The following is a 57,671-nucleotide window of genomic DNA, read 5'->3' on the forward strand; positions in this document are numbered from 1 at the left end:
TATTTTATAAAGCTTGGTAACGATCGATAGGCTCCCCCATCTGGAGGGGGAGTATTTTTGTGCTTTTTTCGGCGAGCGGAACCATTATTTCGGCGGAAGACCGTCGGAATTCGGCGCTTCAGCACGATAATTCGGCGTTACGACCCAGGAATTCGGCGAAATGAATTGATTTCTTTAGATCTTTTTAACGATTGAGGCAGCAGCTTCGATTTTTTGTAAAGAAATGCTTGTATTTTTCATATAGCTGTTACACTATTTATAGGCATATAACAGTTTGGTTGGACGTGGAGAAAGGAGAAACAAACAGATGGGACTCATTATTGATGACGTAAAAAAGAAATTCGGCCATCATACAGCGGTGAATGGGATATCGCTCTCCGTTGAAAAAGGCAGTATGTTTGGCATGCTTGGGGCAAATGGTGCGGGGAAAACGACAACGTTTCGTATGATCTTGGGATTGCTGGATCCGACAGAGGGTTCTGTTACATGGGAAGGTGCATCCCTCTCCTACAAGCGTACGAATGTAATTGGCTATCTCCCCGAGGAGCGAGGGTTATATCCGAAATTAACGGTTAAAGAACAGCTGATTTATTTAATGCGGCTAAAAGGTATGAAAAAGAATGAGATCGTAAAAGCCATGCGTATGTGGCTGGAAAGGTTTGAAGTCCCAGAGTACGAAAACAAAAAAGTTGAAGAATTATCCAAAGGGAACCAGCAAAAAATTCAATTTATCGCTGCCGTCATGCATCAACCTGAACTTCTCATCTTGGATGAACCTTTTAGTGGTCTTGATCCGGTAAACACGGATATGTTGAGGGGAATGGTTCGAGATCTTCAGGAAGCTGGGACTACTATTGTCTTTTCCAGTCATCAAATGAGTAATGTAGAGGAACTGTGTGAAGAGCTAGTAATGTTAAAACATGGAGAAGCCGTGCTTCAAGGAAATTTAAAGGAAATCAAGCGGTCTTATGGGGTGAAAAACGTTAACATTCGCTCCGATTATGATTTGCAGTTTTTGCAATCCGTTGAAGGTGTCTTAAATATGGAAAAAACCAATGATGGAGCGATAGTGAAGGTAGAAAGTGAGAAGGTGGCAGAGGATCTTTTCCACACTATCGCCGAAAAGGGCTTTGTTCGTAAGTTTGAAGTTGAAGAACCATCATTACACGATATATTTGTAGACATTGCAGGGGGAGATGGGGATGAATAACTTTTGGATTACCATTGGACATACTGTCAGCAAACGATTAAAATCAAAGTCTTTTCTATGGTCTACCGTTATTATGATGGTTCTCATTTTCGGTCTCATGAATGTGGGCACGATGATTTCGGCGTTTTCAAGTGAGGAAGAGGCCGAAGAAAGCCGTATTGCCATTGTGGATGATACGGCAAGCTCGATTGGTGAAATGCTAGAAGAGGATCAAGAAGGTACATTTAATTATGTGAACTATACAGAAGGCAGTGAAGATGAAGCGTTGGAAGCCGCTCAAAATGAAGAGTTTGATTACGTTCTTGCCCTAAGTGGAGATGCGGCTAATCTCGAAGCTGATTTTTTTGGAAGTGACAGTGATTTCACGGTCGGTCAGGAAGTTAATCAGGACGTGCAACGTGTCAAAGAAACAGTCGTGACAAGTGAGCTTAATTTAGATGAAGAAGAGCTTGAAATGATTTATAGCCCTGTTTCTTTTCATGAACAATCCTTGACAGAGGGCGGGGACGTTCAGACAGAAGAAACGCACATGCAAGCTTATTGGATGGTCTATGCGCTTGTCTTTGCTATTTATCTCATTGTGATTACGTTTGGAAGCATGATTGCTACAGAGGTTGCCACAGAGAAGTCGTCCCGAGTGATGGAACTTATAGTCTCCAGTGTGAATCCAATCACGCAAATGTTTGGGAAACTCGCGGGAATTGGGATCGTTGGCGCGATTAATCTATCGGTATTAGTCATTGCTGCCATTCTTGGGTATATGGTGAGTGGGAATGATATGGTGCAGGCCATATTTACTGAAGGTGCTGATGTTTCGCTGCTCCTTTATGCAATTATCTTGATTATCCTTGGCTATTTTGTTTACGGAGGGATAGCAGCGATGTTGGGGGCCCTCGTAAGTCGAGCTGAGGAGGTTAACCAGGCGATTCAACCGTTAATTTATTTGGCAATGATTGCATTTTTTATCGCCATATTTGGGTTAACGACACCGGATGCGGCCTTCATTCATGTTCTATCGTATATCCCTTTTTTCACTTCTCAGCTTTTATTCCTTCGAATTGGGATGGGGACGGTACCCATGTGGGAGATCATTTTGATTATGGGGATCTTAATCGTAAGCGCTATACTGATTAATGTCCTTGCAGCACGTATTTACAAAGGCGGCGTTCTTATGTACGGGAAATTTTCATTTAAGGGCGGCATCAAACAGGCATTTACGATGGCGAAAAAAGAGCAATGATGGATGGAGGCAGCGCCTTGTCAGTTGGAGGATAGTCAAAATGAAACATTCTATCCTGTGAATGGCTATGAGGTTTCTGTTTAGTACCTAATAGGTTTCTTATCGAAGATCCTTCAATGGTGTATACTACTTCCAACGAATGTACTCGTGGAGTACAATGGAGGGGGATATAAAAAGATCAGTAGGAAGCGAAGGAGGAAGTTTTGTGAATTTCGATGAAATTATTGAACGCAGGAATACCAATTCCATGAAATGGGACCAACTGGAAAATAAATATCAGCACACTGACCTCTGGCCGATGTGGGTGGCAGATATGGATTTTCAGGCACCACAGCCTGTGTTGGAAGCCCTTGATAACGTCACCAGGCACGGGATCTTTGGATACCACCACCCCCCTCATTCACTCAGAACTGCAATCCAGGACTGGACAAACCGTCGTTTTGGGTGGGATGTTCATCCAGAAAATATAGCGTTCACACCGGGTGTTGTTCCAGCGATTCACCACTTAATTAACGCCTTTACGGATGAAGGGGATGGCATTATCATTCAAACGCCAGTCTATTATCCTTTCTTTGCGTTATTAAGAAGCAATCGCCGGACTCTTCTTGAAAACAGGCTGCTTGAGAGTGGGGATGGCAAATATGAAATCGACTTTACGGACCTTGAAGAACAGATGAAAAATGGGGCAAAGATGATCATTCTTTGCAGCCCTCATAATCCTGTCGGTCGTGTCTGGTCCGAAGCTGAACTGAAAAAAGTCGCTGAACTTTGTACCCGCTATGGAGTGATGGTCGTTTCTGATGAAATTCATGCAGACATCATTTTACAAGGGAAACATACGCCGTTTGCTACTCTTGAGGAAGCAAAAGACTTGCAAGTGGCCACGTGTATGGCCCCGAGTAAAACGTTCAACTTGGCGGCTTTGGAATTGTCGTATGTCATTTTTAACGAAAAGGAAACGCAAAAGAAGTTCGAACGTCAATTGCAACGGAATTTCACAAGCATCGGAAATCCCTATTCCTCAGCAGCAGCTGAAGCAGCTTATCGACATGGAGAAGCGTGGCTTGAGACCCTTCTTACCTATATACAAGCCAACGTAGATTACGTTAAGGAACGTATCGAAGAGGAAATGCCGATGATTCATGTAGCAAAACCGGAAGCAACATATTTGATCTGGCTTGATTTTCGTGAACTGAATATGTCTCAAGATGATTTGCAAAACTGGTTGAGAAAAGAAGGCAGAATTGCACTCAATGATGGGCATACATTTGGTAAAACGGGGAGCGGTTTTGCAAGAATGAACGTAGCTACTCCGCGTGAACATGTTGTCGAAGGTCTTAACCGTCTAAAGACAGCATATGATAAGTTATAATGAAGGTGGCGACCTAGATATTTTTTAATCAAATTCCCATATTTTTTTATAAAAAAAGAGGAATCTATGCATTTTTCGAGAAGAGTGTAGTATGCATAATAATAGATAGAGCGGACGCATCTCAATGAAGGTAATCTCCATGTAAAGGGGAGTCCTTGATGATGGAAGAGAACAAGAAGAGGTTAGTTGAGGAGTTTGAAGTGGAATTAAACCGTTCATTAACGGTGGAGGAAATGAATTTCTTGGCTTGGGTAGATGAGAGGAATAAGCAACAACAGGTCACCCAACCTACATTTTAATGGTGAATGAATATAATAGATACGGAGGCGCGTATGAAAACATTTCGTTTACGCGGATTGCGCCTATTGCTGGAGGAAAATGAAGAACTTGAGCAAGAGCAGGTGGAGCTGCAGGAAGGCCTTGTTATTAATCGGGAGGAAGAGGGCTGGTGGCTAATCGAAGTTGTTGTAGATGAACCCGCGAGTCGTACGTTTCACCAATTATTAGCGGATCAAACAGAGGTTATGATGGAGGTTCTCATCTCACATGAACGAAATGATCCAGCAACAATGATTGGACGTGTACGTTTCGTCCGTGAACTCTCGGACCGTTATTCCATATTAATCGATGGGAAAATGGCGATGCGGAAGGAAGATGTTTTCAATTATATCATTGAAACATTGATTGCAGATGGATATTCTGGAGAAGAACTCCTTGAAGAGTTCAAAAATCGCAAAGAAGATCGGGCTAGCTGGTCGTCTCTCATGGCTCGGTCGTTATACAATAAGTATCGTCAAGAAGGCGTATCTCCGCTGAATGATGCAAGAAGTAATTAATCGTATATTTTTGCTGTTGAAAGATGAAAGCAGAGGCTAAAATCATGATACACACATTCGTAGATTATTATGGAAATGAGGTAGGCCTCTCTTTTCGTCGTGAGCCTTTTTCAGACCAACCTTGGCATGTATTGGTCATCTGCAGGTATGAAGATCAATGGCTGCTTACCAAACACCCACGTCGTGGATTAGAATTTCCAGGAGGAAAGGTGGAAAAAGGGGAAGTCCCGGAAGCCGCAGCGATTCGGGAAGTGTGGGAAGAAACCGGTGCTAGGCTGGATCACCTTTATTACTTAGGGCAATATGAGGTGCGTGGACGCTCTGATGTTGTTGTCAAAAATATATACTTTGCAGAAGTGGCTTACTTACAATCTAAAAAAGGATACATGGAAACGAAGGGACCTATCTTGTTAGATGAAATCGCAGAGAGATTAGATCAAAATCAAGACTATAGCTTTATTATGAAGGATAAAGTTTGGATTTTAGCAAGAGAATACTTAGAGCATTATTTTGAAAAGTAAAAAGTGATATGCTCCCCAAAAGATAGACAGATGAAATCAAAAATCTGTTTAACCTTGAGGGGAGTATTTTTGTGGCGAAAAGTAGGTGAAGTGAAAAAGAACAGACCTTCGGTGCAGGGGCCAATATTTTAGCGCAATACACCGTTACTTAATTGGAAGCAGCGGGCAATTCAGCGCTTTTCATGATATTTATCTTTCCATGAAGTTGCAAAAATAGAGAAAAAATCACCCATCGTATGGTTGGATGATTTTTATCTCCGTTTTCTCATAAGGAATTTTTCTAAGATCGCAACAACTTGGTACATGAGTGTCGCGAGTATCACAACGAGGACGAGACTAAGCATCACCATGTTAAAATTGAAGACTTGGAATCCATAAATGATCATATAACCAAGGCCTTCATTAGATACGAGATATTCCCCGACGATCACCCCGACCCACGCGAGTCCGACGTTGACTTTTAACGCTGACACCATCGAGGGGTACGAAGCAGGAAGGATCACATAGTAAAATTTTTGCAGTGTGGAAGCCCCGAACGTATCGACGACTTTGATCAGATTTTTGTCTGTTTCGTTGAATGCTCCATAGATAACAAGAGTGGTGACAATAATTGAGATAAGAACCCCCATCGCGATCACTGAGGTCATATTAGCGCCGAATATAACAATGAGCATCGGTCCGAGAGCAACTTTTGGTGTTGCGTTTAATGCGACAATATAAGGATCGAGTACGCGCGATAGAAAGGGGAACCACCAGAGAAAGGCTGCCATTAATATACCGCCAATCGTCCCGATCAAAAATCCGAGTATGGTTTCTAGTAAGGTGACACCCATGTGGGTATACAACGTACCATTTACGGTCATCTCAATGAACAGACCCCAAACGTTTGAAGGCGAACTGAAAATTAACGGGTCAATCCAGTTGAACCGACTCGCGATCTCCCAAAGGAAAAAGAACGTAATCAGTAAAATCAACTGACTGATGACAACATACCACTTTTCCCGCTTTTGCTGCAGGCGGAACTTCGCATGTTGTTCATGTAGTTTCGGGTTCAAGGTTTTCCAACTCCTTCCAGATCAATTGAAACCAATCTTGGAACGTTGGATGTTGACGTGCGTCAAGGGGGGAGCGTTCCCTAAGTTCCTCCGGTATCTTAAAATGTTTTTTAATCTCGGCTGGACGATGGGTAAGCAGTAAAATTCGATCAGACATTGCTATCGCTTCACTGATGTCATGGGTGACGAGTAAAGCTGTTTTTTCTTTTTCTTTTAACGTTCGGTGAATCAAGTCCTCTAGTTTCAGCTTTGTTTGAAAATCTAAGGCTGAGAAAGGTTCATCTAACAGTAATAAAGAGGGTTTAGCCGCGAGTGTTCGCACAAGTGCTACACGTTGTTTCATACCCCCAGAAAGCTCAGAAGGCATATCATGTTCACGATCGGAAAGATTCATTTGCGCAAGCAATTCACGAGTATATGCTTGATTTTTCTTATTTTTTCTTTTAATAATATTTAGAGCCATATCGATGTTTTGCCCAATTGTCAGCCAGGGGAAGAGGTAATCCTGTTGCAACATATAGCCGATATTTGTATTCGTTTTTGTAATCGGAGTATCTTGAAGTAAAATTTCACCCTCTGAATGTTCAATTAATCCAGCCGCTAGTGACAGGATGGTGGTCTTACCACATCCACTCGGGCCGATAATCGAAACGAATTCACCTGTATCCACTGTAAAGTTCACATTTCGTATGGCTTCTACGACATCATTTTGAGAAAAAAAGTGTTTTTTTACATCTCTCAAGGTCAAAAGAGCCATGGGTCATTTCTCCTTCTTTCATGGGACTATTCCAGCGCTTGCTCTGTAATCGTTGTATCAACGAGGTCCTCGTAATCAATGCGTTGAGGTAGTTCACCGGATTCTTCCATAATATCCTGAAGGTGGTACCATCCCTCTTCATTGATATAAGGATTTTGCGCATAAGAGCCTTGTGAACGGTAGCGTTCAACAACAGTAGCAATTAAGTCTTCAGGTGTTTCGTCGAAATAAGGCGTGATTGATGCTGCTACGGCTTCTGGAGATTCATTTTCCACGAATTGTTGAGCCTTATAAATGGCCCGGTTAAAACGAACAAGTGCGTCTTCATTCTCCTCCATCATGCTTTCCTTCGTGATAAATGATGTATATGGCAGTGTTCCCGACTCTTCACCGAACGAAGCTACAATATGACCGATCCCTTCTTCTTCAAATTCGGTAGCGTTTGGTTCAAATAATTGAACAAAGTCTCCAGACCCTGAAGCAAATGCACTAGCAATATTGGCAAAATCAACACTTTGATCGAGCTCCACGTCTGTGTAAGGATCGATCCCATTTTGCCGGAGTACATATTCACCTGCCATTTGCGGCATTCCACCTGCCCTTTGCCCTAGGTACGAAGAACCTTCAAGGTCTTCCCAGGTAAAGTCAGGCATCGGTTCTCTGGACACGAGGAATGTACCATCGGTTTCAGTCAATGCACCAAAATTAATAACGGAATCACTAGGGTCTTGCGCGTGTACATATATAGATGTTTCCGAACCTACAAGGGCAACATCGGCACTATCAGATAGGAGGGCCGTCATCGTCGTATCCCCACCCCAAGTAGTGGTGAGATCAATATCTATATTTTCATCGGCAAAATAACCTTCTTCTATGGCTATATAAAGCGGGGCATAGAAAATCGACCGGGTGACTTCAGCCACTTCAATCGTCTCTTCTCCTTCCTCATTTGAACATGCACTAAAAATCAAGGGGAGAACAATGAGTGGAGCCAACCCTCGAAGCCATTTCTTCATACTTATCGTCTCCTTACAGCGTCGTTACGGTATCCTATGCTATTTTGGGCTATTGGTGATAAGGATATGAGAGGAATTAAAATAAGGGGGCAAATCTGAAGCAGGTGAGCCGTGAATCTGACAGGATCGAAAATAAAAAGGATCGAGTGAAGATAAAAGGAAGCAGTAGAAGCTGAAGAGATGTTACAAGATTATCAAACGTTGATGAGGGAACGTAGTTATGTAGATTGTAACAATGAATACAAAAATCCGAGAGAAAGGTCCTTTCTCTCGGATTTTACTTACAGCAGCGGCCCGGCTTCGCGAATATGCTTAGGTACATGACTGAAACGCTCAAAATTTTGCCGAAATTTAGAAGCGAGCTCCCTTGCTTTCTGGTCATAAGCCTCCAGGTCATTCCATGCTTCGCGCTGTTGCAGTACGTGATCGGGAACACCGGGGCAGCGTGTTGGGACGTGTAACCCGAAGACGGGGTCCTCCAGTGTTTCCACCTGGTTTAGTTCACCTTCAAGGGCAGCTTGCACCATGGCTCTCGTGTGTGCTAAATCAATACGTTCACTCACGCCGTAACCGCCTCCAGCCCAGCCGGTGTTAACGAGAAAGACGTTAGATTCGTGAGTATCGATTTTTTCACCGAGCATTTCTGCATATACGGAAGCATGCCGCGGTAAGAAAGGGGCCCCAAAACAACTGGAGAACGTTGCTTCTGGTTCTGTAATTCCTCGTTCGGTGCCGGCAAGTTTGCTCGTATAGCCGCTTAGAAAATGGTACATCGCTTGTTCTTTCGTTAATTTACTAATGGGGGGTAACACCCCAAAAGCATCGGCTGTCAAAAAGATAATCGAGCTAGGGTGACCTCCCTTGCCTTGCGGAAGCATATTGTCAATATGATCAAGGGGATAGGCAGCTCTTGTATTTTCTGTAAGAAATGAATCATCATAATCCGGCAATCGCGATTTCTCATCAACGACGACGTTTTCAAGAACCGCGCCGAAACGGATGGCATCATAGATATCTGGTTCTTTTTCCTTGGAGAGATTGATGCATTTTGCATAGCAACCGCCTTCAATGTTAAATATACCGTTTTCTGACCATCCGTGCTCGTCGTCCCCGATGAGATAACGTTTAGGATCTGCTGAGAGAGTCGTTTTTCCAGTGCCCGATAATCCGAAAAATAAGGCTACATCGCCTTCGACACCGGTATTGGCTGAACAATGCATCGGTAAAACTTCTTGAGCAGGCAACAGATGGTTCATGACAGAAAAAATTGATTTTTTCATTTCGCCTGCATATTCAGTGCCGCCGATTAAAACGACTTTTTCTTCAAAAGAGATATGAACAAATACTTCTGAACGTGTGCCATCCACTTCCGGATCAGCTTTGAAACCAGGAGCAGAAATGATCGTGAATCCGTCTTCGTCCTCCGGATTTTCACCGTCTTCTGGACGAATAAACAGTTGGCGGGCAAATAAATTGTGCCAAGCATATTCATTGACGATTTTAAGCGGAAGTCGATAATGTCTATCTTTTCCCGCGTACCCATGGGTAACAAATAGGTTATTCTGTTGTCCTAAATAATGAATCACTTTACGGTAAAGGGTAGAGAATATGTCTTTCTCGACGGGTGTATTTACAGTGCCCCAGTCAATGTCATCTCGAATTGCAGGTTCATCGACGATAAATTTATCTTTTGGAGAACGACCGGTATATGCGCCCGTCGTCGCTGCAAATGCGCCTGATTTTGTTAAAATACCTTCATTACGGGCCAGTGCTCTCTCTACTAATCTGGGCTCAGGGAGGTCAATTTCGGCCTGTCCTTGCTGAATAAGGTGATCCAAGGCTGATTCTAAAGAAACGGTACTCATAATCGGCAAAATCCTTTCTCTGCTAAGGTCAGGTCGAAAAAAAATGTGATTGCAATTAGTATAACACATTTTTATATATAGTCTATACTATTTTTGTGCAAAAAAAATGTTCCTCCCTGTCGAGTGGAGTTTTCTAACATGTTGAAATCTTTTTTTCTGCTGTTGATTGTGTTAAAATCATGAGGAAGTAAACGACATGCGACTTTGATGCTTAAGGTATTAAGGTACGCTCTTATCGAGAGTAGGTGGAGGGACAGGCCCTTTGAAGCCCAGCAACCACCCTCGGAAACCCGAGGAAAGGTGCCAACCTGGCAAAGTGTAAGGCACTTTGCAAGATAAGAGGCGAAAAAGGTGAAACAATCAACCCCCCTTTTCCCTCGACAGGAGAAAAGGGGTTTTTAGCACGTCCCTTATCCTGTGAACATATAGCATCTATAGGAGGAACACGATGGAAGTAAATGGACGTAGATTGTTCACATCTGAATCAGTGACTGAAGGGCATCCAGATAAAATATGTGACCAGATTTCAGATGCGATTTTAGATGAAATTTTAAAAAAGGATCCAAACGCGCGTGTGGCATGTGAAACGATTGTGAATACAGGAATGATCCTCGTCACTGGTGAAATTACGACTACAACCTATGTGGACATTTCAAAAGTGGTTCGACGAACATTAACAAACATTGGCTACACACGGGCAAAGTTTGGACTTGATGCTGATACCTGTGCGATTATGACCGCAATTGACGAACAATCACCGGATATTGCCCAAGGTGTCAATACAGCTTTGGAATCGCGTGAAGGGGAAATGTCCGAAGAAGAAATTGAGGCCATTGGCGCTGGAGACCAAGGGTTGATGTTTGGTTATGCCGATAACGAAACAAAAGAGTATATGCCGTTGCCCATCTTTTTAGCGCACCAATTAGCTCGGCGCCTTTCAGCAGTACGAAAAGATGGGACGATCCCGTTTTTGCGTCCGGATGGAAAAACGCAAGTAACGATCGAATATGATGAAAATAATCAACCGCTGCGTGTGGATACGATCGTTATTTCCTCACAACATCAACCGGAAGTGACCATTGCTGAAATCGAAAAAGAACTAAAAGCCCATGTGATCACAGACGTTGTTCCTGAGGATTTAATCGATGACGAAACGAAATTTTTTATAAATCCAACTGGACGGTTTGTGATTGGAGGCCCGCAAGGGGATGCAGGTTTAACCGGACGTAAGATTATCGTGGATACTTATGGGGGAATCTCCCGACACGGCGGAGGCGCATTTTCCGGGAAGGATCCTACAAAAGTCGATCGATCCGCTTCCTACGCGGCCCGTTATGTAGCGAAAAATATCGTGGCTGCAGGATTGGCGAAGAAATGTGAAGTGCAGCTTGCGTATGCGATTGGGGTGGCACGGCCGGTTTCTATCTCCATTGATACGTTTGGAACTGGCAAGGTGAAAGAAAATATACTCCTCCAGCTCGTAGAGAAACACTTTGACCTTCGTCCGGCTGGCATTATTCATATGCTTTCCTTGCGAAATCCAATCTATGGCCAGACGGCTGCTTATGGACATTTCGGACGCACGGATGTAGATTTACCATGGGAGCGGACGGATAAAGCAGCCGCCTTAAAAGAAGCGGCCTTTGCTACAGAAACGAAGTCATAAAAATAACCGTTGCGATCACTTTCGCAACGGTTATTTTTGTGGGGCATTTTTCTAAATCGCCCAATCACCGTTTCTAAATACTGGTTCGCGTGTGCCATCTTTATGAATCCCGTCGATATCCATGTCAGCGGCCCCGATCATAAAGTCTACATGGGTGATGCTTGTATTAATTCCTTTTTGTTCCAGTTCTTCTTTTTCCATATCTTTTCCATCTTCAATATTAAAGGCATAGGCGCTGCCAAGAGCCAAATGATTAGAAGCATTTTCATCAAAGAGGGTGTTGAAGAAAATGATATTGGTATTTGAGATGGGGGAGTGGTGCGGCACGAGTGCGACCTCACCGAGATAAGAAGACCCTTCATCATTCTCTAACAAACGCTTCAGTGTTTCTTCTCCTTCTTTAGCTTCGAAGGCCACCACTTTTCCTTTTTCAAAGGTAAGGGTAAAGTCTGTAATGAGTGTTCCGCCATAGTTAAGAGGCTTCGTACTGGAGACGGTGCCGTTAACACCATTTTTCTTGGCAGCAGTAAAGACTTCTTCAGTAGGGATATTTGCCACGAAGTTTACGCCTGCTTTACTCACGCTGCCTCCGGATGCCCATGTATGGGTTTGGGGGAGTTCAATCGTTAAATCCGTCCCTTTTGCTGTATAGTGCAGGGCATCAAAATGTTTGTCGTTCAGGGTGTTCATTTTTTCATCAAGCGTTTGTAAATGCTCTTTCCAAGCAGCTACAGGGTCGGATTCGTTTACGCGTGTCGCGGAGAAAATCGCTTCCCAGAGCTTTTCTACTGCCTCATCCCCTTTCGCCTCAGGGAAAACCCGTTCTGCCCATTTCACAGATGGTACAGCTACAATCGACCAGCTAACTTTATCTGATTGGATATAATTCCGAAATCCTTCCAATGCTTTTCCATTTGTCTGATTTGAAGTCGCGATTCGATCATGGTCGATGCCCTTCAACAAGTCGGGGTCGCCGCCGGTAATCGTTAAAAATGCAGCGTCGTTTTCCGCTTCTTCTTCAAGGGCTCTTGCATGCCAGTTTGGGAATTCGGAAAACGCTTCTTTGGGTGCTAGTTCAAATTTTAGGCGTGTGAGTTCTTCATCGTTCCAATCAACGCGTACATGTTTCGCTCCGGCTTTATAAGCTTTCTCTGCGACGATACGTACAAAATCGGCCGCATATAAAGGCGAGCGAATCATGAGTGTTTGCCCTTCTTGGATGTTTACACCGACGTTTAGAGCAATGTCCGCATAGCTTTCAATTTTTTGTTGGAATGTTGTCATCGTTTTCCCTCTTTTCGTATGTAATCATAGTATTAGAGGTTGTTCAAAAAGCCCGGGAAAAACAGCCGTCGTACCTCTTCGTCGTCTTGCTTCTAAAGCTCCTCACGTATGAAAACCATATCCTCAAAAAAGTAACCCACTTTTTCTTGTGCGAGGTATCGCTTACGTAGAGACGAGCTTGCGTTCCGATACTTGGAAAAGAAAACTACGGTTCCTTCGTGAGAAGTGAAGACTTTCGTGGTGCAAGCAGGATGCTCGAAGCTACGTCTTCTCGACCTCCTCGGCTCTTTTCTATGAAAGGAATTCCGACACTAACCATTCTTTTCATCCTCAGTGGGGTGTCGCGAAGCGTCATGAGCCCTCTTTTTGAACACCCTCTATCAGCATCCAGCATTTTAAACATTCGCTCCCATTTGAATACCTTAGTGACGTTTTGCATCCGCATAGGCTTTTGCGCGTTTCACGTACTCTTGACTTATACGATTCATTTCCTTGAGATCGTCATCATTTAAGTCACGAATGACGCGGGCTGGACTGCCAAGTGCCAGTGTTCGCGGCGGTATTTTCGTACCAGGAGTTACAAGAGCTCCGGCCCCAACGAACGCTTCTTCGCCGACTTCAGCACCATCAAGGACAGTCGCCTTCATGCCAATCAGAGCTTTTTTTCGAATCGTACATCCATGAAGGACGGCTTGGTGACCTGCTGAAACATCCTCTTCAATGATTAAAGGGTGTCCGGGGCTTTGGTGAAGCATACATTGATCCTGAATGTTCACGCGCTTTCCAATTTCAGTAGGTTCTACATCACCTCGAATGACGGTATGAAACCAAATGCTACTATCAGCCTCAATCGATACATCCCCTGTAATCACAGCGCCATCAGCGATATAACAACTTTGAGCAATCGTAGGATGTTTATTGTCATAAGGATATAGGATCATGGCAGTTTCCTCCTTTTTCTAATTGTAACAGAACTTGAACATGCATTCGAAATGATTCACATACTTTTTGCGTGAAAAAGATCGCCACATATGATGTAATAAAGAGACAAGGATTGTTTTTTTCGATCTTGGGGAGGGACTTTCATGCGAATCTGGAAATGCGAGGATCCCATTGGGGTATTTGTACTCGTCCATGGGGCAGGGGAGCATTATGGACGATACCAATGGCTTATCGAACGATTGAATCGTGAACATTTTCATGTAATTGCCGGAGATCTTCCAGGATATGGACGAACACGTGGAAAACGCGGACATATTGATCATTTTAACCAATACATAGACGTTGCTTCTCATTGGTATAAAGAAGCGGCGTCCTTTGAGCTTCCCGTTTTTCTGTTCGGGCATAGTCTTGGAGGGCTTATCGTGATTCGCACGATGATGGAAAAACAGCTGCCCGTCCACGGAGTGGTGTTATCCTCACCATGTTTGTATTTGTATGATCCACCAAAGAAGGGGATCACAGTATTTGCGCGGGGCTTACATCGGCTGCTTCCGACGTTTAGCATGAAAAGCGGAATTCGAGGTGAGTTAATGACTCGAAATCCTGAAATGCGTACGGAATTTCTCAAAGATGAATTGTTCGTTCATCATGTTACCGTCCGTTGGTATCAGGAATTAACAAAAGCAATGAAATCGAGTCTTGATCATGCTTATCAATTTCCGAATGTACCACTCCTTGCTTTACAGGCTGGCGAAGATTACCTAATCGATAAAGGGGCCACTCACGAGTGGTTTAATCGCTTACGCATCGAAGACCGGGCCATACGGGAGTGGCGGGGGCTCTATCATGAACTTTTTAATGAGCCAGAGCGTGCGGAAATTTTTCGTTTTATGCTTTATTTTATATGGCAAAGACTCGGTCGTTTATAAAAAGAAAGAGACGCTTCACAGGGGGAGGACCTACGTTGAACTTCAAAGTACCAAAGACACCTTGGATGATTGTATACTATATATATAAAGAAACCGTACCAGAAGTACATCGACAGTTGGATTATTGGAAGAAAAAAGCCGGTGAAATACCTGATGAACATTTAAGTAAACAAGCATCTTGGACGATTGATGACAAAACTTTCCACTGCGAAGGGGGAAGTATTCTAGCTATGTTAGCAGGGGGGAATAAAGAAGCATTTATACGATTCCTTGTCGCCTATCAAACGATCTGTGATTTTCTTGATACGCTTTGTGATAAAAGTGAATCGCAAGACCCTGATGATTTCCGTGCCCTGCACCAAGCATTGCTGGACGGGTTAACCCCTGGGGAAAATCTTAAAGATTATTATCGCGTTCGTGGAGGCTATGACGATGGGGGCTACCTACATGAGCTTGTGAAAACATGCCAGGAAACGGTGCAAGCGTTGCCAGGCTTTCCGGCAATGCAGCCTGTGATGAAAGAGCTTTCTGGCTATTACGTTGATTTTCAAGTGTATAAACACGTTCCCGCAGATGAGCGTGAGGACTTACTCATTGCCTTCCATGAGCGTAACCAGCCGTTTTTACCAGAGATGCGCTGGTATGAATTTTCCTGCTGTGTGGCTTCGACTCTCGGTTTGTACTGTTTGGCGGCCTATGCGGCAACACAGCCGCGCACGGAAGAGGAAGCAACGACCATTAAAAACGCCTATTTTCCATGGCTGCAAGGCGTTCATATTATGCTTGATTACTTCATTGACCAAGAAGAAGATCTAGCTGAAGGGGAAATGAATTTCGCTGCTTACTATGAGAGTGAAGATGAAATGGTCTCCCGCTTTCGTTACATGGATAAACGTGCGGAAGAAAGTCTTGATGGACTTCCGGATGAAAAATTTCATCGCTTAATTAAACGAGGATTATTCGCGATCTATCTAGCGGACGGCAAGGTTCAGGAGAACCCCGAAATGAAACGAACCGCCAAACGTTTAATTAAGCTCGGGGGTTTGCCTACAGCCTTTTTCTATTTAAACCGCTGGATCTTTCGCAGGAAAAAAGTAGGGGAGTAAAGATTCTCTCACCCGAGCTTGGCTTCTGCGGAATCTACCTGTTAGGGACGAAGTATATAGAAATAGGGATGGGGAATGATATTTTCGCATTCCCATCCCTGTATGCAAGGCTTTTAAGCTTGATTTTTTTTCTTTTTACCTTCCTTGATCGATACAAGGACGAGCCCAATCATCATCAGAAGCATGATTACTGAGAATGGGAGGGCCGCAATAATCAGTGTGTTCTGCAGCGCTTGCAGTCCCCCCGAATACAACAAAGTCAAAGCTGTTAAGGATAATAAAACACCCCAAATGATTTTGATTCGGTTCGAAGGATTATTAGACCCTTTGGTTGTCAGCATACCGAGGACAAAAGTAGCAGAATCTGCAGATGTAACCAAGAATACACCAAGGGCAAAGAGCGTTAAAATGGACATTAAAAAGCCCAATCCATAATTGGAGAACGTGGCAAACAGTACCTGTTCAGTCACATAATCTGAGATTACCGCAACCCCTTCATGTTCCAGGGAAATTGCAGCCCCGCCAAAAACTGAAAACCATATAAATACGATCAATGTTGGAACAAGCAAAACAGCGGTTACAAATTCCCGTATCGTACGTCCCCGTGAAACGCGAGCGATAAAAATTCCCACAAACGGCGCCCAGGAAATCCACCATGCCCAATAGAAAAGTGTCCAATCGTTAATCCACTCCCGCATTCCCTCATCATATGGGGCGATGCGAAAACTTAACTGTGGCAGGTTTTGAATATAAACACCGATTGTATGCGTGAATACATTTAACAAATACATGGTCGGACCAACTGCAAGCATCATGAAAAAAATTACAGCAATTACTGCCATATTTGCGCTGCTTAACGTCTGAATACCTTTATCGAGACCAGACCATGCAGAAATCAGAAATAATACGGTGACAACGAATACAATCATCACCTGCGTCCAAAAGTTCATATTTATATCAAAAACATAAGCTAACCCACCATTAACTTGTGTTGCTCCAAGACCTATCGTTGTCGCAACCCCGGTCATGGTCGCTAATACCGCGATGATATCCGCCGTTTTACCAATCCCCCCTTCGACTTTATCACCAAATAATGGCCTGAGGGTTGAGCTTATTAAGCCTGGATGATCATGCCTGAAATTGAAATAGGCTAAAGCAAGTGCAAGAATACAATAGACAGCCCAGCCATGAAGCCCCCAATGGAAGACTGTAAACATTAAGGCGTCACTGATCGCTTCCTCTGTACCAGTTTCACCGGTTGGGGATTGGATTGCATAGTGGCTGATCGGCTCCGCAGCTCCAAAGAAAACAAGACCGACCCCCATCCCAGCACTAAATAACATTGCCAGCCAAGAAAGCCGATTAAACTCCGGTTGCTCATCTTGTTTCCCTAACTTTACTTTTCCCATTGGTCCGAACATTAGATATAAAGTAACAATGAGAAAGGTTGTTACAAGAATGAGATAATACCAGCCAAACGTATTACTTATAAAATCTTGCAGCAATGCTGCTCCTTCTTCAAGCTGATCCGGGATCACTACTCCCAATGTGACGAGTATCAGTATAATGATTCCAGATACGATAAATACACTGTCTAGTCTTTTCATAAGAATACTTGACTTCCTCTCTGATTGATCTTCTATGTACCTCTTTTTATAATGATCCAAATCCATTTGAATTATGAATGAAATCAAAGAAGAAGTACTCATGAAGGTGGAGAGAATCACGAAGTAACAGCAGCTGCTCTCATTGAGACACTTTGTTTTGAGCAATGGAATCCAGATGGTGGATAAGGGCGTTTTCATTCTGAAGCAGATATTAGGACAATCTTTGGAATGGTAACGTGGCTCGTGGCTTTCGTGAAATGACAATATCGTTTCCACGGATACCAGGTTATGGTGGTTATATGGGAGTACTCTTGGATGTTCACACATCTTATGATTGGGATGGAATGAAAATAGCTACTCGCTAATGCTAGTGATATTAAAGAGGAATAACCCCCTCCCAACTAACGCACATTATGAATACTATTCTCTCACTTTTCGACAATATTAAAGCTATACATAAAACTTGAATTTTGCTCTCTTCGCGTCTTGCCTCTGTCACTAAGTACGACTTTTATTTTTGCTACAATCGATCATCACCAAAAGGAGGAGCCATCCATGAACAGGGCCATACGTATTGCTGGTCTGTTGCTTCTTCTTATTGGGGCCGGCTGCAGCCCTCAAGTGCGCCAAATCGAAGATATACAATATATACAGGCTATGGGGCATGATGATGAGAATGGGGACATTCAAACCACGGGTGTCACTACGATATTTATGCCTGGCCAAGAAGTACTCCCTGAAAGCGAAACCTTGACGGTTTCTAATGTGAACCTTGAAGGTCTTTATGCTGGTTTACAGTCGGAATCGTCCAGATATGTGGATACCAGTCGGGTCAGAGTAGAATTGTATAGCGAAGAGTTAGCCGCCGAAGGGATCTTTCAACAACTTGATACGATTCAACGAAACCCTATGATTGAGCAAGACAGGAAGATCGCTATCAACCGCGGATCAGCAAAGGAGATCCTGGAGGAAGATTACCCGTTTCATTTGACCGTTAACGAATATTTGGATGAATTGATCGATCAAAACATCGAAGCGCAGATTCCTCAAGCGAATTTTCACGACTTTTTGTATCGTTATTACGCGGGGGGTGCCGATCCTTTCCTCCCTCTTTTGGAGAAACAAGAGGGTCGCGTGGAGGTTATCGGTCTTGCCTTATTTCAAGGTGACATGTATACCGAAGACATGGACCTCGAAGATACCCAAGTGTTTAGAAAACTTGCCGAGAAAACCGAAGAGGGTACCATTAATATTGATCTTAATGAGAACAAGGGCGTTACCTTTCATCATCTATCATCCCAGCCAAATTGGAGCATTCAACAAGAGAGCGAAGCCATCCACATCCAAGCAAACGTCGACGTTGAAGGCGTTCTTCAGGAAACAAGAGGTATAGATGTATCCCAACCGGAGAATATTCAACAACTAGAGCAAATTGCTTCTGCAGAATTCAAGAATCGAATGGAGGAGATCATCCAATTTTTACAGGAAAATGAGATCGACCCCATCGGCATCGGGGAGCGAGTGGATCAAAACGTAAGAGGAATTGACATTAAGCAGTGGGAAGAAGAAGAGTATCCGAATGTGGACGTTGGTGTGAACGTTGAATTTACGATTGAAAATACCGGAGCTGTAGAATCGTAGTTAAATCCACCCTTCCTGACGTGGGTATTTTGATCTTTACTCGATTTACTCTTATATAGAATCTAGTGCACAGCAGGACTTCCCAATCAGCTTCAAACATGTGCCTGTGAGAGCATTTTTTCTGCGGCATTATAAATAGATAGGATTTATCAACACTTAGACTTTCATTTGAATTTATCTTGTCAGGTTCCTTCATGAACCAACCTGACAATCTCGTTATAGGGGTTGTTCAAAAAGTCCGGGACTTAAAGGAAATCGGCTAAAATCGCCACCTCCTGTGGCAACGCCGGTACTAGCGCTCCGTGCCAGAAGTTCTTTCTCCTTGCGGCTAAATGCTGCGCACCGGCCGAAAAAGTTCCTCAAGCGCTGAATAAAATGCTCAGCGCGCCGAATCATCTCGTTCATCTGAATAAATGTGTTGCTGGGCTGAAAAAACCACTCTCCGAGCTGAATCCCGTTCCACTCGCTCCATCAGATCATTCGCCTAAGAACGTTTTAATGGACGGGAAAGAACTTTTGAGCATTCTCACTTAAACCACCCCTTCTCTTTAAAACGAGAGATCGCTTCGATGCGATTACCGACATCCAATTTTTCCAAAATCACGGAGACATAATTACGGACAGTGCCATTTTTTATATGAAGCTGATTGGCAATTTCTCCTGTATTCTTACCGTCGGCGATCAGTCGAAGCACCTCCTCTTCCCGCTCCGTTAAGGGATTATGATCGTCGTAAACCATATCGACAAGTTCCGGTGCATATACTTTTCTGCCACTCGTTATCGTACGGATGGAATTAGCCAAATCCTCACTTGGACTATCTTTTAATAAATATCCATTTACCCCCGCTTTGCGGGCGCGTTCAAAATATCCCGCACGGGCAAAGGTGGTTAGCACAATCACTTTACATGAATGATCCTTTAGTTCCTCAGCAGCCTCGAGTCCGCTCTTTAACGGCATTTCTATGTCCATGATACAGATATCAGGCTGGTATTTGTTAACGATATTCAAGGCCTCTTCTCCATCTTTTGCTTTTCCGACAACTGCCATATCTTCTTCAAAATCTAGTAATGAGCCAAGGGCCCCAAGCAGCATCTGTTGATCTTCTGCAATAACAATTCGAATCACACCGATCCCTCCTCATCGCCCATTTGTTTAATCACATGCGGTACTCGTATAGTGAGCATGGTACCATTGGAGGATTCAATACGTAAGCTGCCATTCACAAATTCCAGCCGTTCTTTCATCCCTTGAAGACCGCTTTCTTTAAACGTTTTCTTGTTTGAAAGGATACCGGTACCGTTATCTTGCACTTTCATTACCAATTCGGCAGTGGAGTCCATGATGAAGAGATGGCAGAATGTAGCTTGGCTATGCTTAACCACATTGGTTATCCCTTCCTTTAAACACATACTCACCACATTTTCCACCAATAAAGGTGTATTCGGGAGATCAGTGGGTCCCTTGATGTGAAACTCAATTTGAGAAGCTTTGAGAATTTCTTGGACACGTTTGACCTCATCTTTTAGTTTTGCTCCTTTCATATCGGAAACGATGTCACGTACTTCATTTAAAGCTGTTCTTGCCGTATGATGGATATCATTAATTTCTGATTTGGCAGAATCAAGGTTGGTGTCCATGAGTTTTTCGGCCAAATCACTTTTGAATCCGATGAGGGAAAGCTTTTGACCCAATGTGTCATGTAAATCACGAGCAATCCGTTGCCGTTCCTCGATGACCATGAGTTGGGAGATTTTTTCATTGGCATCTTCCAATTGATTTTCCAACATTTCCCGTTTGTTTCGGTTGTAAATCGTGATCGGCAAAAGGATGACGCCAATAATGCTAATAATAATAAAAGGCAATTGCATAAGAAAGGTTTGGCTTTGGATGAAAAAACCAACGCTAATGGCCGAAATAGTCGTAATAACGTGAATAACATATAAGGTTATAAATCCAGATTTATTTTGGATATTCCCAATAAAAAAGGCTAGAAAAAGTGCGAAGTAAACATAACCAAAATACATCGTCATTCCGATGCTAATTGCCATTTCTACACCTAAGGAGAGGTAGACCGTCCAGCCTTTCTTAATAAAGGATAGCCGATATGCAGTAAAAAACAAGATTATCATTAAAATTCCGATACTGGTTTCCAATAATGACGAGGAGCTAATAATAAAATAAAAAGGGAGAAGACAAAAGATGATCCAGGCATATAAACTAAGTCCAGTGTTTTTCGGAAAAATATGAAACCAATTTTGCATCCTCGACTCCTCCTTTTAGTATTAGTGTAACAAAAGAACAGAAGAAAAGCCCTTCAATCTGAAATTGAAAGACGTTCCCGTTCTCTTTTATTCATTGCTGGGAGTTAGGGGTATGATGATTTCTATGGTCTATTTTGGTGAACGATCCTTAATCTCTTTAAAGCTGACAAATGTCTGGTTGGCTTCATCGAATAGCCGGAAACGAAGCGACTTCAAACTGGTAGCAAGTGTAATCGTTGTGGCTTGTTGGAGAGGGGTTATATTTTCATGCGTTTTCTCCAGATGGTAATTGGGGACTTTTGGACTTAGATGGTGTACATGATGGAAACCAATGTTGCCTGTGATCCATTGTATTACTTTTGGAAGTTTGTAATAGGAACTTCCATCGATTGCAGCTTTTACAAAACTCCACTCCTCTTCATTTTCAAAGTAGGAATCTTCAAACTGATGCTGTACATAAAACAACCAAATACCTAACATCCCGGATATAAATAAAATAGGGCCCTGTACGAAGAGGAAAGCTTGCCAACCGATCGCCCATATTACAAGCGTATAAATCATTGCGATGGAAGTGTTAATCAAATACGTGTTCATTTTTTCTTTTTGTTTTGCATCTTTTTTATTAAAGCGATTCTCGATGAGAAAAAGGAAACACGGACCTAATCCAAACATCACGATTGGATTTCGATATAGACGATACGATAACCGGGTCCAAAAGGGGGCATGAATATATTCATTGACGGTCATCATCCATATATCTCCAGTCCCACGTTTATCTAAATTCCCGCTGGTTGCATGATGCATCGCATGGCTGCGTTTCCATTTTGAAAAGGCAAAATGGGTAATAATTCCGGTTATCGTACCGACAAGCCGATTCGCTTTACTACTCTTGAAAAAAGACCCGTGGGTGCAGTCATGGAAGATAATAAAGATTCGTACGACAAAACCGGCTGCAATAACAGCGAATACAAATGTTAGCCACACGGAAATCGATAAACTATGGTAGGCGAGGAACCAAAACAGGAAAAACGGAAGAATGGAATTGATCAGCTGCAGGATACCTGCCCTTGTATCTGAAATTGCAAAAGGTGCGGTGCTCTTCTTTAACTGCTTCTGTTTTTGCTTACTCATAACTTCCCCCTATGATGGGATATTCTATCTACATCTTATATTAGGGAATACGCATAAGCATTTTAAGACATAAATGTCAGTGCTGAAGTATGACAAGTGTCATATAAAAACTCATAACCACTATGAGCTTGAGGGTGGAACCGGGTATTTCGATGTGTCTATATCTACTGGCTCGCCAATGGCCATGTTCGCGAGGATGGAGCCTAAATATGGTCCCATCGTTAAGCCGGTGGCGCCCAGGCCATTGGCAAATATTAAGCCTTTTAAGCCGGGGATATTTCCAAACACGGGCAGTAAATTCGGGGTGAAGGGACGGAAGCCTACGCGTGTTTCCACCCACTCTGTGTTGGCGAGTTCAGGTGCGATTTGTATGGTTTCCGTTAAAATTTCATGAATGGGGCCAGCAGTTATACGATTGTCGAACCCTGTATGGTCTTCATGTGTGGTACCTACCACGAGACGTCCTTGCTCAAATGGTAATAAATATTTTTTGCCGGGGGGCAGCACAACTGGCCAATTTCCTGTCTCTTTAAAAGGGAGTTCAAGATGAATGATTTGTGCTTTTTGTTCGCTTACATGTACATCAATGTTCAACGGATCTAACAGGGATTGGGCCCAAGCACCCGCAGTGACGATGACTTGATCAGCATACCATTCCTCTGCTTCAGTCTGGGCCCCTACTACACGACTTCCTTCCGTTAAAAGGGCTGCGTTGCCATGTACAAAGCGGGCGCCAGATTTTACTGCAGTTCTCAGTAAAGCGTCTCGCAAAAGACCACCATCCACGCGTGCCGCTCCGCTCACATACAGACTGCTGTATGTACCTTCAAGAATCGGGAGGTGCTCTTTCGTTTCTTGGGGGGAGAGGAGGTGGAGTTCGCCAATCTCCGGTGCATTTTGCCGCTTGATTTCCGCGCGCTCCTTCGTTTCGGCTAACTTCTTTTCATCGGTATGTAAGCGCAGGGCGCCGACTCGCTTATACCCAGGGTTTGTTTCGCCGGCCTGTTCTAATTCGGCGATTAGTTTCGGATAATAGGCGGCTCCATTTTTGACGAGAGTGTACCAGGCTTGATTGCGTCTTTGAGAAATCCATGGACAGATCATGCCTGCTGCTGCGGCGGTCGCTTGTCCCTTGTCTTCACGATCAATGATCGTCACTTCATATCCTTTTTTCGTTAAATGATAAGCGGTTGAAGCTCCGAGGATCCCGGCTCCAACAATGATGATGTTCTTCATGTTTGACTCCGTTTCCTATTGTTTTTCGATGGCAAGTAAGAATGGGGGATGATTTTTTCGATTGCTGAATTCATAACGTGCGACAAGTACCTGTTGCTGATCGAGGGTTGAGGTAAAAGAAAGAAGGTCATCCCGCTCCTTTTTTCCTTCCTTATGGCCGTGATAAATAATTAACACAATTAACCCCTTCTTGGGCAGTAACTTCAGCAGCTGGTTGATGGCGGTGATTGTAGACTTACTGTTTGTTACAATAGTTTTGTCACTTCCCGGCAAGTAGCCCAGGTTAAAAATGGCTGCAGTTGGCGGAGGGTTGTCGTTTTTCCTAAATACATCCCCCACAGAGGCATGGCTATCTTTTATTAAAATGACCTGCTCATGAAGTTGTTCTTTTTCGAGACGTTCACTGGTATTTCGAATGGCTTCTTGTTGAATGTCGAAACCAATGACTTGTCCGTCTGAGCCAACTGTCTCAGCTAGAAAAAGGGTATCATGGCCGTTGCCAACAGTAGCATCAACCACCGTATCTCCAGGTGTGATTGCTCGTGCTAATAAATGGTGGGCAAAAGGAATAACGTCATATAAACTCATGTCAAACGCACCGTTTCTGCTAAATATTTATTTTTCATCGGTTTTTTCCCCGCACGGTTTCGGAAGTCAATGTGAGTGCGGCTTTCATACAGTGTAGCATGCTGTATTTTCCGAAACCAAACCGATCCTTTACTCAAAATCATTGTAATATTTTATCAATTCTTATACGATAGTCTGCGGTAAAAGAAATGAGGTGAAGGATTGCCAAAGATTATCTGGCTTTTGATTATCGGAATGTCCACAAATGTCATTGCTGCCTCGTTCCTTTGGCCGTTGAATACCATTTATATCCATCGGCAATTGGGGGAGCCTCTCGCTGCCGCTGGTCTCGTGCTAATGATGAATGCTGGGGCGGCAATCGTTGGAAATCTGATTGGCGGAAGATGTTTTGACCGCATTGGCGGATATAAAACATTAATGCTGGGTCTATCGGTTTCCACGATCTCTGCCATTTTTCTTGCATTTTTTCATGACTATTATCAATACATGGCTTTTCTTACGGGGATTGGTTTTGGACACGGAATGGTTGTCCCTTGTTTCTATTCGCTTGCCGGATCAATTTGGCCACAAGGGGGGAGGCGTCCTTTCAATGCCATGTATGTAGCGCAAAATGTTGGGGTTTCAGCGGGGACTGCGTTGGCAGGGCTTGTGGCATCTATAAATATTGAATTTATTTTTATTGCGAATAGCTTTACATATCTTTTGCTATTCACATTCGCCGCGATCGCTTTTCGGAGGGTGCAAGAGAGGTCTACACAAGCGAAAGAGGCGGCTGCGATGAGAGAAGCAGCTCTTCGTCAAGGGAATCTGGTGCCGCTGATCGTCGTGGCGGTTGGTTTCTTTATCTGTTGGCTTGGCTACGTTCAGTGGCTCTCGAACATTTCGGTACACATGCAGGATCTTGGTGTTGGGTTGCAAAATTACAGTTTGTTATGGACGATCAATGGTTTTCTTATCGTTGCCCTGCAGCCGGTCATGGCACTCATCGTTAAGTATTGGATCAAACGTCTAAAAGCACAGTTAATGGTTGGCGTCGTTGTTTTTGCCATAGCCTATTTTATGTTATTACAGGCAGAAGTCTTTGCTGGATTCCTCATTGCCATGTTGATTCTTACCATTGGGGAATTATTCGTTTGGCCAGCTGTTCCAACCATTGCTTTCAGACTCGCACCAAAAGGGAAAGAAGGGTCTTACCAAGGGTTTGTGAACAGTGTTGCCTCAGCTGGGAGAATGATTGGACCATTCCTTGGCGGACTACTTGCAGATATGTTCAATATGCATGTTCTTTTCACGGTACTGTTATTTTTGTATGCCATTGCTTTTGCCAGCTTCAGTCTATACGAGCGTTTCTTGAATGCGGAAGAACGAAAACAGTTGTAATCACTCGAAGGTTGCCGGTATTTGCCGTAAGGCCATTATTATGCATGGGCGCTTCGTTTTAGCATAGCTATGTAGAAACTGGGTTTCGAAAAAGAGGTGTTTTCGTGTGAGTAAAATGTACGACTCTAATTACACCAAGCAAGAATATGAAAGGTCCATGAAATATCAACCTTCCATGAAGGTGCACCCTGTGGATCAACCAGCTTTTGTCAATCAAAACCAGGTTCTTTATTCGCCGATCTTTCCTGTTCCAGCTGTACCGCAGCCTACATTCTATGTGACTTCGCTTGACCCCGTGTTTGTGGATCATTTAAGCAGACATACGGATATGGAAATTATGGTAGAAACGACCTCTGGAAAAGTAGTGGAAGGGCTGTTAACAGCCGTGGCTGTGGACCATATTCAAATCAATATCAATGAAGATCGGGCGATCCATTTGCGGATAAGTGAGATTGTGTTTTTTGAAGGATTTCCAATTGGATAGACAGGGCAGATACGAAGGCCCGGACTTATTTGAACATCTAAAAACAAAGAATGAGCATGGAAGTATGATGGTGTACATACTTTCATGCTTTTTTTGCTTGGGTTTATACTGCTTTGTAATAGAGAAAAACTGACAATATCAATATTCAACAATAACCGGTGGGCAATAGCTCTCAACCTTGACATTACCGGGTTTCCTGCCTACAATGACAGTATCAAGAAGCACGGGAACATAAGAAGCTTACCCTCTGTGACAGTATGGCGTCATCCATTCGACGTTATCTTTCGGCGCGATACATATAGATCCCGTCCCTGAGGAGGGGCGGTTTTTATTTTTTAAGAAAAAGATCATGTTTAAACTCGTCGGTAGGATAAGGGAATCTTTGACTCATTTCGCTACGTATTGGGCAGATGTCAAAGATACTAATTCCGATGAAAGCTCGTCGACATGTGAGAAAAGGGGCGGCTATCATCACTTCCTGAGCATGCACGAGTTAAAATCAGAGTATAAGGAGGCGTTCATAATGGCCTTTCCACATGAGAAAATCGAGAAAAAGTGGCAGGATTTTTGGGCGAAGGAGAAAACGTTTCAAACGGATGCAGATGATACATCCAAGCCTAAATTTTACGTATTAGATATGTTCCCTTATCCATCAGGAGCAGGACTTCACGTTGGTCACCCAGAAGGGTATACGGCCACCGACATTCTTGCACGTATGAAACGGATGCAAGGATATAACGTGCTTCATCCAATGGGTTGGGATGCTTTTGGATTGCCAGCGGAGCAGTATGCGCTGGATACGAATCAACACCCTGATACCTTTACACAATCAAATATTGATAACTTTCGTCGGCAAATTAAGGCGTTAGGTTTTTCACTGGATTGGGATCGGGAAATCGATACGACGGATCCGAAGTATTACAAATGGACACAATGGATTTTCTTGCAACTATATAAACATGGGTTAGCCTATATCGATGAGGTGCCTGTGAATTGGTGCCCAGCGCTTGGGACGGTTCTTGCGAATGAAGAAGTCGTTGATGGAGTGAGTGAACGCGGGGGCCACCCGGTGGAACGGCGGCCAATGAAACAATGGATGCTAAAAATTACAGCCTATGCCGACCGTCTGTTGGAAGATCTGGATGAGATTGACTGGCCAGAAAGTATCAAAGATATGCAGCGCAATTGGATTGGAAGGTCTGAAGGTGCAGAGGTTATATTTGATATCGCCCGTCACGATGAATCGGTAGACGTGTTTACGACCCGTCCTGATACGTTGTTCGGTGCAACGTACATGGTACTCGCGCCGGAACATGAACTTGTGGACAAGATTACTAGCGACCATGAACGTCAACAAGTGGAAGAATATAAAAAGAAAGTTTCCTTGAAGAGTGATTTGGAACGAACGGAATTGCAAAAAGAAAAATCCGGGGTTTTCACAGGGGCGTATGCGATGAACCCGGTCAATGGAGAAGAGATTCCCATTTGGATTGCTGATTACGTGCTTGCCTCGTATGGCACAGGTGCTGTGATGGCGGTTCCCGCTCATGACGAACGTGATTATGAATTTGCAAACGCGTTTGATCTGCCGATTCGAGAAGTCGTCACCGGAGGAAATATTGAGGAAGAACCTCACACCGGAGACGGTGAACATGTCAACTCTGATTTTCTGAACGGTTTGAATAAAGAAGATGCGATTGAAAAAGTAATTGCGTGGCTTGAAGAGCAAAATGCAGGCCGAAAAAAGACGACGTATCGTCTTCGTGACTGGTTATTTAGCCGTCAGCGTTATTGGGGAGAACCGATACCGATCATTCATTGGGAAGACGGTTCCATGTCAGCCGTTGATGAAAGTGAATTACCGCTAGTGCTTCCTGATCTTGATGAATTTAAGCCATCGGGCAATGGCGAGTCACCGCTTGCGAATGCTTCAGAGTGGTTAGAAGTAACCGATCCTGAGACGGGCATGAAAGGCCGGCGTGAGACGAATACGATGCCGCAATGGGCGGGTAGCTGCTGGTATTATTTGCGCTTCATTGACCCACAAAATGAAGAAGCTTTGGCCGATCCGGATAAGATGGACTACTGGCTGCCGGTGGACATGTACCTTGGCGGTGCAGAGCATGCGGTGTTGCATTTGCTGTACGCCCGCTTTTGGCATAAGTTCTTGTACGACATTGGAGTCGTCCCTACGAAAGAACCATTCCAGAAATTGTACAACCAAGGAATGATTTTAGGCGAAAATCATGAGAAAATGAGTAAATCGAAAGGAAATGTCGTCAATCCGGACGATATTATGAAAAGTCATGGTGCCGACACTTTACGTTTATATGAAATGTTTATGGGTCCGCTTGACGCTTCGGTTGCCTGGTCACATAATGGCCTAGATGGGTCCCGGCGTTTTCTTGACCGTGTATGGCGGTTGCTGGTGGATGAAGAGGGCCAGTTGACATCAGCCGTTTCAGATCGCACCGAAGATGATCATAAGCTCTGGTCGACCTACCATCAAACGGTGAAAAAAGTCAGTGATGATTTTGAGCATATGCGTTTTAACACCGGTATTAGCCAATTAATGGTGTTTATCAATGCTTGTTATAAAGAAGAGACGATTCCGCGTGCGGCTGTGGAAGGATTTGTTAAAATGTTATCTCCGCTTTCCCCGCATGTAGGAGAAGAATTGTGGTCCATTCTCGGTCATACATCGTCCATAACGTATGAAGCGTGGCCGACCTATGATGAGTCTTATCTCGTTGAGGATGAGGTAGAGGTTGTGATCCAAGTAAACGGGAAAGTTCGCTCGAAGCTGCAAATATCTAAAGAAGCAACGAAAGAAGAGATGGAAAAAGTCGCACTTGCTGATGAAAAAGTGACCACGGTTATTGAAGGAAAGACGATACGTAAAGTCATCGCCGTTCCAGGAAAACTCGTGAATATCGTGGCGAATTAAGCAACAGAATCGAGTGAGAGGACACCAGCCTTTCACTCGATTTTGTTTTTATAGGGGGAACACCACAAGATGTATCTGTATTACCTCTTCGTACTCATCATCTATCTTATGGCTGTGATTACTGCATCGGAGGCTCTCACCCAAGCTTCTGGCTGGCTGGCGTTATCGATGTTTTTTCTATCCTTTTACCGTGCTGGTCGATTGTTTCAAATATTAGGCGGTATATTCGTAGCGCTTGGAGTCATTTTGTATGGATTCAGTGCAGTTACATTTATGGATATTCCGCATTTACTTAGCGATAATCTGACCCTTGTTGCGTTTGTGAGCGCACTTCCATTTATACAAACAGCGGTACGGGCAGGACGATACGACAAGCAATTGCAACATTGGTTATTTCACCGGGTCGAAAGCAGCGGTTACTTGAATCAGCGCAGTTTGTTGACAAGTTACGGGCTCGTTCCTTTCATGAATCTATCCGTGCTTCCACTGATCCAGTCTACGCTTGCCCGCCACTTGCAATCATGGAAAAAAGGCAAGCGTGACGCGTTCATCAGCCGTGTCACATTACGCGGGTTTGCACTCGTCCTCGTCTGGATGCCTATGGAGATTATGCTTGTACTTGCTTTAGATCTGACAGGTGCTGGTTACATCGCTGTTTTTCCTTGGTTTCTACTCATTTCCGTAACGATGCTTTTGATTGAAATTATTCGTGGATATCTGTGGAAAAATGAACAAGTGATGCTCTCGCATCATGAGGAAATTCGGACACGATCGTCTGGAAAGGTATGGACGTTATTATTGGCGATTATTTCTTTTCTTGTGATTGTCGTCGGTCTTGGAGAACTCCTTGATTTTTCATTTATCTTGATGGTAACGCTCGTTATTCCGCCTTTTGCCTGGGTGTGGGCAAGCATATGCCGAAGACGCTGGCGTTTTCAAGTGCTTGCACGAGATGCTTTTCGAAAGCAGCTTGAGGAAAACATTCACCCATTTGTCGTTCTTTTCGTGTCGTTAGGGTGGTTTACTGGAACATTGAGTGAAACGCCGGTCATTGAATGGGTGCAGGCGCCCTTTGAAACAGGGGGAGTTTCGCCAGCAGCTATACTGGCAGGAATCCCTTTGGCCTTTATTGCAATGGCGATGGTTGGTATCCACCCCATTGCTACGATGACCCTTCTGCACGAAGTGGTCGGGACAATCTTGATGCCAATCAGCCCAGAGAGTTTAACCATTGTGTATGTGGTTGCTGCACTGGCAACCTTTACAGTGAGCACGTATGGAATTACCGTTACGCTTACCGCTCGCCATACCGAGCAAAATCCCTATCGTATCACACTTCGGAATATGCCCTTTGCCCTTGTATTTAGTGCGGTTGGCGTCCTGGCGGCCATTCTACTCCTCTAGCGATTCAGCCGCACTTTTTCCCGCCGTATACCCAGTGGAGAATGCGCAGGTGATATTAAAACCGCCGGTATAGGCATGGATGTCCAAAACTTCACCGCAAAAATACAGCCCTTGCTTGATCTTAGATTGCATCGTTTTCGGCTCAATTTCCTTGATCGAGACGCCTCCACCAGTAACAAAGGCTTTTTTCAGGGAAAGGGTGCCGTCTGAAGAAAAGGTGAAGCGTTTGGCTTCTTTTGCCAGTGCTTGCAAGGTTTCAGCGTGCACATTTTTGAGAGCCTGAGCTGGATCGATATTTGTGCGCTCGAATAAAAGAAGCAGAAAACGTTCGGGTGCGAGCGTGTTGAGCACGTTTTTGCAGGATTTTTCACCCGCTGTTTTTTTCCATTTGTGCAACGTTTGTTCAAGTCCTCCGAGGCTTTCATCGGGATAAAGGTCGATGCTTAAGGAGACAGGCTTGCCATCGTTTTTCTTCCGTTCTTTCACGATATATTGGCTGCAACGCAAGGCGATAGGGCCAGAAATACCGAAATGGGTAAAAAGCATATCCCCTCCGTGTTTCACGATCGCCTTCTTTTTTTGATTCCAGACCGTGAGTTCTACATCGCGGAGAGATAGCCCTTGCAATGTGCGTTCTTGAATAAAATGGTCGCTTGATGTGATCGGAACTTCTGTTGGATAGAGCTCCGTGACAGTGTGCCCGGCTTTTCGTGCCCACGGATAAGCATCTCCTGTAGAACCGGTGTGAGGGACGGAAGTCCCGCCCGTCGCCACAATGACACGATTGCAAGAAACGAAGTGATCATCTTCTAACGTCACACCAGTGACTTGGTCTTCCTCGAAAACGAGTCCGGTTACGCGCTGATCGGTGATCATATTGACGCCGAGCACCTGTAATTGATCGAGCAGCGTCTGTACTACAGTGGCTGCTTTATTGTTCACGGGGAACATTCTTCCCATATCTTCTTCCTTTAGAGCAATTCCCAGATCCTCGAAATAAGCAATTATATCTTCATTATTAAAAACAGAGAACGGACTGTACATAAACTTCCCATTTCCGGGGATGTAACGGATGAGTTCGCGCTCTTCCATACGGTTAGTGACATTGCAGCGGCCCCCGCCGGAGATCGCGAGTTTACGACCCAGCTTGTCGCCTTTATCCATTAATGTAACAGCTGCCCCGTGGCGTGCAGCAGCAACGGCTGCCATGAGTCCGGAAGGACCGCCGCCAATGACGATGACTTTTTCCATAAGATGGGCTCCTTTAAAGAGGTTGTTCAAAACATCCGAAAAAAGCTTTCGTAGTGCAAGCAGGATGCTCGAAGCTACGCCTCCTCGACATACTCGGCTCTTTTTGTCTTAAAACATAATCAAACGTTATCTTATCATGTTCGAAGAAGCGGGGTGAAATGAATAGAAAAAATTTTTGGATCCCCTTGAAAATAGACGATTTTTTCGTTAGGATAAGAATCTGTGCGTGGTTATAAAACATTGGAGGAGTACCCAAGTTCGGCTGAAGGGGGTAGTCTCGAAAACTACTAGGGGCCTCACGGCCCGCGGGGGTTCGAATCCCTCCTCCTCCGCCATTTAAAAACGATGATTCAACCCTCTCTAGGACAGCTGGAGAGGGTTTTTATGTGTAGCGTTGGAGTTTCGAGCAGTGCAGGGGAGAGGAAAAGTGTGTTCCTGCAAATGTTGAGGAAGGTAGCAATCGGTGCCGCTCTCCCCTATAAAATAAAAGTTTCGGGACGTCCTTTACATACCAAAACCCATTCGATTATACACCTGAATAAGCCATGAATCCGCCGTCAACCGGAACTGTAATTCCGGTAACAAAACGTGATCTTTCCTCATCCGCTAACCAGAGAAGTGGCCCTAGAAGATCTTCCGGTTCCCCGAATCGCCCCATCGGTGTGTGCGTGATAATCTTGTTCGCTCGCGCGGTTAACTCCCCGTTTTCTGTAGTTAATAATGAACGATTTTGATCGGTCAAAAAGAAGCCGGGCGATATGGCGTTGACGCGTATGCCTGCGTCGGCAAAATGCACGGCAAGCCACTGGGTGAAGTTTTCAATCGCTGCTTTGGCTCCGCTATAGGCAGGTACTTTCGTCATTGGGGAGGGCGCACTCATAGATGAGATGTTAATGATCGATGCTCCCTCCTGATCAAGCATATCTTTTGCGAAAACCTGTGTTGGCAGTACTGTGCCTAGCAAATTTAGCCTAAAGACGTGATCAAAGCCGGTGAACGTCATGTCGAAAAAGCTCCTGATAGATTCATCTTCGATATCACCTGAACAAAAGGTTTCCTTTGACGTAGTTGCATCAGAATGATTTCCCCCGGCGCCGTTAACCAATAAATGGCAAGGTCCAAGCTTGGCATTAACTTGATCACGAGCCTGCCGTATACTTTCCTCATTCAAAACATCGCAAGAAACGGACAAAGCGGTTCCGCTTTGTTCTTTAATAGAGGCAGCAACTTCCTCCCCCTTTTCAGCAGTGCGATTGATAATGGCTACTTTCATTCCTTGACGGGCTAATTCCTGTGCCATCGTGCTACAGAGAACACCACTTCCTCCGGTGACAACGGCCACTTTATTTTTCAGCATCTATCTCATCTCCCTTTTCAGCTCGATCATAGGCATCCCAAAGCCCCCAAAGATGCATGATTCCGAGGGCACGATCGTACAAACCATATCCTGGACGACACCTTTCGTCCCAGATATGTCTTCCGTGGTCTGGACGGACATAGCCCGTGTAATTATTTTCGTGGTAAGCTTTCACAATATCGGCAATGTCGACGGATCCGTCCTTACTACGGTGGGACGTCTCAATGAAATCACCGTTATCATGAACATTAACGTTACGAATGTGCGCGAACGGAATGCGGTCTTGAAATCTGCGAATAATGCCGGCGATATTATTTTCCGGATTTGCACCTAGGGAGCCGCTGCACAGTGTGATCCCGTGAGCGGGTCGATCGGATAAAGCTAAAAAGCGTTCCACGTTCGCTTCGTTCGTAATAATTCGCGGTAGCCCGAATACAGACCAAGGCGGATCATCAGGGTGAATCGCCATTTGAATATCATGCTGATCAGCGATAGGCAAAATTTGCTCAAGAAAGTATTGTAAGTTGTTCCAGAGGTCTTCTTCCGTCATTCCTCTGTAGGCATCAAACAGTCGTTCAAGATCTTGAAGCCTTTCCGGTTCCCACCCGGGCATTGTAAATCTTGCGTTACTTGTTGTCTGGTTTACGAGTTCTTTGGGATCCATACCTTTAACTTTCGCATTTTCATAAAAAAGAGCGGTGGAACCATCTTCCATTTCTTTATATAAATCCGTCCGAGTCCAATCAAATACAGGCATAAAGTTGTAGCAAATGACTTTAGCACCGGCGGCAGCGACATTTTTAATACTCTGCTTGTAGTTTTCAATATAGTGGTCACGGGAAGGAAGTCCGAGCTTGATGTCTTCATGGACGTTAATGCTCTCTACGACATCGATATGAAAGCCGTACGCTTCCGCTTGCCTTTTTACTTCCATCACTTCGACAAGGGGCCAAACTTCTCCGGCTTCACGATCATGTAAGGCCCACACAAGGCCCTCGACCCCGGGGATTTGCTTGATTTGTTCCAATGTTACTGAATCGTTGTTTTTTCCGAACCAGCGAAATACCATGCGCATGTTCGGGTCACATCCTTTCTGCTTAAAATGTTAGAACGACTTTACGAGCCTCTTGATGTGGATTTTCTAGTAATTGAATTGCTTCTTTGACTTGTTTAAAGTTAAAAGTGTGGGAGATCATTGCTGCCGGGTCGAGTTTCCCAATGTTCACTTGTTTGATTACTGTGCCAAATTGATTCGCTTGCAAACGGGATCCTGTAACGGTTAACTCTTTTTTTGTCAATAAAAGGGACGGAATAGATGACGGTTGTTCATTAAACCCGAGTGTAACGACTTTTCCCGCTATAGAAGCGAGGGTAACCGCTTGTTCAAACGTCCTTGCTGTACCAACGGCATCAATGACAACATTGGCAAGTTCTTCATCTGTTTTTTCAATAATCACCTTTTCAAGATCTTCTTCTCCCGGGTTAAGCAGGTGATCGGCCCCAATACTCTTCGCATAATCAAGCCGATATTGATTAAAATCAGAGATCAATACGGTGGCACCAAGTTGTTTAGCCATGAGCAAACAACTTAGTCCCGTTGGTCCGGCCCCCATGATCAGGACCGTGTCTCCTTCCTGAACGTTGCCCCGCATGGTAGCTTGGGCACCAATCGTCATCGGTTCAGTCAACGATGCTGCTTCAAAAGAAATATTTTCATTAACTTTATGCCAATTGTCGGCAGGTGCGACCATGAATTCTCTCATCCCGCCATCTCTGTGTACGCCGTACACCTCCAGGTTCACACATACATTCTGTCGCCCTTGACGGCAAGCGTAGCACTCCCCGCAGTAGGAAATCGGTTCTAACGCGACCCGATCTCCCGGTTTGAGTGTGCTTACCTGATTCCCGATCGCTGCCACTTCACCGGAGACTTCATGTCCGATCACCCTTGGATATACGGTGAAAGGGTTGCTGCCGTGGTAAATGTGCATATCTGAGCCGCAAACCCCTACGGCTTTAACCCTTACAAGCACGTCATCCGGACGTGACACTTTGGGCATATCCTTCATTATTATATCGAGTTTTCCTGGTTTAGACACTTCAATCGCTTGCATCGAATCATCCCTTCATTATTCAAATAAACCTGGCAAATACAATGATATTGATGGCACGTAGCTTACAATCAATAGGACAATTAATGCCACGGCAAAATAGGGTATAAGCTCTTTCATAGTTCTTCCAATCGGCACTTTAGCAATGCCTGAGGCAACAAACAAGCATACTCCCACGGGTGGGGTAGACAACCCAATCATGAGTGTAAGTACCATAACGACCCCAAAATGAATCGGGTCCATGCCGATGCCTTCCGCAACAGGCAACAATACAGGAAATAAAATAACAAGAGCTGCTATTGTTTCTATAAACATGCCGACGATAAGCAGAAGACCCAACATTAATAGAATGATTAAAAATGAGTTCTCTGTAATAGATAAAATCCCATTTGCTAGCATAACGGGGATATCTTCATTAACGAGAATCCAGCCAAATAAGTTTGCTAATCCTACGAGCAATATGATTGATGCTGTTAACGTTAGTGTGTTCCCGATAATAGTTGGAATATCTTTTGGCTTCAGTTCCCGGTACACAAGCCCGCCAATAATAAAGGCATACACAACTGCGATCACTGCCGCTTCTGTTGGCGTAAAGTAGCCGCCTAAAATCCCCCATAAAATAATGACGACCATTAACAGTGCCCAAAATGCTCCGAGAAAAGATTTACCTACAAAAGGTAAAGGCTGACGCTCTTCTTTTGGATATTTTCGTTTTACAGATATCACATAGGTGACGATCAGGAACCCGGCCGCGAGTAGAAGCCCAGGGATGGCACCTGCAATAAACAAGTCGCCGATTGATATGCCAGCAAGAGTTCCTATAATAATCATCGGAAGCGAAGGCGGTAACATCGGCCCGACCGTTGAGGAAATCGACGTAACAGCTGCAGAAAATCCGGGTCCGTAACCTTCTTTTTTCATGGCCGGGATCAATACTGAACCAAGGCTTGCCGTGTCTGAGAGAGCGGTCCCAGAGATTCCTGCGAAACCTAGGGAGGAAGCAACATTTGTCATTCCCAGCCCCCCGCGAATATGTCCAACACAAGCTTTTGCAAAAGTAATAATCCGGTCTGTGATACCTCCAGCATTCATCAGATTTCCGGCAAGAATAAAGGCAGGAATGGCAAGCAAGACGAACGAATCCATCCCTGAAAACATTGCTTGCGGGATAATAGTGAGTGGTGTATCGGAAAATAGCAGATACAGTAGAGATGAAATGCCAAGGCTAAAAGCAATGGGTACACCAAGCATAATAAGGACAAGAAATCCAATAACTAATACCAAAGCCATCATGATGGATCACCTTCAGACGTACGGTTTGTAAACTGGTCAACAATGAAAATGAGAGAATAAATGAACACGAAAAAAGCTAGCAGTGGAACAGAAGCGTAAAAATAGTTCATCGGAATATCAAGCGCCGGCGCCACAAATTCTTCTCCCAATCGATAAAAACGGATCCCCTCTACGAATAATACAACGGAAAATATGGCAACTAATACATAAATAGCGCTTTCATAGAATCGTCGCCATCTTTCCGTAAGAGCCATAATTAATAGGTCGACCTTTATAAATTCGTTTTTACGGATGGCAATGGGGGCAGCGAATGTAATGGTATAGACAAATAAATAACGCGATAATTCTTCAGTCCAGACTGCACTATAAGGAAGGTAGCGATCCATAATCTGTATGAGGACCACCACGAGTAAGCTCACAAATAATATGATCGACATATATTTTAAAACTTGATCGAATACAGCTGTAGCCTTCACTTGTTTTCCTCCTCTCTGCTTTCTTCTTCGATGATTTGTAAATAGAGCTCGTATGGTTCTTCCTCTAAATTATCCTGGATGGCTGGAAGCATCGCTTCCCGGAAGGCGTTCTGATCAACCTCGTTGAAGGTAACGCCTGCTTCTTTCAAACGTTCATCCACTTCTTCAGCCTGTTCTTCCATTAAATCTTGAGCATAATTTTCAGCTTCTTCGGCGGCTTCAAGTACTTGTTCCCTTTGATCTTTCGGCAACGCCTCTAACTGCTCATTACCCACAACAACATAGATCCAAGAGGGAACATGTTCGGTAAGGTTCACGTACTCCTGCACTTCATAAAAACCGTTACTCTCAGTCAAATCATTTGGATTTTCCTGGCCATCGATCATTCCCTGCTGCAGACCGGTAAAGGTTTCATCCAAACCAATCACTTGAGGGTTGGCACCGGCTTCTTCCCACGCGTCTAAAAATAGCGGTACATTTGGAACACGAATGTTAAACCCATTTAAATCATCAGGGTGTGAGATAGGAATGTTTGACGTTAAATTTCGTGGTGAGCGATCCATATAAAATAAAGGCGTTAAGCCGACATCATCGATAATGTCTTGTTCAATCTCTTGTCCGATCTCCCCTTCAATGATTTTCTGTTTATGTTCCTGATCCTCGAATGCGTATGGAGTTGCCATCAAAATGGCGTTAGGAGTCCATACTTCTAGCGTCTCTCCGGTAATTGTTACATCGGTGGCACCATATTTAATACTGTTAATGCTATCAACTTCATCACCTAGCTGACTGTTAGGATAAATATCTATAACCACTTCTCCATCGGTTTTTTCTTCAACAAGTTCAGCAAACACTTCTGATGTTTCGTGCCAGGGGTGGCTTTCATCAGAGATATGGGTCATAGTCCAACGGGTAACATCATCGGTTTTTTCCTGCCCGTTTGACGCACAACCTGACAATACGAATGCACAGGTTAATGCAACATAGCTTGTTTTTTTCAACAACAAGGTTTTCCCTCCTTGATATAGTCTCTATTTGAAGTAAGCGGGAAAAGATTCTTTTAATGCTACCTGATCGACGGAAACAAGGGAGAGATGTTTACGCATGATATTTGCGGCGGTATCAGCGTCTCCTTGTTTAACCGCTTTCAAGATTTCCGTATGATGTTGCAAAAGAGTTTTCCAGTTATATTCAGCTGTAAGGCTGAGCATTCTTACCCGATCCAAGTGGATATTGACTTGAGAAATGACATCCCAGACTCGGGCTTTACCACATCCTTCAGAAATCAAGGCGTGAAACTCTTCATCAAGATGAAATAGCTTATCGAATTTTTTTTCCTGCATAAACAGTTCCTGCATTCGTAGATTCATTGTAAGACGATCGAGCACCTCGGGATCAAAATGCGAACATGCAAGTCGTACGGAGGCAACTTCAAGATGTTCACGAATAAATCGAGCGTCTTCTACATGTGAGGAATCAATTAAGGTGACGATGGATCCTCTTTGTGGAAGAATCTCAAGCAAGTAATCTTGCTCCAGTTTTTGAAATGCCTCCCTAACCGGCGTGCGGCTTACTTCCATCCATTCAGAAATTTCTTTTTCTGAAATTGAAGAACCTGGTTTAAATTTAAGTGTAATAATGTTTTCCCTTAACGTTTCATATACACGATCTCGTGTGGAGAGAGGCTTGGATAATGAGCTCAAATGATGCAATCCTCCTTGTAATTTTAAAATTAACATACTACCATACAAGTATAGTAGTATATTTTTAATAAAAATGAAAGCGCTATCTACAATAATGAGGTGGAAAAAATGAATACAGCTGCGACACACCATAAACTGAAGGAAAAAGTGGTTGAAAAATTTCTAACAAATGGAGTCAGAGAGGAAGAAGCGAAAATTATAGCAGATGTCCTTGTCCACGCGAACTTACGGGGCGTTGACTCCCATGGGGTACTCAGGGTTGAGCATTATATCAAGCGTATTCAAGCGGGTGGTTTAAATATAGAGGCCTACCCGACTTTAGAAGAAACGAGTGATCACACATGCATATATGACGGAGACAACGGGTTCGGTCATGTCATTTCAAAAAGGGCAATGGATAAAGCAATAGCGATGGCAAAAGATTCAGGAATTGGGAGTGTAGGGGTAAAAAATAGCAGTCATTGCGGTGCCCTTTCTTACTTTGTCAATCAAGCTGTTGAAGAAAAACTAATTGGAATTGCTATGTCACACACGGATAAAGTGGTTGTGCCTTTTGGAGGTGCGGAACCTTTTTTTGGGACCAACCCAATTGCTTTCGGTTTCCCTACAAAAGAGGAAAAATCTGTGGTTCTTGATTTAGCCACAAGCAATGTAGCTTTAGGTAAAATCTTGGACGCCCAGGAAAAAGGGGAAAAGATTCCTCATGGTTGGGGTGTCGATGAAAACGGTGCTAGCACAAACGACCCCGATCAAGTATCCTTTCTATCCCCGTTTGGAGGAGCGAAAGGATATGGGCTTGCCTTTGTTGTCGAGGTTTTTTCTGCATTATTAACGGGTTCAGCTTTCGGCCCCCATGTATCTAAAATGTACGGGGATTATGCTCAGTATCGTGGTCTAGGACATTTCTTTATGGTAATTAATCCAGAAAAATTTGAGGTTATGAATTCATTTTTAGGGAACATGGATCAAATGATTAGAGAAATCCATTCCGTTAAACCTGCAGAATCAGTCGAACGTGTTATGGTTCCTGGTGAGCCTGAAACTTTGGAAGAAGAGAGAAGAAAGGAAAATGGGATCCCTTTGCCAAAACATATTTGGGATTATTTAAACGAATAGGGTGAATTTCTTTTACCTAGGTGGGCCGTTGGGATCCGGAGCAAGATACCGATCCCGGGCAAGTGATCCGACAAGTCATTGCGGTCAACGCCAAGCATGGGCCGTGCCTAAGAGCACTTCCCATGGCCGTCAACAATGGCCGAGAGGGCCAAGAGGTGCGCCGCAGTCACGGTCCAAAGCCTTTGCGGCAGGTGCGGACCAGCCGCATCGTTGAAGAAGCGCTCGATCAAGGTGGCATCGTGACGTAGGAAGACCTCGCCGACCTTCTGGCCGTTGATGTCCGCTCGGTTGAGCGAGATGTTCAAGTCCTTACCCAGCCAGGCGTGCGCGTCCAAACGAGAGACGCTTATCATGATATTGGCCCTACGCTTACGCATAAGGTTTGGCGTTTTGGTCCGCTGATGAAGTGCGTGTTAGCCTGTCATAAAGGAGCCCTCCGGGGCTCTTTTTGTGCTATCATCCTACAAACTCTAAAATGCCGCTCATTTTTGTTGGAAAGTCTTTGGATGAGAATAAAAACCGTAGTTTTTGGGTGTTAACCGATTAATGGTCCGGATTAATGGTCCTGAAAATTGATGATGCCTTTAAACATTTGAAATGAAAAGAACAAAGATCTTATAGTTGTATTTCTGATCGCTATTTTGCTAAAGTCATTGAAAACGGGCATAGACATAAAACGACCTTAAGGAGTGATTTTCATGAAGACATTTCAATACAACACCTCAAGCCGGGATGACATGATTGATATCACCCAAGATATTCAAGACTGGGTGACGCAAGAGGGGTACCTCGATGGTGTGGTCACGCTTTTCAATATGCATACAACAGCAGGCTTAACGGTCAATGAAAATGCTGATCCAGATGTAAAAAGAGATTTTATACGCCGTTTGGATGAAGTATATCCCTGGTCTCACCCTGAAGATCGTCATGGGGAGGGCAATACTGCGGCCCATCTAAAAGCGAGTACAGTAGGAACGAGTGAAACATTGCTAGTAAAAGATGGAAGGCTTGTCTTAGGAACATGGCAAGGGATCTATTATTGTGAATTCGATGGCCCGCGCAGAGGGCGGAAGGTACATGCACGATTTAACGGAGAATAAATATAGTTGTTAAATAATGTTTTAAATTCTTATGCCTGTCGCAAAGAATATTCATTATTGTTGTAATGGGTACACACTGGTGGTATGGCATTCTATGGACATGAACATCGGAGAAGTCAAGACATATGGAAGAGTGTTTAATTACAAAGCGGGAGGAGGTATTGCTATCGATGCAAGACAATTCAACATTTAAAAGTGATCAAGCTCTTCAGAAGGTTACGTTAGGAGAATGTAAACCTCACAATGCGCCCATCACTCTCCTGGAGTATGATTCACGCTGGCCTAAGTTATTCGACAAAGAGGCAAACCGGATTCGTTCTGTACTCAGCAACAAGGCATTGCAAGTGAAGCATGTGGGATCGACCTCAGTTCCAGGAATGTGTGCCAAGCCTATCATTGATATTTTATTGGTTGTCATGGACTCTGCGGACGAGACGAACTATGTCCAGGACTTGGAGCAAGCCGGCTACATCAATCTGCACGTATTCAGCAAAGGGGCATCTGAGGTCGACCGAATGTTACGCTTCCGGGATTGGCTGCGAGCCAACAAATATGATCGTGACAACTATGCACGCGTCAAGCGTGACTTGGCTCAGCGTAATTGGCGGCGCGTACAACACTACGCGGATGCAAAAAAACTCGATCGTACAGGAAATCATGGCAAAAGCAAACGCAGTGGAGTAGATGACCTACTTAAAGGAAGAGCTGAAAGGGATAAGCAAATGATTTTAAAACGTTCAAGTTGATGGAGTATCTCGGAGGACTCTATCCGAACCGTTGGAATTCAAGTTCATACACTGTCTGTATATGTCTTACAGTCCCTTCAGGATCAACCATTAAGAAACCTAATAAGACAGCAACCAATCCACAAAAGATCATTTTGAACCAATGTCGCCGCCATAAGAAATAAATCACAAAACCACCGAAGAGAATGAATAAAACCATAGATGCATCCATCTGAAAAACCCCAATATCAAAAAGAGATATTCGAAATTAAAAAGCTGTTTGTATACGTGATGCAAAGAGACGTTCAAACCCTTAGTCCTTTAAAGGAATCGTTGCCACATCCCAGTAAAGTACATAAGCTGAGGAGGGTCCCGGTGGATTAAAAACTGGTACGTGCAAGTGTGAAAGAAAAGACACCCGGAGGTGCCTTTCTTTCCATTGCGTTTCTATTATAGATCCAGCCCGCCCTCTTCATCTTCGGCTCCAGAGTCTTCTTCCATACCGCTTTCATCTTCAGAACCAGCAGGGGCATCTTGGTCTTCTTCCATATCTCCGCATGCAGCTAGCATACCAACGGAAAAGATCGCTGAAAGGGCTCCATAAAGAAGTTTTTTATTCATGATAACTACCTCCATATTGCATTATTCATAGGCTAAATGATGAAATGATCATTAGCTGCGATCATCATATCAATGCATGGTAGATCCGTATAGGGGTTGCGTCCTTTTTTGATTTTCTATTTACACTTTTCCATATTATTGAAATGTATCTGATATCTCACTGTAAAGAATAAGGAGGGGCGTACAACATTTGACATCTATCGTTTAATGAGGAGAGAGAATGACCTCAACCCTCGAATGGGCATGAATTCCATGTTCGCAAGCAATTTGGGTCATAGGCTACTAAATGTAAGTAAACACAGCAAATTCCTAAAAAGGCTTTCTGTATATGTGAATAAAGACAAGATAATAGCCAATACAGGAAATATGGTAAGAGGAGTACTTTTCAATGAAACAACAGGCCATGACCATATTGAACGTGTAACGACGACGGCAAGAATGAGGAAGGGGAGATAAATTTGTCTTTACCACTGGTAGCTCTTTTACATGATTGAGCAGATAATAAAGTGGGAAAAATCAACACCGGGGAACTTCTCTGAATCAATTTAAATAATGCAAAAGGACGCTTCCCACGAATAAGGAATGCGCCCATCTTATAGATGAAAGGAAGAAAGATGAATGAGAAAGTGGAACATGAACTCATTCGAAACCTAATCAAACAAATTCTTTACTTTCTCCACAGTATACCCACTGCCGCCACGGTCCTCTACATCTTCAATCATCATTGAAATCAGCATATCTTCATCTTGATAATCGTAAGCCACGAACCAGCCATTTTCCACGTCATCATCTTCTTCATGCGATGTCTTTAACTCCGCTGTTCCTGTTTTTCCTGCAATCGTGAGGTCTTCCATCACCGGCTCATACGCAGAGCCTCGTTCATTTTCAACAACGCCGCGTATCCCTTCGGTAATCGTTTCCGTTTCATCAGCCGGCGTGACCTCTTCGTTCCAGGTCTGACGAGGTTCCTCCTGGTACTCTAGAGTTGGAGTTAACATATCGCCGTCGTTCAAAAATGGCGTAAATGTCGCGGCCAAGTGCACAGGGGACATCAACATTTCTCCTTGTCCGTAACCGGTGTCGGCAAGCAGAATATCCTCATCCAATCCATCTTCTGCTATCTCGGATTCAATGACCGGAAATTCATATGGCACATCTTCTTCAAAACCAAAGCTGTGTAAGCCATCTATAAAGTCGTCGCTTCCTGTATCAAGCGCGGCCTGGGCAAAATAAATGTTGTCGGAGGTTAGCAACGCATCCTTAAGATTGACTTCTGTTAAACGATCGGATACGCGTGTGACTTCATATCCGCCCCAGCTGTCATCTGGCTGCCAGCTTTTGCCTTCAATATTTTTCTTTTCATCGGCTTCCAGACTGTCATCCTTTAGCGCAATCGAAGCAGTGATCGGTTTTATGGTGGACCCAGGAGCATAACGATTATTAAATTTTGCGGAAAAAGGGGAGTCCGGATCTTCATTTGCTTCCTCAAACTCTCCCTCCGGCCACCCAAATATAAAATGATTTGGATCATACGCGGGGGTGCTCACAAGTCCAATGGTTTCTCCCGTGGTTGGCTGAAGTGCTACACCAGCTCCGGAATCACCATCCATTTCCGCAAACATTCTTTCTTGAAAATCAACGTCAATCGTCGTGATCACATCCTCACCGTCTTCTACTTCTGTTTCAGCAATGACTTCCTCACTCTCTGGAATCAAAATCCGCCAGCCTTTCGAACCGCGCAGCTTCTCTTCATAGAGACTTTCAAGGCCCGTGCTTCCTACTACCGAGCCAGTGCTGTATTGATCCGATGGTAATTCCTCTAGATCCTCAGCATTTACTTCTCGGATATAACCAGTGAGATGGGCGGCTTTTTCAGCGAGCGGGTAGTAACGGGAAGTGGAGTCTTGAATCATAACGCCTGCACTTTCTACCAAATCTTCCGTCACGTCATCCTCACCTGGTTCAAGCTTGGTAACGGGAACAAAAGCATCATCCATAGCCCAGTCGGCATCAAGTGCTGTTTCGATTTCGTCTTCTGGTACATCCGTTAACTCGGAAACTTCAGCCACTGTATCCTCATCCATTTTGCCTGGAACAATGCCCACTTCGTCAACGGTAGCATTCATTGCCAGCTGCTTATGATTCCGGTCCAGAATATCCCCGCGCACCGGTTCTTCGGGTATCACTTGTACAGTTTCACCAACCCCAAGTTCAGGAAAAATAAACGAAGAACCCCAGTTCACCTTCCATGTATTACCATCCTCTGTTTCTTCTTCAACTAATTGAGCTTCACCATCAAAAGCAACATCGCCGGCAAGGGTTTCCATCGAGACTTCATATGGAAAAGGGTCCCCTTCCTCCTCATCCTCTTCGGCCATGTTTCCGGCCTCTACGACTAGCTCCTCGACTTCAACTTCTTCATAAATCGTTTCATAACGATCCACGAATGCGTTTTTATCTATTTTATCCTGCACTTCTCCCGAAAGATATGTATACATTTCTGAAAAGTTCTGATCATTCCAAACAGCAACAAACTCGTCCATCACTTCCTCCTGTGTCGGTCCGTTCGAGCAAGCGCCCAGGCCCAAAAGAAGAGCTAATGACAGATATTTTTTCATCTAAACCCTCCGTTCATCCAAATCGAACATGGTTTCATTGTAATAAAATTTTGTCGAAAACGCACCAGTGAGAGTACTGTAAATAGACAAATGATTTCAAGAGTTTTTGGCATAGGGTTTGTTTCCCGGCTTGCCTTTACATCGTATCAGATGTTGTTCAAAAAGCTGTTAAGAATAGCTCTCGCGGTGCAGGCAGAATACTCGAAACTACGTCTCCCCGCCCTAACGGCTCTTTTTGTCCTCCCTTTTTGAACACGTTCTATTATAATATTCATCCAACAAAGCTTGTATTCCACCTCAGTATCCCTTTAAAAGAAGCAGGAAAATGACTAAAGGTCGAGGGTAACTGATTTCATAGTTGCTTACGCGCACTCATATCATAGTTCTGTAAAGAAAAAAGGAATACTTCTTTCAGGAGGGGTGATCATTTGGGTAAAAATAGAGGATCGAATAAAAGTAATAACCAAGAAAAGGATGAGGAAGAGCTTATCCGGATGTCCGAAGACTTCGTTTACTACGGTGCTGTGCTCAATACTCTTGCATCGGTATTGACACTAATCGGTTTAGATATTGCCCGGGAAGTAGATCGACGTGAGGATTCAGCAGAAGCTGAAGAAGTAGCAACAGGATTCGCAGCTGATTTCGAAGGTTCTGACGGTAACGTAGATCTCCCCAATCATCTTTATACCAACATCAAACAAATGAGAAATGAATTGGATCGGGTTAATTGGAAAGTAAAAATCCTGCAAGAACAATTGGATAAGTGGAATCAACCCCCATATTAATGAAAGGAAAGGCCAATGCATACTCCTGCTTCCTAAAAAGTATGGAGCATAAAAGTCCAAGCCCTGAGTAACACCAGGTTTACACGGCAATTGAATCGTTGAATGAAGTAAGACTGTAGGAGTTAAAAGGGGAGAGGGGGTTACGTTCGTTTAACCTCTCCATCCAGTGGATCGTATACCCCTATGCTTTCTTTCTCTGCTAAAATAAGTGGAGAAAGAAGTAGGTGAATATAGATGAAATCTTTAGCGATCATTCCTTGTGGAAATAAAAAAATTTGGGATAAGAAAGAAGGAGTTGGCCCAGTGCCCGCCCAGGATGCTTATATTGGAACATTCCATAAATTATGCCGTGCCTATGCGGAGAAATTCCATACTCATTGGGTCATTCTTTCTGCAAAACACGGCTATTTACAGGCAGAAGATACTGTCTCAAGCCCGTATAATTTATCATTCAGCCACAAGAGTGATGAGATTATTTCGATCAGAAGGTTATCTGAACAAATAAAGGATAAAGAATTGGACCAATTCCAGCTTCTCGTTGTACTTACAGGCAGAAAGTACAAACCGATCGTAGAAAAGAGCTTTGGCACAGGTTATGAGATCCAGATGCCGCTTTTGGGCAGCCGTGGTATTGGAGAGATGCAACAAAAGCTGAAGCGGGCGCTAGAGGAAGGGCGACCGATATCCTGAGTTTATTCTTGGCGGCTGATAGTGATATACTGGATAAGTAAGCGTTTACCTTAATGGAAGGGGAGGTTTGATGAGTATTACGCTAGGGAAATTATTCGAATTATCTGTCGAGAAGTTCTCGACGAAGGAAGCTTTATATGATGCCCGGTTGGATCAACGATGGACATTTAAAGAGTGGGATGACGAAATCAATCGATTGGCTGAAACATTAAGGATTCATGGTATTGAAAAGGGAGATCGTGTCTCGACCATTTTATTCAATACAAGCGAATTTGCCCATGCCTATTTTGCCTGTGCAAAATTAGGAGCTGTTTTTAATCCGATTAATTTTCGGTTATCGGAAAAAGAAATCGAATATATTATACGTGATGCCGCTCCAAAAATTGTGCTGTTTGAACAGGCGGTGGAAAAGGGAATACAGCCAGTTGTAGAACGACACCCAAACATCAAGTTTTGGTCCATTGATCATCAACCCGTTTACGCAGATTATTATTATGATCAAGTGAAAAATACAAAAGTGGTTCGACCTAAGTTAGAAGAAATACATGAAGATGATGTGTATGCTGTGATGTATACAAGCGGCACAACGGGGAAGCCAAAAGGGGTTATACACACGCATCGAGATATGGTTGATCAAAGCTTAATTCTTATGGCGTCCCAGCGGTTATCATCAAATGATCGGGGTCTTTCGGTTGCCCCTATGTTTCATTGCGCAGAACTCCATTGTGCGTTTTTACCCCGCGTCCATGTAGGAGCATCGAATGTTATCCTGCATCATTTTGAGCCGCATGCTACTTTAGAGATCCTTAAGAAGGAGAGGATTACGGCATTTTTTGCTGCCCCGACGATGTGGAATATGATGTTGCAAGAAGATCGATCTTCCTTTACGCTCCCTTCTTTAAGGCTAGGTTTGTACGGAGGAGCGCCCATGGCTCCAGCTTTAGTTCAAAAGGTAAAACAACAATTCAACGTAGATTTAATTCAGGCTTATGGAATGACAGAGATGGGTCCTGCGATTACCGTTCTTTTTGAAGGTGAGCAAATGTCTAAAGCAGGATCTGCGGGAAAGCCGCTTTTAAATCATGAGGTGCGGATTGCCCGCATGCAAGAGGAGGGGAGAACAGATCCGGGCCATCTCGCAGACGCCGGGGAGTTGGGAGAAATTATTGTGAGTGGTCCGAGTATGATGAAAGAATATTTTAACAATCCTGAAGCTACGAGGGAAGTATTACGGAATGGGTGGTACTTTTCAGGAGATATAGGTTATATGGATGAAGAAGGATTTCTATACGTGAATGATCGCATTAAAGACATGATTATTAGCGGTGGAGAAAATATTTATTCCCGTGAGGTAGAAGATGCTTTATTTGAACATCCGGAAGTGTTGGATGCGGCTGTTATTGGTATCCCTGATGAGAAATGGGGGGAGAAGGTGACTGCTTTTATCGTGAAAAAATCAGAAGGGATCACCGCGGGAGAATTAGAGGAATTCTGTTTAGAAAGCGACCGTCTTGCAAATTATAAACGCCCGCGGCAATTTAAATTTGTCAATGATCTTCCCCGTAATGCATCAGGCAAGTTGCAAAAATATTTATTGCGAGATCAGGTAAAAGGATAATAGGTGTCTATCATCTGTCCAATAACTACTATCGGCAAAATATTCAATAATTTTAGCTTCAGTACCATTTAACGTATGAACAGTATACAAGGAAGAGAAGTAGTTGCTCCATGGATAAACAAACAAGCCCTCTATTTCCGAGTGGAGGGCTTGTTTAGCGGTGCTTACTGTAAAATGTTTTCAATCCTATCTAGTGTTGAAGTAGATAATTTTATCCCACTGGCTTTTACATTTTCTTCCACTTGTTCTGGCCGGCTGGCACCGATAAGTGCACTGGAGATATTATTTTGACGTAAAATCCAGGCGATGGCCAGTTGTGACAAGGAGAGCTCTTCATCATCGGCTACTTGTTGTAATTCTGCCACGCGATCAAGTGATTCGTCATTGAGAAAGCGGGAGATAATATTATAATTTTCAGCTGCTCGGCTGTCTGATGGAATGTCCGCTCCTTTTTTGTATTTTCCGCTTAAAACACCTTGAGCTAGCGGGGAGAAGACGACTTGGCCGATACCGTGTTGCTTCCCTTGCGGGATAATCTCTTTTTCAATGTAACGATTCAGCATGTTATAGACCGGTTGGTTAACGACCAGGCGATCGAGTAAGCGTTTATCAGCGATGTGTAACGCTTCAGCGATTTGCGCCGGTGACCATTCGCTTACCCCGATGTATAGTACCTTTCCTTGTCGTACAAGGTCATCCAACGCACGTAGCGTCTCTCCCAAAGGTGTATCGGGGTCAAAACGGTGACAGTAGTATAAGTCTACATAGTCGAGCCCTAACCGTTTTAAACTTGCATTGCACTGTTCCATAATATGTTTACGTGAAAGCCCGCGGTCATTTGGTCCCTCTCCCATGGGATTAAACACTTTCGTTGCAAGTACGTAAGATTCACGAGGGTATTGACGCAACGCTTCACCGACTACTTTTTCTGCTTCCCCGCGCCGATATACGTTGGCAGTATCGAAAAAATTTATGCCGAGATCATATGCTTTGTGAATGGACTGCATGGCCGCGTCTTTAGCGACATATCCGCCATAGGTGAGCCAGCTTCCAAGACTGATTTCACTAACTTTAACGCCGGTATTTCCTAAAAAGCGATATTCCAATGCCAATCCTCCTTCTCTCATAATTTTTCTGTATTAAGTTATATGTTCCCTTTGGTCCCGATGTCTAAACACTTGAAGAAATTTCGAAAGGATTTTCAATTCGTTATTATAGACCCAATTATGGTAAAATGTGAAAGTGATCTTGTACGGTGCGAGAAGGGTGCGTTGAATTTAAATGGCAGATGCGAAACTCGTTCGAGGGACCATGTTGCTCACAGGCGCAACGATGACGTCCAGAATCCTCGGACTCCTTTACATATTTCCGTTTACATTACTTGTCGGGCAGCAAGGGAATGCTCTCTATCAATATGGGTATCTTCCTTATACGATTCTATTAAGTTTGGCCACGCTTGGAGTGCCCATGGCTGTATCTAAATTTGTCTCGAAGTATAATGCATTAGGTGATTATAGAACTGGGCAACGTTTGCTTCGCTCTGGCGTCGTTTTTATGACCATTACCGGTTTCATTACGTTTCTTCTTCTTTTTCTATTGGCTCCGGTCATTGCGGGATGGGTGCTTCCGAGTGATGGAGATCCTTCAGGCAATAGCCACGGTGATGTCGTTTTTACGATTCGAATGGTAAGCTTTGCATTGTTGATTATTCCGGGAATGGCTGTGTTTAGGGGCTATTTTCAAGGGTTTCAATCCATGGGGCCGACGGCGGTTTCACAGGTCATCGAACAAATCGTACGCATCTTGTTTATCCTTGCTACATCGTTTTTAATCATTCAAGTGCTCGATGGTTCTTTAGGGTTGGCCGTCGGCTTGGCAACATTCGGTGCTTTCGCTGGCGGTTTAAGCTCATTACTGGTTCTTCTTTACTTTTGGAAGAAAAGAAAAGCAGGAATTCAAGAGAAGATAAGCGAAAGTAATAAAGACCACCAATTATCGCTTATGACCATGTACAAAGAGTTGATCATTTATGCGTTGCCGCTATCATTTGTCGGACTTGCCATTCCTCTTTTTCAGGCGATTGATCTATTTACGTTTAATGATGCCATGAGCTCGTATGGTGTAAACGCTGGTGAAGCGGAAACTGCATATGGGGTGTTTTCCCGCACGACGCACGCGTTAATCATGATCCCGGTAGCCATTGCAACCGCGATGGCTGTGAATTTGATTCCGGCGATTACACAGGCGAATACAAACAACGATGTGGAAAAAATGCATAGTTACATGACGAAGACTTTTCAGCTTATTCTTTTTTTCACGATACCTGCAGCCGTTGGTTTGACAGTATTGTCAACACCAGCTTTCGCTTCCTTATACGGACTTGAGGATGTAGGGGTTGGGAGCATGGTTTTAGGTTATTACGCCCCAGCTGCTATTTTATTCTCAATCTTTACCGTCACCGCCGCGATGCTGCAAGGGATGAATCGTCAAAAGCATGCAATCATTGGACTTTGTATCGGCCTTTTCTGTAAGCTCGTTCTTAATTTCGGGCTGATTAGTAGTTTCGGGGTTCTTGGCGGGGTCCTGGCTACAATTCTCGGATATATCGCTGCGGTCGGCTTTAACATTTGGGCAGTTGGTACATTTGCCTCCTATCAATATACGCATATTGGGAAGTTTGCCGCCAAAATTACAGGGTTCACAGCGATTATGGGGATGGCCGTCTGGATTGTTCGCGAAGGAGGAAGCGTCGTTTTTAATACCTCCGCACAGAGCGGATTTGTGGCGATTCTAGTATTTGGCGTGCTTACCGGCCTATTGATTTATTTGATCCTGGCCATTCGAACTGGGGTAGCCGAGCAGGTACTTGGCAACCGCTTTAGCTTTTTGAAAACAAGAAAATAATACAGGCTTTTCGTATGTTTTACTAGATGCTAGACCATGGTAAAATAAGAAAGTCTCTACCAGAAAAAGAAAGTGGGTGCATAACGTGATAGAAAGGTTTAAAGCCTTTGATTGGATTTTAATTTCAGCCGTATTTGCGTTAGCGTTGTTTGGCTTAATCATGGTATACAGCGCGAGCTACCCACTTGCGATTGATAATGATGGTATTGATTCACCGGCTTACTACATTGCACGTCAAGTGATGTATTTTGGGCTAGGGATCATCATCTTTGCAGTGCTGATGAATTTTCGTTATCAGTTTTACAAGAAGATCAGCCCTTATATTATTGGCGTATCAGTCATTCTTCTTGTTCTCGTCTTACTTTTCGGCACCGAGGTTAATGAGGCCACCCGTTGGTTAAATATAGGGGGCATAAGCATTCAACCCTCAGAACTCGTGAAACTCGGTGTGATTGTGTACCTTGCACAAGTCTATTCGCAAAAACAAAAATATATCGATCGTTTCGCTAAGGGTGTGGTCCCGCCATTGATTGTCGTTGTATTTTTGTTTGCTCTTATATTGCTGCAGCCAGACTTAGGAACAGCAACGATGATGCTGCTCGTCACCGGGATCATTATTTTCTTATCAGGGGCGCGTTTTAGGCACCTGGCTGTTCTTGGAGCGCTGTCTGCTTCTGTCGTATTGGTCCTCGTCTTTCAGGCTGAATATCGTTTGAATCGTTTACTTGCTTTCCAAGATCCCTTTGCCTACGAAGATAGTTTTGGGTTACAACTGATTCAGTCGTACATATCGATTGCAAACGGAGGCCTGACAGGCACAGGTTTTGGGCAAAGCATTCAAAAGCTTGGATATTTGCCAGAACCTCATAACGACTTTATTTTAGCGGTGATTGCTGAAGAAACAGGTTGGATTGGGATTGGCTTTGTTATTTTCTGCTTTCTCATCATCGGCTTTAGAGGCGTGTTAATTGGAGCCCGATGTAAAAACTTATTCGGTTCCCTGCTCGCCTATGGCATTGTTTTTCAGCTGTTATTTCAGTTCATATTTAATGCTGGAGCCGTAAGCGGAATGCTGCCAATAACAGGAATCCCCCTTCCTTTTATCAGCTACGGGGGAACTTCGTTAATCGTCTCTCTCGCCGGGGCGGCGATTCTGGCTAATATATCAAGGCAAAATTATAAAGAAAAAGAAAGATCACAAGCCAATGAATCGGTAGGGAAAGACAACGTAACAAATGTTGTTCCCGCCCGAAAGTTAGGTCATTCTTAAAGGGACGCCCGTGCTACCATTAGCGCGGGCGTCAATCATTCGAATATAAAGAAGGAGATATTCGAGATGGGAAGCGATGAGATCCCTTTTAATATGAGTGTACACTTTGATGCTCGTTTAAAAGAGGTTCCCGACGATGAAGAGCAAATGAAAAAGGGTATTTCTTTTTTAAAAGAGAAGGTTGTAGACGAGAACCATCCCAAATTAGCAGGATTGCTCGGTGTGTATTCCCGAATCTTAGGGAATTTACAGGAAGCTGAATGGTATCTTAATGAATCTATTGAAATGTACAGGGATAACCATAATAAAAGGGGGCTGGTGGCGAATAAACTAAGACTTGCTCATGTCTTTCAATGGAAGGAAAATTATTATCAAGCGGATACATTATTCAAAGAGGTAATGATTGAAATAAAACAGGATTCGGCTCTGAAAGATGTTTATCTTGATTTCGCCTACCAACATTATGGAAAAAGTAAATTTGATCAGGAAGATTATCATGAGGCGTTAGAGCTGTTCCAACAAGCACTTACGATCAGGCGTAAGAAAGGGGATTATGGTTTAATACAGTCAACACAACAGGCGATCTTACAAACGAAAGAGTGCCTGCAATCCGGTCAATAGGGAGGGAACGTCATGCTGATTATCGGGTATGGAAAACTTGGCCGTGCCATGATTAGCCGGATAGCAACAAAGAATACAACCGTTGATGTTTTTAACCGTACAAAGGCAGCGGTGGATGGAGATCCTCTTTGCAACTATGTTCCTCCGGAGGATTTTCACCGCTATTCTAAGGTGTTGATTGCCTTACCGGCACAAGCCTATGATGATTTTTTTATACGTTGGAATGGATACTTTTCCGAGGGTACATGCTTCTTTTATTGTGCGACCAACGTGATGAAGGAAGATATGGATACGTATATGAAGGATCGATATACCGCTGCTCCTTGTAAATTAGCGGGACATGCTACGATGCTACAAACGATGGGGGAAGGAGCTTTTGTTTTTGAAAATGACCAACGTCGTACCCAGTTTCAACAGTGGTGCGGTGATGCACTTAAAACGATGGTTGCTGATGAAAGGGATGTCCAGAAGGCAAATCGAATAGCGACTGAAGAAAGTTTACGGGCGCTTTTGCATATGGAAGAGCGGTTACAACAGGAACATGTGTCTGCTGATTTAATGGGAACAGTGAGCGCAAGTATCCCGGGTGGTATTGCCTACGCCCACAAATATCAACAGCACGGTCATTTTGCACGCGATCTTTTACAGAAATGGAAAGGAGGAAGCGTTGATGAGTGAACAATGGCGCATCGATAAATGGCTTGCAGCCGCTGGTGTGGGATCCCGGAAAGATGTAAAAAAAATATTGAAGAAAAAAGCCGTGCAAGTGAACGGCACAACGATTACGGATGCTGCAGTAAAAATAAACGTAGATGAAGACAAAATCACAGTGAATGGAAGTGATATTCATTACCATCCCGGCCCCGTTTATTACATGATGAATAAAAGAAAGGGAAGGATAAGCGCAACTTCGGATGATCAGCATACGACGGTGCTTGATGATATTGACTCGGGAGATAAAAATGAGGGGCTTTTTCCAGTTGGCCGGTTGGATAAGGATACGAGCGGTTTACTATTGTTGACAACAGATGGCACTTGGGCTCACCAGTTGACGACCCCTAACTTAGGGATAGAGAAACAGTATGAAGCTTGGTTAGATGAAAAACCGAGCACAGAGGATCTTCATAAGGTGGGTGAAGGCTTGCAGTTAAAAGACGGGACGCAAACAAAACCTGCAGAAATTGGCGAGGGGAAACAAGAGGAGGAAGGGTACAGCCTGATGATTACCGTTACCGAGGGCAAGTACCATCAAGTGAAGCGGATGTTCGGTGCCATTGGCCGCCACGTAAGAGGGCTCAAACGTGTACGCATGAGTGATGTGGCACTGGATCCAGCCCTTGCAGAAGGAGAGTACCGGGCACTCACGGCGGAGGAACTCGAGGCCATTGACCTTGATCTGAACAGTAAGAAAAACACTTTATCCACAAATAAATAGCGATAGGCCGCAAGAAAAAGCTTTGCAGTATAATGGGTAGGGCAAATAACTTCTGTGACCCGATCAGCAGCTTTGTCAAAAAAAATACCAGCCGCATGGCTGGTTTATCTTTCGTTATTTAAGAGGCTCTTGTTTTTTTTCGTTTTGCTGCCCATTTTCCACGGCTAGGGCTATGGACAAGATTGTTGTACTCCAGTACATTTAAGTCACGTTGGATCGTGCGTTGAGTAATACCAAATTCATCAACCAATTCTTGCGTTGTCACCGTTCTTCCTTCTTTACTCATGTACAAGTAAATCGACTTAATACGGGTGAGCATACGGTCGGTTGAAGATTGCAAGGAACCACTCCCTCAATATTGTTGGAATCGGGAAGACTTGTTCTCTCTTTATTATATTTAGTCTCTGCACTGCATATGACTGACCCATACTATACTGGTGCACGTGATTTTTATATAAGCGGTTGTTCAAAAAGTCCGGAAAACTTCCTTGAAAAAGAAAACCACTTTTTCTTCGTGCGAAGGAACGCTTACGAAGCCGCCAGCTGGCGTGAGAAGTGAATGCTTTCTTGGTGCAAGCAGGGTGATCGAGACGGGCTGCCTTGCACTCCAGAGCATAAGATAGGCTAGACTCGCCACCTTGGCGACAAGCTAACTTTTTCTAAAACTTCTCGGCTCTTTTTGTCCTCCTTTTTGAACACGCATTATAAGGGTCTGGTACACATACCAGTGTCCCTGATTCTCTTTCATTGTACTACAACAAAAAAAGCATGGCAAAATTGTTATGCCAACTTTTCAACAATTTGCCATGTGTGAAGGGTCTCCCCTTCATTGGCGTTCATTGAAATAAATCTGTCGATAAATAACGTTCGCCGGTGTCACAAGCGATCGCTATGACGATGTCGCCGGGATTAAACTGTTTAGCCGCCTGAAGAGCGGAGAAGCAGGCAGCACCGGAAGAGGGGCCCACGAGAATGCCTTCTTTCTTTGCAAGATCGTGAACTGTATGGTAAGCATCTTCGTCAGAGATGTTATCAATATGGTTGTAGACGTCTTCGTTTAAAATTGGCGGTACAAATCCCGGTGAAGTACCGACGAGTTTGTGGGGGCCAGGCTTACCTCCAGAAAGAACAGGGGATCCTTTGGGTTCGACGACGCGGATGGTTACATCCGGATAATAGGAGCGAAGCGTTTCACCTGTTCCTGTAATCGTTCCGCCTGTACCAGAAGCGGCAACGAATGCTTTTAAGGGGCGATCTATTTCTTCGACAGCCGTTTTAATCTCTAAAGCTGTAGATTTGCGGTGAGCATCTGGGTTGGCCTCATTTTCGAATTGCATCGGGATGAAGCTATTCGGAATTTCAGCTGCCAACTCGTGCGCACGTTCAATGGCTCCTGGCATTTTTTTATCACCGGGGGTTAAGACAACTTTAGCACCATAAGCTTTCAGGATGTTAATCCGTTCCTGAGACATCGTATCTGGCATCGTCAGAATACAAGCGTAGCCTTTAGCCGCTGCATTCATCGCTAATCCAATCCCCGTATTTCCTGATGTTGGTTCAATGATGGTTGCCCCATCTGCGAGCTCGCCGCTATCTTCCGCCTGCGTAATCATCTCGCGTGCGGCTCGATCTTTAACACTTCCACTTGGGTTTTGAAATTCCAGTTTAAAATAGACATCAGCACCTTGGGAGTCTGGCAAGTGGTTTAATTTGACTAAAGGTGTATGTCCAACGAGTTCGGCCATATTTTTATAAACGGACAATATATTCATCTCCCATTCAATTACTCTCACCTGATTGTATCATACCCATGAAATGACCATGAATGTAAGAACGAAGAAAAGACTATTCCATAATGTTCAAAATTGAGATACGATATGTACTATACGCTCTGGAAAAGGAGGACGAAAGGTGAGTAACGACAACCCTCATTATTTTTTAGCGCTTCCCGTACCAGCATCTGTGCAAAAACAGCTTAATGAACTTACAGCATTTACTGAAATACAAAAGTTTCAATCGATTACCCATGTTAACGATTATCATCTTACACTCTTTTTTCTCGGGGGAGTTGATCATAGCTCATTGTCACGTTTACAAGAGAAGATATCAGCGACTGTGTCCCGATTTTCTTCATTTGATGTGCAATTGAACTCAGCGTCTGTCTTTGGCGATCAGAAACGGCCAAGGGTTCTTTTCGCTGACGTAAAGAAGAACCATCCGCTTAATCAGCTTCACGCTGCGATTATGGAAGAGTGCGTAGATGTAGGTTTTAAACGAGAAAAGCTACCATTTCGGCCACATATTACCATTGCGAAACGCTGGAAAAGTGAAGAAGATTTTCCCTTTATGAACATTGCCAGGGAAACGGACGATTGGCAGGATATTTGTTGGCGGGTTGAAGAAGTCGGTCTGTATGCAGTGCGTTTAGGGCAGTTGCCTCGCTATCAGTGCATCGATCATTTTCTGCTAAGGGGTGCCTAACAACATGAAACAGAGAATGGTGGACATCATGACGATCTTGGGTCAACTCGTGGCTTTATATTTAATATTCCAGATGGGAACGTGGTTTGGGAACTGGAGTCAGCTTCCGATTCCAGGTAGTGTCATTGGGATGGGGATATTGTTGATCCTTTTAATGACAGGAATAATCAAACTGGAATGGATTTCAAAAGGAGCAAGCCTCCTGCTTAAATACATGCCTCTCTTTTTTCTGCCGGTGATAGCAGGGGTGATGCAATTTTATGATTTATTCACAGGGAATGGTATATGGCTCATTTTGATTGCGGTTGTAAGCACTTGGCTCGTGTTAATGATTTCAGCGCTTGTCAGTCAAAAACTAATGAAGGATAAAGAGAGTTATCTTTCATGATGCTTGTTATAGCTTTATTCTTTATTCTGCTTACGGTCGCCTTCTATATTTGTGCCCAGTTGATCCACCGACGCTTTACGTATGTTCTAACAATACCTGTGATTCCTGCCATGATCATGCTCGTGTTCACGTTAACACTGTCAGATATTAGTTATGAAAGCTATATGATTGGAGGGAAGTGGATTGAGTTTTGGCTGGGCCCTGCGGTAGTAGCTTTAGCCGTTCCCCTTTACCGTCAATGGGGGATGCTTAAAAAGTATCTGCTTCCACTTCTTTTAGCTGTACTAACGGGGACCATCATCGGCGTTGCCAGCGGTTATGTATTCATGCGCATGGCGGGTTTTAGGGCCGATTTACTGTATGCCATGCTGCCGAAGTCCGTGACGACCCCGGTAGCTGTTGATGTAGCGAACGTTCTTGACGGGAATCCCTCCCTTGCGGCTTTATTCGTCATGATCGCCGGAATCAGCGGTGTGTTATTGACGCAACTTACATGGAAATTATTCCGTATCCATCACCCGTTATCCAAGGGAATTGGGTTGGGGTGTGCGGCACATGCACTTGGAACAGCTAAAGCAATAACAGATGGAGAGTTGGAAGGGGCTGCAAGTTCAGTTGCGATGACGTTG

Annotated in this window: 55 protein-coding genes, 1 tRNA gene, 1 pseudogene and 1 riboswitch (1 of these 58 running past the window's edge); of the genes and pseudogenes, 30 read left to right on the plus strand and 27 right to left on the minus strand. The window is 43.9% G+C overall.

Features of this window, described 5'->3' with window-relative positions; translation table 11 throughout:
* Positions 1 to 307 precede the first annotated feature (307 nt).
* From HNR44_RS00005 to ytkD, 6 genes are all read left to right on the plus strand, one after another.
* On the plus strand, positions 308 to 1,210 hold the full coding sequence (locus HNR44_RS00005; RefSeq protein ID WP_184402094.1) for an ABC transporter ATP-binding protein: 903 nt from the start codon (positions 308 to 310) through the stop codon (positions 1,208 to 1,210).
* Positions 1,203 to 2,450, plus strand: a complete 1,248-nt coding sequence (locus HNR44_RS00010) for an ABC transporter permease (RefSeq protein ID WP_184402095.1) — start codon at positions 1,203 to 1,205, stop codon at positions 2,448 to 2,450. Before HNR44_RS00005 ends, HNR44_RS00010 begins: the two co-directional genes overlap by 8 nt.
* Before the next feature lie 205 nt (positions 2,451 to 2,655).
* Positions 2,656 to 3,822 (plus strand): PatB family C-S lyase, encoded by a 1,167-nt coding sequence (locus HNR44_RS00015; RefSeq protein ID WP_184402096.1) that lies wholly within the window; start codon positions 2,656 to 2,658, stop codon positions 3,820 to 3,822.
* 158 nt (positions 3,823 to 3,980) lie between these two features.
* Positions 3,981 to 4,121 (plus strand): hypothetical protein, encoded by a 141-nt coding sequence (locus HNR44_RS00020; RefSeq protein WP_184402097.1) that lies wholly within the window; start codon positions 3,981 to 3,983, stop codon positions 4,119 to 4,121.
* 33 nt (positions 4,122 to 4,154) lie between these two features.
* Complete coding sequence (locus tag HNR44_RS00025; RefSeq protein ID WP_184402098.1) at positions 4,155 to 4,658, plus strand: YwpF family protein; 504 nt, start codon at positions 4,155 to 4,157, stop codon at positions 4,656 to 4,658.
* 47 nt (positions 4,659 to 4,705) lie between these two features.
* Complete coding sequence (gene ytkD / locus HNR44_RS00030; RefSeq protein ID WP_184403475.1) at positions 4,706 to 5,179, plus strand: RNA deprotection pyrophosphohydrolase; 474 nt, start codon at positions 4,706 to 4,708, stop codon at positions 5,177 to 5,179.
* Positions 5,180 to 5,430: 251 nt separating this feature from the next.
* Here the strand turns inward: ytkD and HNR44_RS00035 are convergent, their stop codons facing one another.
* From HNR44_RS00035 to pckA, 4 genes are all read right to left on the minus strand, one after another.
* On the minus strand, positions 5,431 to 6,234 hold the full coding sequence (locus HNR44_RS00035; RefSeq protein WP_184402099.1) for an ABC transporter permease: 804 nt from the start codon (positions 6,232 to 6,234) through the stop codon (positions 5,431 to 5,433).
* Entirely contained in the window at positions 6,215 to 6,991 is a 777-nt protein-coding gene (locus HNR44_RS00040; protein WP_184402100.1) for an ABC transporter ATP-binding protein, read from the minus strand. The genes HNR44_RS00035 and HNR44_RS00040 overlap by 20 nt, the downstream gene beginning before the upstream one ends.
* Before the next feature lie 26 nt (positions 6,992 to 7,017).
* Entirely contained in the window at positions 7,018 to 8,007 is a 990-nt protein-coding gene (locus HNR44_RS00045) for an ABC transporter substrate-binding protein (RefSeq protein ID WP_184402101.1), read from the minus strand.
* 281 nt (positions 8,008 to 8,288) lie between these two features.
* Positions 8,289 to 9,872, minus strand: a complete 1,584-nt coding sequence (gene pckA / locus HNR44_RS00050) for a phosphoenolpyruvate carboxykinase (ATP) (protein WP_184402102.1) — start codon at positions 9,870 to 9,872, stop codon at positions 8,289 to 8,291.
* 229 nt (positions 9,873 to 10,101) lie between these two features.
* Positions 10,102 to 10,214, plus strand: a riboswitch (SAM riboswitch).
* A gap of 106 nt (positions 10,215 to 10,320) precedes the next feature.
* Between pckA and metK the strand changes: the two genes are divergently transcribed.
* Positions 10,321 to 11,538: a methionine adenosyltransferase gene (gene metK / locus HNR44_RS00055; RefSeq protein ID WP_184402103.1), complete on the plus strand. Its 1,218-nt coding sequence runs from the start codon at positions 10,321 to 10,323 to the stop codon at positions 11,536 to 11,538.
* Positions 11,539 to 11,589: 51 nt separating this feature from the next.
* Here the strand turns inward: metK and HNR44_RS00060 are convergent, their stop codons facing one another.
* Positions 11,590 to 12,822: an aminopeptidase gene (locus HNR44_RS00060; protein WP_184402104.1), complete on the minus strand. Its 1,233-nt coding sequence runs from the start codon at positions 12,820 to 12,822 to the stop codon at positions 11,590 to 11,592.
* A 422-nt stretch (positions 12,823 to 13,244) separates the two neighbouring features.
* Positions 13,245 to 13,760, minus strand: a complete 516-nt coding sequence (locus HNR44_RS00065; protein ID WP_184403476.1) for a gamma carbonic anhydrase — start codon at positions 13,758 to 13,760, stop codon at positions 13,245 to 13,247.
* A 147-nt stretch (positions 13,761 to 13,907) separates the two neighbouring features.
* Between HNR44_RS00065 and HNR44_RS00070 the strand changes: the two genes are divergently transcribed.
* Both HNR44_RS00070 and HNR44_RS00075 read left to right on the plus strand, forming a co-directional pair.
* Positions 13,908 to 14,693: an alpha/beta hydrolase gene (locus HNR44_RS00070; protein ID WP_184402105.1), complete on the plus strand. Its 786-nt coding sequence runs from the start codon at positions 13,908 to 13,910 to the stop codon at positions 14,691 to 14,693.
* 35 nt (positions 14,694 to 14,728) lie between these two features.
* A complete protein-coding gene (locus tag HNR44_RS00075) occupies positions 14,729 to 15,799 on the plus strand; it encodes a tetraprenyl-beta-curcumene synthase family protein (protein WP_246406854.1) in 1,071 nt (356 codons plus the stop codon).
* Positions 15,800 to 15,912: 113 nt separating this feature from the next.
* Here HNR44_RS00075 and HNR44_RS00080 read toward each other — a convergent pair whose 3' ends face one another.
* Positions 15,913 to 17,406: a BCCT family transporter gene (locus tag HNR44_RS00080; protein WP_184402107.1), complete on the minus strand. Its 1,494-nt coding sequence runs from the start codon at positions 17,404 to 17,406 to the stop codon at positions 15,913 to 15,915.
* Between the two features lie 555 nt (positions 17,407 to 17,961).
* On the opposite strand from HNR44_RS00080, the gene HNR44_RS00085 reads away from it, so the two are divergent.
* On the plus strand, positions 17,962 to 19,047 hold the full coding sequence (locus HNR44_RS00085; protein ID WP_184402108.1) for a Ger(x)C family spore germination protein: 1,086 nt from the start codon (positions 17,962 to 17,964) through the stop codon (positions 19,045 to 19,047).
* 526 nt (positions 19,048 to 19,573) lie between these two features.
* Here HNR44_RS00085 and HNR44_RS00090 read toward each other — a convergent pair.
* The 5 genes from HNR44_RS00090 to mnmM form a co-directional block, all read right to left on the minus strand.
* Positions 19,574 to 20,173: a response regulator gene (locus HNR44_RS00090; RefSeq protein ID WP_184402109.1), complete on the minus strand. Its 600-nt coding sequence runs from the start codon at positions 20,171 to 20,173 to the stop codon at positions 19,574 to 19,576.
* On the minus strand, positions 20,170 to 21,309 hold the full coding sequence (locus HNR44_RS00095; protein WP_184402110.1) for a sensor histidine kinase: 1,140 nt from the start codon (positions 21,307 to 21,309) through the stop codon (positions 20,170 to 20,172). Before HNR44_RS00095 ends, HNR44_RS00090 begins: the two co-directional genes overlap by 4 nt.
* A 129-nt stretch (positions 21,310 to 21,438) precedes the next feature.
* Positions 21,439 to 22,440, minus strand: a complete 1,002-nt coding sequence (desA, locus tag HNR44_RS00100; protein ID WP_184402111.1) for a Delta(5) desaturase DesA — start codon at positions 22,438 to 22,440, stop codon at positions 21,439 to 21,441.
* Between the two features lie 120 nt (positions 22,441 to 22,560).
* Positions 22,561 to 23,676: an NAD(P)/FAD-dependent oxidoreductase gene (locus HNR44_RS00105; RefSeq protein WP_184402112.1), complete on the minus strand. Its 1,116-nt coding sequence runs from the start codon at positions 23,674 to 23,676 to the stop codon at positions 22,561 to 22,563.
* Between the two features lie 15 nt (positions 23,677 to 23,691).
* The gene (gene mnmM, locus HNR44_RS00110) at positions 23,692 to 24,264 is read right to left on the minus strand and encodes a tRNA 5-(aminomethyl)-2-thiouridylate-methyltransferase MnmM (RefSeq protein WP_184402113.1); all 573 of its coding nucleotides are present in this window, start codon (positions 24,262 to 24,264) and stop codon (positions 23,692 to 23,694) included.
* A gap of 201 nt (positions 24,265 to 24,465) precedes the next feature.
* On the opposite strand from mnmM, the gene HNR44_RS00115 reads away from it, so the two are divergent.
* From HNR44_RS00115 to HNR44_RS00130, 4 genes are all read left to right on the plus strand, one after another.
* Complete coding sequence (locus HNR44_RS00115; protein ID WP_184402114.1) at positions 24,466 to 25,644, plus strand: MDR family MFS transporter; 1,179 nt, start codon at positions 24,466 to 24,468, stop codon at positions 25,642 to 25,644.
* Between the two features lie 115 nt (positions 25,645 to 25,759).
* Positions 25,760 to 26,128 carry a DUF2642 domain-containing protein gene (locus tag HNR44_RS00120; protein ID WP_184403477.1) on the plus strand — a complete coding sequence of 123 codons (369 nt, stop codon included), beginning with the start codon at positions 25,760 to 25,762 and terminating at the stop codon, positions 26,126 to 26,128.
* A 523-nt stretch (positions 26,129 to 26,651) separates the two neighbouring features.
* A complete protein-coding gene (leuS, locus tag HNR44_RS00125) occupies positions 26,652 to 29,075 on the plus strand; it encodes a leucine--tRNA ligase (protein WP_184402115.1) in 2,424 nt (807 codons plus the stop codon).
* A gap of 69 nt (positions 29,076 to 29,144) precedes the next feature.
* Entirely contained in the window at positions 29,145 to 30,479 is a 1,335-nt protein-coding gene (locus tag HNR44_RS00130; protein WP_184402116.1) for a hypothetical protein, read from the plus strand.
* Here the strand turns inward: HNR44_RS00130 and HNR44_RS00135 are convergent.
* Positions 30,468 to 31,730 carry a BaiN/RdsA family NAD(P)/FAD-dependent oxidoreductase gene (locus HNR44_RS00135; RefSeq protein ID WP_184402117.1) on the minus strand — a complete coding sequence of 421 codons (1,263 nt, stop codon included), beginning with the start codon at positions 31,728 to 31,730 and terminating at the stop codon, positions 30,468 to 30,470. The two genes, HNR44_RS00130 and HNR44_RS00135, sit on opposite strands and share 12 nt — an antisense overlap.
* Before the next feature lie 242 nt (positions 31,731 to 31,972).
* On the opposite strand from HNR44_RS00135, the gene HNR44_RS00140 reads away from it, so the two are divergent.
* Positions 31,973 to 32,065: transfer RNA gene (locus HNR44_RS00140), tRNA-Ser, on the plus strand.
* A gap of 191 nt (positions 32,066 to 32,256) precedes the next feature.
* On the opposite strand, the gene HNR44_RS00145 is transcribed toward HNR44_RS00140, so the two are convergent.
* From HNR44_RS00145 to HNR44_RS00175, 7 genes are read right to left on the minus strand one after another with little or no spacing between them, the layout of a single operon-like run.
* Complete coding sequence (locus HNR44_RS00145; RefSeq protein ID WP_184402118.1) at positions 32,257 to 33,087, minus strand: SDR family oxidoreductase; 831 nt, start codon at positions 33,085 to 33,087, stop codon at positions 32,257 to 32,259.
* The gene (uxuA, locus tag HNR44_RS00150; protein ID WP_184402119.1) at positions 33,074 to 34,162 is read right to left on the minus strand and encodes a mannonate dehydratase; all 1,089 of its coding nucleotides are present in this window, start codon (positions 34,160 to 34,162) and stop codon (positions 33,074 to 33,076) included. Before uxuA ends, HNR44_RS00145 begins: the two co-directional genes overlap by 14 nt.
* A gap of 22 nt (positions 34,163 to 34,184) precedes the next feature.
* Positions 34,185 to 35,201, minus strand: coding sequence for a zinc-binding alcohol dehydrogenase family protein (locus HNR44_RS00155; protein ID WP_184402120.1), 1,017 nt, complete (start codon positions 35,199 to 35,201; stop codon positions 34,185 to 34,187).
* Positions 35,202 to 35,216: 15 nt separating this feature from the next.
* Positions 35,217 to 36,491, minus strand: a complete 1,275-nt coding sequence (locus HNR44_RS00160) for a TRAP transporter large permease (RefSeq protein WP_184402121.1) — start codon at positions 36,489 to 36,491, stop codon at positions 35,217 to 35,219.
* Positions 36,488 to 36,967 (minus strand): TRAP transporter small permease, encoded by a 480-nt coding sequence (locus HNR44_RS00165; protein ID WP_343069306.1) that lies wholly within the window; start codon positions 36,965 to 36,967, stop codon positions 36,488 to 36,490. The genes HNR44_RS00160 and HNR44_RS00165 overlap by 4 nt, the downstream gene beginning before the upstream one ends.
* Positions 36,964 to 37,971, minus strand: coding sequence for a TRAP transporter substrate-binding protein (locus tag HNR44_RS00170; RefSeq protein ID WP_246406857.1), 1,008 nt, complete (start codon positions 37,969 to 37,971; stop codon positions 36,964 to 36,966). The genes HNR44_RS00165 and HNR44_RS00170 overlap by 4 nt, the downstream gene beginning before the upstream one ends.
* A 27-nt stretch (positions 37,972 to 37,998) precedes the next feature.
* Positions 37,999 to 38,670: a GntR family transcriptional regulator gene (locus tag HNR44_RS00175; protein WP_246406860.1), complete on the minus strand. Its 672-nt coding sequence runs from the start codon at positions 38,668 to 38,670 to the stop codon at positions 37,999 to 38,001.
* A gap of 108 nt (positions 38,671 to 38,778) precedes the next feature.
* Between HNR44_RS00175 and allD the strand changes: the two genes are divergently transcribed.
* The gene (allD, locus tag HNR44_RS00180; protein ID WP_184402123.1) at positions 38,779 to 39,786 is read left to right on the plus strand and encodes an ureidoglycolate dehydrogenase; all 1,008 of its coding nucleotides are present in this window, start codon (positions 38,779 to 38,781) and stop codon (positions 39,784 to 39,786) included.
* A 107-nt stretch (positions 39,787 to 39,893) separates the two neighbouring features.
* Here allD and HNR44_RS00185 read toward each other — a convergent pair whose 3' ends face one another.
* Positions 39,894 to 40,121, minus strand: a complete 228-nt coding sequence (locus HNR44_RS00185; RefSeq protein ID WP_184402124.1) for a hypothetical protein — start codon at positions 40,119 to 40,121, stop codon at positions 39,894 to 39,896.
* Between HNR44_RS00185 and HNR44_RS17965 the strand changes: the two genes are divergently transcribed.
* The 3 genes and pseudogenes from HNR44_RS17965 (at position 40,053) to HNR44_RS00200 (ending at position 41,570) form a co-directional block, all read left to right on the plus strand.
* Positions 40,053 to 40,325: a hypothetical protein gene (locus tag HNR44_RS17965; protein WP_184403480.1), complete on the plus strand. Its 273-nt coding sequence runs from the start codon at positions 40,053 to 40,055 to the stop codon at positions 40,323 to 40,325. The genes HNR44_RS00185 and HNR44_RS17965 overlap by 69 nt on opposite strands.
* A gap of 159 nt (positions 40,326 to 40,484) precedes the next feature.
* Complete coding sequence (locus HNR44_RS00195; protein ID WP_184402125.1) at positions 40,485 to 40,886, plus strand: secondary thiamine-phosphate synthase enzyme YjbQ; 402 nt, start codon at positions 40,485 to 40,487, stop codon at positions 40,884 to 40,886.
* 170 nt (positions 40,887 to 41,056) lie between these two features.
* Positions 41,057 to 41,570, plus strand: a pseudogene (locus HNR44_RS00200) (GrpB family protein).
* Between the two features lie 81 nt (positions 41,571 to 41,651).
* Here HNR44_RS00200 and HNR44_RS00205 read toward each other — a convergent pair.
* From HNR44_RS00205 to HNR44_RS00215, 3 genes are all read right to left on the minus strand, one after another.
* On the minus strand, positions 41,652 to 41,843 hold the full coding sequence (locus tag HNR44_RS00205; protein WP_184402127.1) for a hypothetical protein: 192 nt from the start codon (positions 41,841 to 41,843) through the stop codon (positions 41,652 to 41,654).
* Positions 41,844 to 42,061: 218 nt separating this feature from the next.
* Positions 42,062 to 42,232, minus strand: a complete 171-nt coding sequence (locus tag HNR44_RS00210; protein ID WP_184402128.1) for a hypothetical protein — start codon at positions 42,230 to 42,232, stop codon at positions 42,062 to 42,064.
* 650 nt (positions 42,233 to 42,882) lie between these two features.
* A complete protein-coding gene (locus HNR44_RS00215; RefSeq protein ID WP_184402129.1) occupies positions 42,883 to 44,850 on the minus strand; it encodes a penicillin-binding transpeptidase domain-containing protein in 1,968 nt (655 codons plus the stop codon).
* Positions 44,851 to 45,278: 428 nt separating this feature from the next.
* Between HNR44_RS00215 and HNR44_RS00220 the strand changes: the two genes are divergently transcribed.
* The 3 genes from HNR44_RS00220 (at position 45,279) to HNR44_RS00230 (ending at position 47,943) form a co-directional block, all read left to right on the plus strand.
* Complete coding sequence (locus tag HNR44_RS00220) at positions 45,279 to 45,635, plus strand: hypothetical protein (RefSeq protein ID WP_184402130.1); 357 nt, start codon at positions 45,279 to 45,281, stop codon at positions 45,633 to 45,635.
* 234 nt (positions 45,636 to 45,869) lie between these two features.
* Positions 45,870 to 46,325 carry a DUF6884 domain-containing protein gene (locus tag HNR44_RS00225; RefSeq protein ID WP_184402131.1) on the plus strand — a complete coding sequence of 152 codons (456 nt, stop codon included), beginning with the start codon at positions 45,870 to 45,872 and terminating at the stop codon, positions 46,323 to 46,325.
* Between the two features lie 70 nt (positions 46,326 to 46,395).
* On the plus strand, positions 46,396 to 47,943 hold the full coding sequence (locus HNR44_RS00230) for a fatty acid--CoA ligase (protein WP_184402132.1): 1,548 nt from the start codon (positions 46,396 to 46,398) through the stop codon (positions 47,941 to 47,943).
* A 164-nt stretch (positions 47,944 to 48,107) separates the two neighbouring features.
* Here the strand turns inward: HNR44_RS00230 and HNR44_RS00235 are convergent, their stop codons facing one another.
* Positions 48,108 to 49,049, minus strand: coding sequence for an aldo/keto reductase family protein (locus tag HNR44_RS00235; protein WP_184402133.1), 942 nt, complete (start codon positions 49,047 to 49,049; stop codon positions 48,108 to 48,110).
* Between the two features lie 175 nt (positions 49,050 to 49,224).
* On the opposite strand from HNR44_RS00235, the gene HNR44_RS00240 reads away from it, so the two are divergent.
* The 5 genes from HNR44_RS00240 (at position 49,225) to HNR44_RS00260 (ending at position 54,173) form a co-directional block, all read left to right on the plus strand.
* Positions 49,225 to 50,847 carry a putative polysaccharide biosynthesis protein gene (locus HNR44_RS00240; protein WP_184402134.1) on the plus strand — a complete coding sequence of 541 codons (1,623 nt, stop codon included), beginning with the start codon at positions 49,225 to 49,227 and terminating at the stop codon, positions 50,845 to 50,847.
* An 85-nt stretch (positions 50,848 to 50,932) separates the two neighbouring features.
* Complete coding sequence (ftsW, locus tag HNR44_RS00245; RefSeq protein ID WP_184402135.1) at positions 50,933 to 52,117, plus strand: putative lipid II flippase FtsW; 1,185 nt, start codon at positions 50,933 to 50,935, stop codon at positions 52,115 to 52,117.
* Between the two features lie 66 nt (positions 52,118 to 52,183).
* Positions 52,184 to 52,738, plus strand: a complete 555-nt coding sequence (locus HNR44_RS00250; RefSeq protein ID WP_184402136.1) for a tetratricopeptide repeat protein — start codon at positions 52,184 to 52,186, stop codon at positions 52,736 to 52,738.
* Between the two features lie 12 nt (positions 52,739 to 52,750).
* Positions 52,751 to 53,416, plus strand: coding sequence for a Rossmann-fold NAD(P)-binding domain-containing protein (locus HNR44_RS00255; RefSeq protein ID WP_184402137.1), 666 nt, complete (start codon positions 52,751 to 52,753; stop codon positions 53,414 to 53,416).
* Positions 53,409 to 54,173: a pseudouridine synthase gene (locus HNR44_RS00260; protein ID WP_184402138.1), complete on the plus strand. Its 765-nt coding sequence runs from the start codon at positions 53,409 to 53,411 to the stop codon at positions 54,171 to 54,173. Before HNR44_RS00255 ends, HNR44_RS00260 begins: the two co-directional genes overlap by 8 nt.
* Before the next feature lie 118 nt (positions 54,174 to 54,291).
* Here the strand turns inward: HNR44_RS00260 and HNR44_RS00265 are convergent, their stop codons facing one another.
* On the minus strand, positions 54,292 to 54,513 hold the full coding sequence (locus tag HNR44_RS00265; RefSeq protein ID WP_184402139.1) for a DeoR family transcriptional regulator: 222 nt from the start codon (positions 54,511 to 54,513) through the stop codon (positions 54,292 to 54,294).
* A gap of 496 nt (positions 54,514 to 55,009) precedes the next feature.
* Positions 55,010 to 55,945: a cysteine synthase A gene (cysK, locus tag HNR44_RS00270; protein WP_425489444.1), complete on the minus strand. Its 936-nt coding sequence runs from the start codon at positions 55,943 to 55,945 to the stop codon at positions 55,010 to 55,012.
* Between the two features lie 139 nt (positions 55,946 to 56,084).
* On the opposite strand from cysK, the gene thpR reads away from it, so the two are divergent.
* The 3 genes in view from thpR to HNR44_RS00285 are tightly spaced (at most 4 nt apart) and all read left to right on the plus strand, a layout consistent with a single transcriptional unit that may run on beyond the window.
* Positions 56,085 to 56,654: an RNA 2',3'-cyclic phosphodiesterase gene (gene thpR / locus HNR44_RS00275; protein WP_184402141.1), complete on the plus strand. Its 570-nt coding sequence runs from the start codon at positions 56,085 to 56,087 to the stop codon at positions 56,652 to 56,654.
* 4 nt (positions 56,655 to 56,658) lie between these two features.
* Positions 56,659 to 57,042: a CidA/LrgA family protein gene (locus HNR44_RS00280; RefSeq protein WP_184402142.1), complete on the plus strand. Its 384-nt coding sequence runs from the start codon at positions 56,659 to 56,661 to the stop codon at positions 57,040 to 57,042.
* A protein-coding gene (locus tag HNR44_RS00285; protein WP_184402143.1) for an LrgB family protein crosses the window boundary here: on the plus strand, positions 57,039 to 57,671 show its 5' portion. The gene runs 51 nt beyond the window's last position; only the first 633 of its 684 coding nucleotides appear in the window; its start codon is at positions 57,039 to 57,041; its stop codon lies off the right edge, out of view. Before HNR44_RS00280 ends, HNR44_RS00285 begins: the two co-directional genes overlap by 4 nt.

Origin of the sequence: Geomicrobium halophilum, from assembly GCF_014207655.1 — a bacterium.
Taxonomy (GTDB): Bacteria; Bacillota; Bacilli; order Bacillales; family Marinococcaceae; genus Geomicrobium; species Geomicrobium halophilum.

Coding starts and splice junctions, on each gene's coding strand:
- HNR44_RS00280 (WP_184402142.1), top strand. CDS start 56,659: ATGAAACAGAGAATGGTGGACATCATGACGATCTTGGGTCAACTCGTG.
- HNR44_RS00250 (WP_184402136.1), top strand. CDS start 52,184: ATGGGAAGCGATGAGATCCCTTTTAATATGAGTGTACACTTTGATGCT.
- cysK (WP_425489444.1), bottom strand. CDS start 55,945: ATGAATATATTGTCCGTTTATAAAAATATGGCCGAACTCGTTGGACAT.
- HNR44_RS00095 (WP_184402110.1), bottom strand. CDS start 21,309: ATGCAAAATTGGTTTCATATTTTTCCGAAAAACACTGGACTTAGTTTA.
- HNR44_RS00215 (WP_184402129.1), bottom strand. CDS start 44,850: ATGAAAAAATATCTGTCATTAGCTCTTCTTTTGGGCCTGGGCGCTTGC.
- HNR44_RS00205 (WP_184402127.1), bottom strand. CDS start 41,843: ATGGATGCATCTATGGTTTTATTCATTCTCTTCGGTGGTTTTGTGATT.
- HNR44_RS00145 (WP_184402118.1), bottom strand. CDS start 33,087: ATGCTGAAAAATAAAGTGGCCGTTGTCACCGGAGGAAGTGGTGTTCTC.
- HNR44_RS00240 (WP_184402134.1), top strand. CDS start 49,225: ATGGCAGATGCGAAACTCGTTCGAGGGACCATGTTGCTCACAGGCGCA.
- HNR44_RS00040 (WP_184402100.1), bottom strand. CDS start 6,991: ATGGCTCTTTTGACCTTGAGAGATGTAAAAAAACACTTTTTTTCTCAA.
- leuS (WP_184402115.1), top strand. CDS start 26,652: ATGGCCTTTCCACATGAGAAAATCGAGAAAAAGTGGCAGGATTTTTGG.
- mnmM (WP_184402113.1), bottom strand. CDS start 24,264: ATGAGTTTATATGACGTTATTCCTTTTGCCCACCATTTATTAGCACGA.
- HNR44_RS00230 (WP_184402132.1), top strand. CDS start 46,396: ATGAGTATTACGCTAGGGAAATTATTCGAATTATCTGTCGAGAAGTTC.
- HNR44_RS00010 (WP_184402095.1), top strand. CDS start 1,203: ATGAATAACTTTTGGATTACCATTGGACATACTGTCAGCAAACGATTA.
- HNR44_RS00195 (WP_184402125.1), top strand. CDS start 40,485: ATGAAGACATTTCAATACAACACCTCAAGCCGGGATGACATGATTGAT.
- HNR44_RS00020 (WP_184402097.1), top strand. CDS start 3,981: ATGATGGAAGAGAACAAGAAGAGGTTAGTTGAGGAGTTTGAAGTGGAA.
- desA (WP_184402111.1), bottom strand. CDS start 22,440: ATGAGTAAGCAAAAACAGAAGCAGTTAAAGAAGAGCACCGCACCTTTT.
- metK (WP_184402103.1), top strand. CDS start 10,321: ATGGAAGTAAATGGACGTAGATTGTTCACATCTGAATCAGTGACTGAA.
- HNR44_RS00060 (WP_184402104.1), bottom strand. CDS start 12,822: ATGACAACATTCCAACAAAAAATTGAAAGCTATGCGGACATTGCTCTA.
- pckA (WP_184402102.1), bottom strand. CDS start 9,872: ATGAGTACCGTTTCTTTAGAATCAGCCTTGGATCACCTTATTCAGCAA.
- HNR44_RS00130 (WP_184402116.1), top strand. CDS start 29,145: ATGTATCTGTATTACCTCTTCGTACTCATCATCTATCTTATGGCTGTG.
- HNR44_RS00155 (WP_184402120.1), bottom strand. CDS start 35,201: ATGCAAGCGATTGAAGTGTCTAAACCAGGAAAACTCGATATAATAATG.
- HNR44_RS00160 (WP_184402121.1), bottom strand. CDS start 36,491: ATGATGGCTTTGGTATTAGTTATTGGATTTCTTGTCCTTATTATGCTT.
- HNR44_RS00255 (WP_184402137.1), top strand. CDS start 52,751: ATGCTGATTATCGGGTATGGAAAACTTGGCCGTGCCATGATTAGCCGG.
- HNR44_RS00085 (WP_184402108.1), top strand. CDS start 17,962: ATGAACAGGGCCATACGTATTGCTGGTCTGTTGCTTCTTCTTATTGGG.
- HNR44_RS00045 (WP_184402101.1), bottom strand. CDS start 8,007: ATGAAGAAATGGCTTCGAGGGTTGGCTCCACTCATTGTTCTCCCCTTG.
- HNR44_RS00105 (WP_184402112.1), bottom strand. CDS start 23,676: ATGAAGAACATCATCATTGTTGGAGCCGGGATCCTCGGAGCTTCAACC.
- HNR44_RS00210 (WP_184402128.1), bottom strand. CDS start 42,232: ATGAATAAAAAACTTCTTTATGGAGCCCTTTCAGCGATCTTTTCCGTT.
- HNR44_RS00225 (WP_184402131.1), top strand. CDS start 45,870: ATGAAATCTTTAGCGATCATTCCTTGTGGAAATAAAAAAATTTGGGAT.
- HNR44_RS00080 (WP_184402107.1), bottom strand. CDS start 17,406: ATGAAAAGACTAGACAGTGTATTTATCGTATCTGGAATCATTATACTG.
- HNR44_RS00120 (WP_184403477.1), top strand. CDS start 25,760: ATGTACGACTCTAATTACACCAAGCAAGAATATGAAAGGTCCATGAAA.
- HNR44_RS00135 (WP_184402117.1), bottom strand. CDS start 31,730: ATGGAAAAAGTCATCGTCATTGGCGGCGGTCCTTCCGGACTCATGGCA.
- HNR44_RS00025 (WP_184402098.1), top strand. CDS start 4,155: ATGAAAACATTTCGTTTACGCGGATTGCGCCTATTGCTGGAGGAAAAT.
- HNR44_RS00005 (WP_184402094.1), top strand. CDS start 308: ATGGGACTCATTATTGATGACGTAAAAAAGAAATTCGGCCATCATACA.
- allD (WP_184402123.1), top strand. CDS start 38,779: ATGAATACAGCTGCGACACACCATAAACTGAAGGAAAAAGTGGTTGAA.
- HNR44_RS00260 (WP_184402138.1), top strand. CDS start 53,409: ATGAGTGAACAATGGCGCATCGATAAATGGCTTGCAGCCGCTGGTGTG.
- HNR44_RS00070 (WP_184402105.1), top strand. CDS start 13,908: ATGCGAATCTGGAAATGCGAGGATCCCATTGGGGTATTTGTACTCGTC.
- uxuA (WP_184402119.1), bottom strand. CDS start 34,162: ATGCGCATGGTATTTCGCTGGTTCGGAAAAAACAACGATTCAGTAACA.